59 protein-coding genes (2 of these 59 only partly in view) are annotated in these 54,472 nt (G+C 62.9%); 22 read left to right on the top strand and 37 right to left on the bottom strand.

The genetic code is table 11. From position 1 onward, the window contains the following. Both ngg and ABUH87_RS09575 read left to right on the top strand, forming a co-directional pair. On the top strand, window positions 1–1,424 hold the 3' portion of the coding sequence (ngg, locus tag ABUH87_RS09580; protein WP_367772902.1) for an N-acetylglutaminylglutamine synthetase. The gene continues 304 nt to the left of window position 1, outside the view; 1,424 of the gene's 1,728 nt are visible here — the last part of the coding sequence; the start codon falls outside the window, past its left edge; the stop codon is at window positions 1,422–1,424. After that, a complete protein-coding gene (locus tag ABUH87_RS09575) occupies window positions 1,421–2,593 on the top strand; it encodes an osmoprotectant NAGGN system M42 family peptidase (protein ID WP_367772900.1) in 1,173 nt (390 codons plus the stop codon). Before ngg ends, ABUH87_RS09575 begins: the two co-directional genes overlap by 4 nt. Before the next feature lie 3 nt (window positions 2,594–2,596). Here the strand turns inward: ABUH87_RS09575 and ABUH87_RS09570 are convergent, their stop codons facing one another. Continuing rightward, complete coding sequence (locus ABUH87_RS09570; protein WP_367772898.1) at window positions 2,597–4,321, bottom strand: amidase; 1,725 nt, start codon at window positions 4,319–4,321, stop codon at window positions 2,597–2,599. A gap of 153 nt (window positions 4,322–4,474) precedes the next feature. Here ABUH87_RS09570 and ABUH87_RS09565 point away from each other — a divergent pair, with 153 nt between their 5' ends. Continuing rightward, entirely contained in the window at window positions 4,475–5,266 is a 792-nt protein-coding gene (locus ABUH87_RS09565; protein WP_367772896.1) for a hypothetical protein, read from the top strand. Window positions 5,267–5,277: 11 nt separating this feature from the next. Here ABUH87_RS09565 and ABUH87_RS09560 read toward each other — a convergent pair whose 3' ends face one another. Further along, window positions 5,278–6,129: a MipA/OmpV family protein gene (locus ABUH87_RS09560; RefSeq protein ID WP_367772894.1), complete on the bottom strand. Its 852-nt coding sequence runs from the start codon at window positions 6,127–6,129 to the stop codon at window positions 5,278–5,280. Window positions 6,130–6,337: 208 nt separating this feature from the next. Here ABUH87_RS09560 and ABUH87_RS09555 point away from each other — a divergent pair, with 208 nt between their 5' ends. Together ABUH87_RS09555 and ABUH87_RS09550 are read left to right on the top strand one after the other, a co-directional pair. Next, window positions 6,338–7,120, top strand: coding sequence for a helix-turn-helix transcriptional regulator (locus ABUH87_RS09555; protein ID WP_367772892.1), 783 nt, complete (start codon window positions 6,338–6,340; stop codon window positions 7,118–7,120). A gap of 386 nt (window positions 7,121–7,506) precedes the next feature. After that, a complete protein-coding gene (locus ABUH87_RS09550) occupies window positions 7,507–8,754 on the top strand; it encodes an MFS transporter (protein ID WP_367772890.1) in 1,248 nt (415 codons plus the stop codon). Here the strand turns inward: ABUH87_RS09550 and ABUH87_RS09545 are convergent. From ABUH87_RS09545 to ABUH87_RS09510, 8 genes are all read right to left on the bottom strand, one after another. Further along, entirely contained in the window at window positions 8,741–9,529 is a 789-nt protein-coding gene (locus tag ABUH87_RS09545) for an NUDIX hydrolase (protein WP_367772886.1), read from the bottom strand. The two genes, ABUH87_RS09550 and ABUH87_RS09545, sit on opposite strands and share 14 nt — an antisense overlap. A gap of 388 nt (window positions 9,530–9,917) precedes the next feature. Further along, entirely contained in the window at window positions 9,918–10,247 is a 330-nt protein-coding gene (gene grxD, locus ABUH87_RS09540) for a Grx4 family monothiol glutaredoxin (RefSeq protein WP_367772883.1), read from the bottom strand. A gap of 54 nt (window positions 10,248–10,301) precedes the next feature. Then, the gene (locus ABUH87_RS09535) at window positions 10,302–10,535 is read right to left on the bottom strand and encodes a BolA family protein (RefSeq protein WP_367772881.1); all 234 of its coding nucleotides are present in this window, start codon (window positions 10,533–10,535) and stop codon (window positions 10,302–10,304) included. A gap of 26 nt (window positions 10,536–10,561) precedes the next feature. Beyond that, window positions 10,562–10,885: a DUF1476 domain-containing protein gene (locus ABUH87_RS09530; protein WP_367772879.1), complete on the bottom strand. Its 324-nt coding sequence runs from the start codon at window positions 10,883–10,885 to the stop codon at window positions 10,562–10,564. A gap of 77 nt (window positions 10,886–10,962) precedes the next feature. Continuing rightward, complete coding sequence (leuD, locus tag ABUH87_RS09525) at window positions 10,963–11,565, bottom strand: 3-isopropylmalate dehydratase small subunit (RefSeq protein ID WP_367772877.1); 603 nt, start codon at window positions 11,563–11,565, stop codon at window positions 10,963–10,965. After that, window positions 11,565–11,747, bottom strand: a complete 183-nt coding sequence (locus ABUH87_RS09520) for a hypothetical protein (RefSeq protein WP_367772875.1) — start codon at window positions 11,745–11,747, stop codon at window positions 11,565–11,567. Before ABUH87_RS09520 ends, leuD begins: the two co-directional genes overlap by 1 nt. A gap of 5 nt (window positions 11,748–11,752) precedes the next feature. Then, window positions 11,753–13,186, bottom strand: a complete 1,434-nt coding sequence (leuC, locus tag ABUH87_RS09515; RefSeq protein ID WP_367772873.1) for a 3-isopropylmalate dehydratase large subunit — start codon at window positions 13,184–13,186, stop codon at window positions 11,753–11,755. A 68-nt stretch (window positions 13,187–13,254) separates the two neighbouring features. Beyond that, window positions 13,255–13,662: a hypothetical protein gene (locus tag ABUH87_RS09510; RefSeq protein WP_367772871.1), complete on the bottom strand. Its 408-nt coding sequence runs from the start codon at window positions 13,660–13,662 to the stop codon at window positions 13,255–13,257. Between the two features lie 175 nt (window positions 13,663–13,837). Here ABUH87_RS09510 and ABUH87_RS09505 point away from each other — a divergent pair, with 175 nt between their 5' ends. Further along, window positions 13,838–14,356, top strand: coding sequence for a sterol desaturase family protein (locus ABUH87_RS09505; protein WP_367772869.1), 519 nt, complete (start codon window positions 13,838–13,840; stop codon window positions 14,354–14,356). Window positions 14,357–14,551: 195 nt separating this feature from the next. Then, the gene (gene katG, locus ABUH87_RS09500; protein ID WP_367772867.1) at window positions 14,552–16,762 is read left to right on the top strand and encodes a catalase/peroxidase HPI; all 2,211 of its coding nucleotides are present in this window, start codon (window positions 14,552–14,554) and stop codon (window positions 16,760–16,762) included. Window positions 16,763–16,817: 55 nt separating this feature from the next. Here katG and ABUH87_RS09495 read toward each other — a convergent pair whose 3' ends face one another. Both ABUH87_RS09495 and ABUH87_RS09490 read right to left on the bottom strand, forming a co-directional pair. After that, window positions 16,818–17,129, bottom strand: a complete 312-nt coding sequence (locus ABUH87_RS09495) for a YbaN family protein (RefSeq protein WP_419956685.1) — start codon at window positions 17,127–17,129, stop codon at window positions 16,818–16,820. 64 nt (window positions 17,130–17,193) lie between these two features. Further along, window positions 17,194–17,601 (bottom strand): SufE family protein, encoded by a 408-nt coding sequence (locus tag ABUH87_RS09490; protein ID WP_367772861.1) that lies wholly within the window; start codon window positions 17,599–17,601, stop codon window positions 17,194–17,196. Window positions 17,602–17,753: 152 nt separating this feature from the next. On the opposite strand from ABUH87_RS09490, the gene ABUH87_RS09485 reads away from it, so the two are divergent. Then, window positions 17,754–19,802, top strand: coding sequence for an NAD(+) synthase (locus ABUH87_RS09485; RefSeq protein WP_367772859.1), 2,049 nt, complete (start codon window positions 17,754–17,756; stop codon window positions 19,800–19,802). Window positions 19,803–19,814: 12 nt separating this feature from the next. On the opposite strand, the gene ABUH87_RS09480 is transcribed toward ABUH87_RS09485, so the two are convergent. Genes ABUH87_RS09480 through ABUH87_RS09455 form a run of 6 tightly spaced genes read right to left on the bottom strand, consistent with a single transcriptional unit; the run spans window position 19,815 to window position 22,179 of the window. Beyond that, entirely contained in the window at window positions 19,815–20,036 is a 222-nt protein-coding gene (locus ABUH87_RS09480; protein WP_367772857.1) for a hypothetical protein, read from the bottom strand. Next, window positions 20,033–20,371 (bottom strand): hypothetical protein, encoded by a 339-nt coding sequence (locus ABUH87_RS09475; RefSeq protein ID WP_367772855.1) that lies wholly within the window; start codon window positions 20,369–20,371, stop codon window positions 20,033–20,035. Before ABUH87_RS09475 ends, ABUH87_RS09480 begins: the two co-directional genes overlap by 4 nt. An 11-nt stretch (window positions 20,372–20,382) precedes the next feature. Then, window positions 20,383–20,670 (bottom strand): hypothetical protein, encoded by a 288-nt coding sequence (locus ABUH87_RS09470; RefSeq protein WP_367772853.1) that lies wholly within the window; start codon window positions 20,668–20,670, stop codon window positions 20,383–20,385. A 24-nt stretch (window positions 20,671–20,694) separates the two neighbouring features. Further along, window positions 20,695–21,060 (bottom strand): PspC domain-containing protein, encoded by a 366-nt coding sequence (locus ABUH87_RS09465; protein ID WP_367772851.1) that lies wholly within the window; start codon window positions 21,058–21,060, stop codon window positions 20,695–20,697. Between the two features lie 55 nt (window positions 21,061–21,115). Further along, the gene (gene pspA / locus ABUH87_RS09460) at window positions 21,116–21,994 is read right to left on the bottom strand and encodes a phage shock protein PspA (RefSeq protein WP_419956684.1); all 879 of its coding nucleotides are present in this window, start codon (window positions 21,992–21,994) and stop codon (window positions 21,116–21,118) included. Continuing rightward, a complete protein-coding gene (locus tag ABUH87_RS09455) occupies window positions 21,991–22,179 on the bottom strand; it encodes a hypothetical protein (protein ID WP_367772849.1) in 189 nt (62 codons plus the stop codon). Before ABUH87_RS09455 ends, pspA begins: the two co-directional genes overlap by 4 nt. Window positions 22,180–22,341: 162 nt before the next feature. Between ABUH87_RS09455 and pspF the strand changes: the two genes are divergently transcribed. Continuing rightward, window positions 22,342–23,376: a phage shock protein operon transcriptional activator gene (pspF, locus tag ABUH87_RS09450; RefSeq protein ID WP_367772847.1), complete on the top strand. Its 1,035-nt coding sequence runs from the start codon at window positions 22,342–22,344 to the stop codon at window positions 23,374–23,376. 4 nt (window positions 23,377–23,380) lie between these two features. Here pspF and ABUH87_RS09445 read toward each other — a convergent pair whose 3' ends face one another. After that, window positions 23,381–24,832: a DUF4403 family protein gene (locus ABUH87_RS09445; RefSeq protein ID WP_367772970.1), complete on the bottom strand. Its 1,452-nt coding sequence runs from the start codon at window positions 24,830–24,832 to the stop codon at window positions 23,381–23,383. Window positions 24,833–24,987: 155 nt separating this feature from the next. Between ABUH87_RS09445 and ABUH87_RS09440 the strand changes: the two genes are divergently transcribed. The 3 genes from ABUH87_RS09440 to ABUH87_RS09430 are packed head-to-tail and all read left to right on the top strand — an operon-like array spanning window position 24,988 to window position 28,059. Further along, a complete protein-coding gene (locus ABUH87_RS09440; protein WP_367772845.1) occupies window positions 24,988–25,431 on the top strand; it encodes a GFA family protein in 444 nt (147 codons plus the stop codon). Beyond that, the gene (locus ABUH87_RS09435; RefSeq protein WP_367772843.1) at window positions 25,428–26,183 is read left to right on the top strand and encodes an alpha/beta fold hydrolase; all 756 of its coding nucleotides are present in this window, start codon (window positions 25,428–25,430) and stop codon (window positions 26,181–26,183) included. Before ABUH87_RS09440 ends, ABUH87_RS09435 begins: the two co-directional genes overlap by 4 nt. Before the next feature lie 58 nt (window positions 26,184–26,241). Beyond that, window positions 26,242–28,059: a M2 family metallopeptidase gene (locus ABUH87_RS09430; protein WP_367772841.1), complete on the top strand. Its 1,818-nt coding sequence runs from the start codon at window positions 26,242–26,244 to the stop codon at window positions 28,057–28,059. Between the two features lie 57 nt (window positions 28,060–28,116). Here the strand turns inward: ABUH87_RS09430 and ABUH87_RS09425 are convergent, their stop codons facing one another. From ABUH87_RS09425 to ABUH87_RS09395, 7 genes are all read right to left on the bottom strand, one after another. Beyond that, window positions 28,117–29,136, bottom strand: coding sequence for an inorganic phosphate transporter (locus tag ABUH87_RS09425; protein ID WP_367772839.1), 1,020 nt, complete (start codon window positions 29,134–29,136; stop codon window positions 28,117–28,119). Between the two features lie 8 nt (window positions 29,137–29,144). Next, window positions 29,145–30,266: a DUF47 family protein gene (locus tag ABUH87_RS09420; RefSeq protein ID WP_367772965.1), complete on the bottom strand. Its 1,122-nt coding sequence runs from the start codon at window positions 30,264–30,266 to the stop codon at window positions 29,145–29,147. 105 nt (window positions 30,267–30,371) lie between these two features. Next, window positions 30,372–30,998: an HdeD family acid-resistance protein gene (locus tag ABUH87_RS09415; protein WP_367772837.1), complete on the bottom strand. Its 627-nt coding sequence runs from the start codon at window positions 30,996–30,998 to the stop codon at window positions 30,372–30,374. A gap of 74 nt (window positions 30,999–31,072) precedes the next feature. After that, the gene (locus ABUH87_RS09410) at window positions 31,073–32,503 is read right to left on the bottom strand and encodes an AMP nucleosidase (protein WP_367772835.1); all 1,431 of its coding nucleotides are present in this window, start codon (window positions 32,501–32,503) and stop codon (window positions 31,073–31,075) included. Window positions 32,504–32,561: 58 nt separating this feature from the next. After that, window positions 32,562–34,022, bottom strand: a complete 1,461-nt coding sequence (gene fumC, locus ABUH87_RS09405; protein ID WP_367772833.1) for a class II fumarate hydratase — start codon at window positions 34,020–34,022, stop codon at window positions 32,562–32,564. Between the two features lie 73 nt (window positions 34,023–34,095). Then, window positions 34,096–34,929: an MBL fold metallo-hydrolase gene (locus tag ABUH87_RS09400; RefSeq protein ID WP_367772831.1), complete on the bottom strand. Its 834-nt coding sequence runs from the start codon at window positions 34,927–34,929 to the stop codon at window positions 34,096–34,098. A gap of 3 nt (window positions 34,930–34,932) precedes the next feature. Further along, window positions 34,933–35,133: a hypothetical protein gene (locus ABUH87_RS09395; protein WP_367772829.1), complete on the bottom strand. Its 201-nt coding sequence runs from the start codon at window positions 35,131–35,133 to the stop codon at window positions 34,933–34,935. Between the two features lie 219 nt (window positions 35,134–35,352). Here ABUH87_RS09395 and ABUH87_RS09390 point away from each other — a divergent pair, with 219 nt between their 5' ends. The 3 genes from ABUH87_RS09390 to ABUH87_RS09380 are packed head-to-tail and all read left to right on the top strand — an operon-like array spanning window position 35,353 to window position 38,162. Beyond that, window positions 35,353–35,634: a hypothetical protein gene (locus ABUH87_RS09390; RefSeq protein ID WP_367772827.1), complete on the top strand. Its 282-nt coding sequence runs from the start codon at window positions 35,353–35,355 to the stop codon at window positions 35,632–35,634. Between the two features lie 15 nt (window positions 35,635–35,649). Continuing rightward, window positions 35,650–36,762, top strand: coding sequence for a polysaccharide pyruvyl transferase family protein (locus ABUH87_RS09385; RefSeq protein WP_367772825.1), 1,113 nt, complete (start codon window positions 35,650–35,652; stop codon window positions 36,760–36,762). Next, window positions 36,759–38,162 (top strand): Coenzyme F420 hydrogenase/dehydrogenase, beta subunit C-terminal domain, encoded by a 1,404-nt coding sequence (locus ABUH87_RS09380; RefSeq protein WP_367772823.1) that lies wholly within the window; start codon window positions 36,759–36,761, stop codon window positions 38,160–38,162. Before ABUH87_RS09385 ends, ABUH87_RS09380 begins: the two co-directional genes overlap by 4 nt. Before the next feature lie 30 nt (window positions 38,163–38,192). Here ABUH87_RS09380 and ABUH87_RS09375 read toward each other — a convergent pair whose 3' ends face one another. The 6 genes from ABUH87_RS09375 to ABUH87_RS09350 all read right to left on the bottom strand — a co-directional run bounded on the left by ABUH87_RS09375 (window position 38,193) and on the right by ABUH87_RS09350 (window position 43,806). Next, window positions 38,193–39,185: a Gfo/Idh/MocA family protein gene (locus tag ABUH87_RS09375; RefSeq protein WP_367772821.1), complete on the bottom strand. Its 993-nt coding sequence runs from the start codon at window positions 39,183–39,185 to the stop codon at window positions 38,193–38,195. Further along, on the bottom strand, window positions 39,182–40,201 hold the full coding sequence (locus ABUH87_RS09370) for an MDR/zinc-dependent alcohol dehydrogenase-like family protein (protein ID WP_367772818.1): 1,020 nt from the start codon (window positions 40,199–40,201) through the stop codon (window positions 39,182–39,184). Before ABUH87_RS09370 ends, ABUH87_RS09375 begins: the two co-directional genes overlap by 4 nt. A gap of 110 nt (window positions 40,202–40,311) precedes the next feature. After that, window positions 40,312–41,415: an inositol-3-phosphate synthase gene (locus ABUH87_RS09365; protein ID WP_367772816.1), complete on the bottom strand. Its 1,104-nt coding sequence runs from the start codon at window positions 41,413–41,415 to the stop codon at window positions 40,312–40,314. Between the two features lie 12 nt (window positions 41,416–41,427). Then, complete coding sequence (locus ABUH87_RS09360) at window positions 41,428–42,372, bottom strand: glycosyl hydrolase (RefSeq protein WP_367772814.1); 945 nt, start codon at window positions 42,370–42,372, stop codon at window positions 41,428–41,430. Next, entirely contained in the window at window positions 42,369–43,211 is an 843-nt protein-coding gene (locus ABUH87_RS09355; protein WP_367772812.1) for a TIGR04290 family methyltransferase, read from the bottom strand. The genes ABUH87_RS09360 and ABUH87_RS09355 overlap by 4 nt, the downstream gene beginning before the upstream one ends. Then, window positions 43,201–43,806: a histidine phosphatase family protein gene (locus ABUH87_RS09350; RefSeq protein ID WP_367772810.1), complete on the bottom strand. Its 606-nt coding sequence runs from the start codon at window positions 43,804–43,806 to the stop codon at window positions 43,201–43,203. The genes ABUH87_RS09355 and ABUH87_RS09350 overlap by 11 nt, the downstream gene beginning before the upstream one ends. Window positions 43,807–44,035: 229 nt before the next feature. Here ABUH87_RS09350 and ABUH87_RS09345 point away from each other — a divergent pair, with 229 nt between their 5' ends. The 7 genes from ABUH87_RS09345 to ABUH87_RS09315 are packed head-to-tail and all read left to right on the top strand — an operon-like array spanning window position 44,036 to window position 51,678. After that, complete coding sequence (locus ABUH87_RS09345) at window positions 44,036–45,151, top strand: NAD-dependent epimerase/dehydratase family protein (RefSeq protein ID WP_367772808.1); 1,116 nt, start codon at window positions 44,036–44,038, stop codon at window positions 45,149–45,151. Continuing rightward, a complete protein-coding gene (locus ABUH87_RS09340) occupies window positions 45,148–46,218 on the top strand; it encodes an NAD-dependent epimerase/dehydratase family protein (RefSeq protein WP_367772806.1) in 1,071 nt (356 codons plus the stop codon). The genes ABUH87_RS09345 and ABUH87_RS09340 overlap by 4 nt, the downstream gene beginning before the upstream one ends. Then, window positions 46,218–47,318 carry a glycosyltransferase family 4 protein gene (locus ABUH87_RS09335; protein WP_367772804.1) on the top strand — a complete coding sequence of 367 codons (1,101 nt, stop codon included), beginning with the start codon at window positions 46,218–46,220 and terminating at the stop codon, window positions 47,316–47,318. The genes ABUH87_RS09340 and ABUH87_RS09335 overlap by 1 nt, the downstream gene beginning before the upstream one ends. Continuing rightward, a complete protein-coding gene (locus tag ABUH87_RS09330; protein ID WP_367772802.1) occupies window positions 47,315–48,442 on the top strand; it encodes a CgeB family protein in 1,128 nt (375 codons plus the stop codon). The genes ABUH87_RS09335 and ABUH87_RS09330 overlap by 4 nt, the downstream gene beginning before the upstream one ends. After that, window positions 48,439–49,527: a CgeB family protein gene (locus ABUH87_RS09325; protein WP_367772800.1), complete on the top strand. Its 1,089-nt coding sequence runs from the start codon at window positions 48,439–48,441 to the stop codon at window positions 49,525–49,527. The genes ABUH87_RS09330 and ABUH87_RS09325 overlap by 4 nt, the downstream gene beginning before the upstream one ends. Then, window positions 49,524–50,609 carry a CgeB family protein gene (locus ABUH87_RS09320; protein WP_367772798.1) on the top strand — a complete coding sequence of 362 codons (1,086 nt, stop codon included), beginning with the start codon at window positions 49,524–49,526 and terminating at the stop codon, window positions 50,607–50,609. Before ABUH87_RS09325 ends, ABUH87_RS09320 begins: the two co-directional genes overlap by 4 nt. Further along, the gene (locus tag ABUH87_RS09315) at window positions 50,596–51,678 is read left to right on the top strand and encodes a UDP-glucuronic acid decarboxylase family protein (protein ID WP_367772796.1); all 1,083 of its coding nucleotides are present in this window, start codon (window positions 50,596–50,598) and stop codon (window positions 51,676–51,678) included. Before ABUH87_RS09320 ends, ABUH87_RS09315 begins: the two co-directional genes overlap by 14 nt. 133 nt (window positions 51,679–51,811) lie before the next feature. On the opposite strand, the gene ABUH87_RS09310 is transcribed toward ABUH87_RS09315, so the two are convergent. The 5 genes from ABUH87_RS09310 to ABUH87_RS09290 all read right to left on the bottom strand — a co-directional run. Then, window positions 51,812–52,252: a DUF6165 family protein gene (locus ABUH87_RS09310; RefSeq protein WP_367772794.1), complete on the bottom strand. Its 441-nt coding sequence runs from the start codon at window positions 52,250–52,252 to the stop codon at window positions 51,812–51,814. Beyond that, the gene (locus ABUH87_RS09305; RefSeq protein ID WP_367772792.1) at window positions 52,170–53,204 is read right to left on the bottom strand and encodes a glycosyltransferase family 9 protein; all 1,035 of its coding nucleotides are present in this window, start codon (window positions 53,202–53,204) and stop codon (window positions 52,170–52,172) included. The genes ABUH87_RS09310 and ABUH87_RS09305 overlap by 83 nt, the downstream gene beginning before the upstream one ends. Further along, complete coding sequence (locus ABUH87_RS09300; protein WP_367772790.1) at window positions 53,204–53,392, bottom strand: DUF3008 family protein; 189 nt, start codon at window positions 53,390–53,392, stop codon at window positions 53,204–53,206. Before ABUH87_RS09300 ends, ABUH87_RS09305 begins: the two co-directional genes overlap by 1 nt. A 218-nt stretch (window positions 53,393–53,610) precedes the next feature. Continuing rightward, window positions 53,611–54,138 (bottom strand): DUF4142 domain-containing protein, encoded by a 528-nt coding sequence (locus tag ABUH87_RS09295; RefSeq protein ID WP_367772788.1) that lies wholly within the window; start codon window positions 54,136–54,138, stop codon window positions 53,611–53,613. Between the two features lies 1 nt (window position 54,139). Further along, on the bottom strand, window positions 54,140–54,472 hold the final stretch of the coding sequence (locus tag ABUH87_RS09290; RefSeq protein ID WP_367772786.1) for a ferritin family protein. 1,068 nt of this gene lie beyond the right edge of the window; only the last 333 of its 1,401 coding nucleotides appear in the window; its start codon lies off the right edge, out of view; the stop codon is at window positions 54,140–54,142.

Here is a 54,472-nt window from a genome sequence, read left to right as displayed (position 1 = left end):
GTCAGGACGTGGAAAGCGCGAATCGCATTTTTGCCGCGCGCAACATGGTGGTGATCCGCCCCGAGTTCTTCGAGAGCGACCTGGAAGCCGCAGGCCTGATTGTTCTGGTGGCGACCGACCCTCAGGACGGGGAAGTCGTAGGCGTGGTCATGGGCGTCGACCACGGTCACTACCTTGGGAGTGATGACAAGGGCTGCTCACTTTGGTGTCTCGCCGTTGATCCGCAGGCACGGCAATCGGGCATTGGAACGGCGTTGACGCGCGCCTTGGCGGAGCGGTTTTGGGAGCGCGGCGCCGAGTACCTCGACCTGACCGTGCTGCACGACAATACACAGGCGATCGGCCTTTATGAGAAGCTCGGCTTCAAGCAGATCCAGAGCTTCACGGTGAAGCGCAAGAACACGATCAATGAAAAGCTCTTTACGGGTCCCGAGGTGGGCGCGAACCTGAACGTCTACGCGCTCATCATCATCAACGAGGCGCGGCGACGCGGCATCCACGTCGAGATCATAGACGAGGAAAGCGGCATATTCCGGCTGTCTCTGGGCGGGCGAACGGTCGTGTGCCGCGAAAGCCTGTCGGAACTGACCAGTGCCGTCGCCATGTCCATCTGCGACAACAAGGAGATCTCGCGCCGCGTCGTCGCAGAAGCGGGCGTGCGGGTTCCCGATCAGGTGCAGTGGGATGGCTCGCGTGAGCAGATCGCACAGTTCCTGGCGCGCAATGAGGCGGCTGTGGTGAAGCCGGCCCACGGTGAGCAGGGGCGCGGTATCTCGGTGGATCTGCGGACGGTCGAGGACGTCGAAAATGCCATCGCCAGTGCTCAGCGCATGTCGAGCACGGTTCTTCTCGAGGAGTATTTCGAAGGCCAGGACCTGCGGCTGGTCGTCATCAACTTCAAGCTTGTCGCGGCGGCGGTCCGCAAGCCTGCGGCGGTCACGGGCGACGGCACCAGCAGCATTGCCCGGCTCATCGAGTCGCAGAGCCGGCGGCGTATGGCGGCCACGGGTGGAGAATCGCGCATCCCGATGGATGCAGAGACTGTGCGTATCGTCCGCCTGGCGGGCTTTTCGATGGATGACGTCCTGCCCGAAGGCCAGGAACTGCAGGTCCGCAAGACCGCGAACCTGCACACCGGAGGCACAATCCACGATGTGACGGATCGCGTGCATCCTGAACTTGTCGAGGCAGCCGTCGCATCCGCTCGATCGATCGACATCCCGGTCGTCGGCATAGACTTCATGGTCAAGAGCCCGTCCGCGCCCGACTATGTGTTCATCGAAGCGAACGAACGTCCCGGGCTCGCCAACCACGAACCGCAGCCAACGGCGCAGCGCTTCGTGGATCTGCTCTTTCCGTTGTCGATGCCAACAGAGGTGCGCAACATGCGCAGTGGCCTCAAGCCGCTTGAGAAGAAGCCGTGAGTAGACTGACGATCGACACCGACTATCTAGTTCATATTCTCGGCAAGCTGCTGCGAACCCCGAGTCCGACCGGCTTTACGGACAACGTCGTGCGCCTCGTCACCTCCGAGTTGGCAAGCATGGGCCTCGACGCAGAGCTCACTCGCCGCGGAGCGATCCGAGCCATCCGCAGGGGCAAGGATCCTCGCGGTGCGCGCGCCATCGTCAGCCATGTCGACACACTGGGCGCCCAGGTGAAGGCGCTAAAGGAGAACGGGCGTCTGGCCATCGTGCCGATCGGGCACTGGTCTTCGCGTTTTGCAGAGGGCGCGCGCTGCACGATCTTCTCGGAGAAGGGCACATATCGTGGTTCGATCCTGCCGCTGAAGGCATCGGGACACACCTTCAACGAGGAAATCGACACTCAGCCGGTCGCCTGGGACAATGTTGAGGTGCGTGTCGACGCCTATGCACGTGGTCTGCCCGAACTGCGCAAGCTAGGCATCGAGATCGGCGACATCATCTCCATAGACCCGGAGACGGAGTTCCTGGAGAACGGGTACATCGTCTCGCGACATCTGGACGACAAGGCTGGGGTGGCCATCATGCTGGCGGCTATCCAGGCACTGCAGAAGCAGGGGCATGAAACGCTGGTCGACGTCCACTTTCTCTTCACTATTGCCGAGGAGGTGGGGGTCGGTGCGTCTTCCATCCTCTTGCCGGAAGTGGCGTCTCTGGTGGCAATCGACAACGGCACCACGGCGCCCGGTCAGAACAGCGACGAATTCGGCGTGACACTGGCGATGGCTGACCAGACCGGCCCGTTCGACTATCATCTGTGCAAGAAGCTGGCACACCTCTGCGAAGAGAACGACATCCGCTACCAGAAGGACGTGTTCCGCTATTACCGCTCCGATTCAGCCAGCGCGCTGGAGTCCGGTGCCGATGTCCGCACTGGGCTGATCACCTTCGGCATCGATGCCAGCCACGGTTATGAACGGATCCATGTACACGCGCTGCGCTCCGTAGCCGAACTGGTGACGGCTTACGTTGCCAGTCCCGTGCAGATTGAGCGGGACTTCGATCCGATGAGCGATGTCAGCGGGTTCACCCGTCTTCCGAGCCGCAAGGCCAAGCAGGAATTGAGCGCGGATGCCTCCGTGGCGGATGACGACCACGGCGCGCACTAGCGACTACAGGAGCGGGCGAAGGCTGGGCAACCCTATGGCCTCTGCCAAACGGCGCCCCGCAGCAATAAGGCGCGGCTCGTCAAAGAGTCTGCCCGTAAGTGTGATGCTGAACGGTACCGGCTTCAGGACCGCACCCCTTGGCAAATCGGCGGGCGGCACATAGCTCGTGAAGCCCTGGCGGGTCGGCTGTTCCAGCATTCCTACGGGCATGCACAAGGCGGGATAGCCGCAGTGATTGCCGATAGCGAGAAGTCCGCCAGCGTCGTTGGGGTGCAGGATCATGTCCACTCCGGCCATGGTCTGCGCAAACTCGATCATAAGCCGGCGCCGGAGCCGTTGAGCCTGGATGTAGTTCACTGCCGTCTCAAACTGCGCTGAACGCCAGCTGTTCGGCCAGGCGATGTCGTCCTGCCACGTCAGGAGGTCATCGCGGCCGCTTGCGGTGAGTTCCTGGAATGCGGCGGCTGCCTCAAGCACGACGATACCGCCCAAGCCGGCGAGGTCTACATCGGGCATCTCGATCTCACGCAAGTCGAAGCCCGCCTCCCGGGCAGCCGAAAGCGCCGCGCGGTCTGCCTCAGTGCCTGCTGTGAACCATTCGGGCCGATAGCCGATCCTTATGTCCTGCGGAGAGATACGGGGAACAAGCCCAAGCGGTTCTGCGATCGCGCAAGGGTCCGCGCCATCGGGTCCGTGCAGCACCGCAAGGCTCATCGCGGCGTCGAGCGGATCGCGGGCCAGCACGCCGACCTTGTCGAGCGACCAGCACAGCGCCATGGCGCCGGTGCGTGGCACGCGGCCGAAAGTTGGGCGCAACCCAACAGCGCCGCATCGCGCCGCTGGCGACACGATTGAGCCCATCGTCTCGGTGCCGATCGCAAACGCGCATAGCCCGGCTGCAACTGCTGCTGCGCTCCCGGCTGAAGATCCCGATGATCCTTCCGCCACGTTCCAGGGATTGCGCGTGCGCCCGCCGTACCAGATGTCGCCATAAGCAATGGCCCCAAGGCTCGTCTTGGCGAGCAGGATGGCGCCTTCTTCGCGCAAACGCCTTACGATGGTCGCATCTGCCGCCGGAACGCGCCCGCGGTAAGGCTCCGCGCCCCAGGCAGTCTCCACGCCGGCCGTATCGATGAGGTCTTTGAGGCCATAGGGCAATCCGTGCAGCGAGCCACGAAGGCGCCCACGCGCCAGGTCACGGTCGCAAGCGTCTGCCTCTCGACGAGCAGCATCGGGCAGGAGCGTGGCGATGCACTGGAGCCGGTCCGCATGAGCCGCTATTCGGTCCAGGTAAATGTCAGTGAGCGTCCGCGACTTGAGCTTGCCCGTTCGGAGCCATGCGGCAAGCTGCCATGCAGGCGAGAAAGCGATCTCGTCTGCTGTCGAAGGCAAGGAAGACAAGGAAGGCAAGGGCGGAGCAGGCTCTGCCAAAGCGCCGTCCGGCTCGCGCTGCCAGCCAGGTAGGCGCGGGTCGAACAACTCTGCAGGCGGCAGCTCATTGGCGAAGCGCATCCGCGCCAAAGCGCGTGCGCGATCCACGATCTCATCCACGACACCCAGCATCTGCTGCTGCTCGGGAGCGGTGAAAGTCAGGCCTGTCAGCGGAGCGCAGGTCTCCGGAATCGCCGGGAGAACAGCGGGTTGGGTCGCGCGCAGGGGGGCAGCCGCGGCCCCGGTGGCGAGCCCAAGTCCCATGACAAATCGACGTCTTGGCAGAGTAGTGGTCATGGTCTGCGCCATACACCAAAATCCTGGCTGCTGCAGGGCAGAGCCGATCCGGTGCGGCGTCTTGCATCCTGCGTGCACGATGTGAACCTCTCAGCATGGGAAGGCCTCGGGCTTGGGAAGGCAACCGATCAAGGTTCCGAGGGTTTGGAGCATATGACGACCTACTCGACCAGGGATCAGAGCGGCGGAGCGCTTGCCCGCATTGCCGTCATAGTTTTTGCGGTGCTGCAGATCCTGACTCCGATGCTGCCGGAGCTGGGCCTCGGACGCTCGATTGGGGAACGGTCCGATAGCGTGCGGACTTTGATCACGCCTGCGGGCTGGGCCTTCTCGATCTGGGGCGCACTCTATACCGGTTCCATCGTGTTCGCTGTATATCAGGCGCTGCCCGCACAACGGGCAAACCCGCTGCTCGCAAGGTTGCGCTGGCCCGCAGCCGGCGCCTTCGCGGGAAATGCGGTATGGGCGGCTTACACGCAGGTCTTTGGCCTGAGCGTCATCTCCAGCGCGATCATCTTGTTTACGCTCGCCTGCCTGCTGACGATCTATCGTCGTCTGGCGGCGTGGAACGCGCCGTTCAGTGCTGGTGAACGCTGGTGCGCGATCCTGCCGCTTGCCGCGCTGGCGAGTTGGCTCACTGCCGCTTCGATCGTCAACATCGCGGCGTCGCTGCGCTTCCATGGCGTCGAGGCCGGCGAGGCCGCCCCCCTGATTGCGGCGGCGGTTGTTGTCGTCGGAGGAGTAATCGCTTCGCTGGCACTCATACGGGGCCGGGGTAATCCGCCCTATGCGCTCGTGTTCCTGTGGGCCTTATCCGCCATTTACGCCGTAGGAGGGCCACAAGCGGGAGCCGTGGCGGCTGCCGCTGGGATCGCCGCCTTGCTCGTGATCGTTGCTACCGTGCTGGGGCTGCGCCGCGGCGGCCTCTCACATTGGTTTGGCTAAACGCCCCGGCCCTAGAGGCTGAAGCGGAAACCATATCCCAGGCCGATGGTGAACTGTGTGCGCCGTCCCCGCTCTTCCACAAGCGGTGAGTCCGCGGCCTGTTCGCCAAGGCGCTCAAGACTGGTGAAGAGGGTCAGGGCACTTCGCCGATTGAGGGGGTGTATCGCGCTCCCGCCCACGCCATACGAAAGCAGGCCGCCTTTCGCATCATACCTGGCAAGCCCGGTTCGCGCCGCCTGGCCGTCATCGATCCCGAAAAAGGTCTGCATGAAGTCGGAACTCGCAACGGTCGCGCGGGGTCCGAAGCTGGCTATGGTGCGCCCGAAGCGTGTCTGATAGCTCAGTGATCCATCGCCGACGACACCCTCGTGTCCGCCAAAGCCGCGCCGTACTTCCACACGTGCACGCCATTGCTGGCGGTCTCCGAACCTCTTTTCAATAAAACCGCCGACCTCTGCTGTGGCGTCGACGTCCCCCATGCCGATCAGGGCATCGCTGCTGCCTGCAATAAGGAAGGGGGAGCCCCCCTCTTCTTCGTCGCGTCCGAAGCGTATCTTGGCCAACGGTCCAGCGCGCCAACCGTCCGTGTTGACCGCGTTCCAGCCCAGACCCTCTGGCACCGAGGCGAACAGGACATCGCCGTAGTTCAGCCGAAGGTCGGGATAGATTGAAAGCGCCATGTCCCGCGATCCCATCCACACGGGGCTGAGAACCGGCGCGACACCGATTGTGACTGTGAGTTCGTCGGCTGGTGGGCCCGAGCGGCCGCCCGGCGGCCCGTCCAACTGGCGTGGAGGTGCCGACTGGGCCTGGCAGGGGAGCGCAGTCGCAAGCGCGATCAGAGTTACCAAGATCCGCATCATCTTACCTCTTCTGCAGTTGTCATCCTTGCTGGGCCGCCGTGCAGCCAATAGCAAGGGTCATTCCCCGAAGGACCGGGGGCGAGCGGCTGTAGTGCGGGCTTGTCCTTGTCTTCGATTCAAGTCCCGGAGTCAGGCTGCAAGTTTGCCTGCACCCACCGAAGCTCGTATGCTTCGGCCGGCAGCGCGCTAAGCGTTGCAGGAGTCGCAAATGCATGTTCGCACGGGCCTCGCGGAAATCCGCGCGGCACAATCGGTTGTTGCTCTGCGGGGAGTGACGATGACCGCTTTCGCCGGTTGCGGGTACCCGTCGGCTTATTTTGTTACTCCGATAACGTCTGACCGACGTTTCGGGCGGGTCCACTCTGCGAACAACATGCCTGCGCAGTGGTCTCAGGCCTACCCTGAACGCCTGCGATTCGAGGATCCTCTGCCGGACGTAGCGTTGCGGATCGGGCGACCTTTGCGGTGGAGCGAGGCACGGCAGGTCGAACCATCAGGGCGGCAGCAGGCGGCGTTCTACAGCTTCGCGGCTGAGCTCGGCTTTGAGGAAGGCCTGGCTCTTCCGACTTATGGTCCGGGCGCGAGGACGGGGTTCGTCGGGCTTCCGGCGCCAGATGGTCTACGCGCTACGGATGAGACGGTCGCAAATGCCCACGCTGTCGCGCAAATGTCGTTCTTGCGGTACTGTGAACTGATCGACAGCATGAAGTCGTCCGACGTACACCTTTCGGAGCGGGAGCTGGACGTCGTTTACTGGATCGCGATGGGTAAGAGCAACTCGGTCATCGCGGAGATTCTGGGTATTTCGGCGGAGACGGTAGACAGCTACGTGCGACGTGCATTCCGCAAGCTGGGGGTTTCGGATCGCACGTCGGCGGTGCTGCACTCCGTGCTTGCCGGTCATCTGTACACGGGGTTTTTCCGTCCGGCACCAGAGCCGGACCCGGAGTGGTCTGGGGATAAGGCGCTGGCCGGCTCCGCTGAGGTTTAGCGCCGCGCATGGCGGCTTGTCCCCCAAGACCGGGACTGCACGAACAGCGCAATATCGGGCACCCATTGCAGGTTCTCCGATCCCGCGGCGAGAATCCCCCCTCCCTTCCTCTCGTCGTGTGAGCCGCCGCGAAAGCTGAGCGGCAGCGCGCGGCATCCTCCAAGCTGCCGAGCCCGCTGGTCAGGAGCATAGGGCGTAGCGAGCGGCGCCTGCCCTCATGGGCGCCTGCTGCTTGGCTCTCGGGTCTGGTCCGAGAGCGTGGCGGGGCCGAGTGACGCGCTCGGCCCCGCCATCTTGGCGCAAGAAGTCGCTGGCTTTCGTCGGTGGGCACCCTCACACTTGTGCAAACAGAGAGCGGTCACGAACCGCGCCAAAAGGAGAGGGCCTTGACCTTGCAAGAGGCAGGCGGCGGTCAGCCGTCAAATCATCCCCAAGCCGTACGGATGGGAATTATCGCGTTTGTTGCGCATAACGTGGTCGTGGGAGCTATTTTCGGCACGACAGGCGTCTTGCTGAGGCCGATGGCGGAGAGGCTCGGCGTGACGCTAGAACTCGCCTCCGCCGGGGCGCCGATGGTGATTGTCGGCTCCGCGCTTCTGTCTTCCATCGCGGGAGTGCTCGCCGCGCGATTTTCGTTGCGAGCGTTGCTGGCGGCCTCGGCAGTGGCGATGGCGGTTGGCTGGTTCCTTCTGGGCGCGACGCAGTCCTTCGTAGTCTATCTGATTGCTTACGGTGCCTGCCTCGGACCCGCCATGGCGATCGGTGGCGCGGTGCTGCCTCCGACTTTGGTGACGCGATGGTTCACCCGCCACCGAGGGCTTGCGATCGGCCTGACCCACATGTCGGTGGTCGTGGCCATCATGCCGGTAGCCAGCAACTGGCTGATAGAAACGTACGGGCTGAACGTGACCTTCTACGCGCTTGCCGCGTTCGCACTGCTTACGCTGCTTCCTGCGGCGCTGCTGCTGCAGGATTATCCGCCCGATCATCATCGCGTCGAGGCGGGACGGGCAGCGAAGCCCTCGGCCGCTGGCGGGGCAAGTCTGGGCACCATCGTAGGCGCAGCGGTGTTCTGGATGCTCGCGATTGCCATTGCAGCGCCGAACACCAGTTCCATCCTGCTGGGTGTGCATCTCGTAACCATGGCAGAGACGTGGGGCTTCACGCGCGGCCAAGGCGCAGCGCTAGCCTCTGTGATGGCACTCGCGGGGATCGGCGGCTTCGTGCTCTTTGGCTGGATCTCGGACAAGCTGGGCGGCGCCCGGACGATTGCGCTTCTGGCCTTCGACAGTGCCGCGTTGTGGGCGCTGCTCCTGCTCGATCTCCCCTTTGCTGGCCTGGCGGTGGTGATTGGCCTGATCGGATTGCATGGGGCAGGATCGGTTCCCGCTCTCAGCAAGGCCATCGGCGAGGTCTTCGGGCAGGAGAGCTTCAGCCGCGCCTACGGAATGTCGGCTACGGTTACACTGCCGATCATGGTCCTTGCCGTGATCGGCACGGGTGTGGCTGCCAGGATGACCGGCGGCTATGCCGTCGTCGTTATATCCGTCATCTGCTTCTACATCGCGGCCTTTGCCATGGCTATGCTGGCTGCGGGGAGGGGGCAGCGGGCGGTCGCTCTCAGCCCCGCTTAGCCGATGCGAGCGGCTGCCCAAGAACTGGGTAGCCGTGCCCTTCTGCTATCTCCAGCCAAACCTCGCCTTCGCGTTCTACACGCGTCGGGCATATCCGGCGTACCGGATGCCGGGCGATGTCCTGCAGGGCTGCCTCAAAGGTTTGAAATTGCGCCAGCCGCTCCAGATTGCGCAGTGTCGGGAAGATCACACTGATCTGCCCTTCCTCCGCCATCTGCAGCGCTGCCGATGCGCTGGCCCAGAACAGGTGCGTGTTTTCGGTTTCATCGACGGTGATCTCTACGTCGCCTGTCCCGAGATCAGTGACGAAGAAGCGGGTGTCGAATGCGCGCGCGAAGGGCGGGCACCAGTGGGCATAGAGCGTGAGTTTCTCGGGCTCGATTGTCCAGCCGAAAGCCTCAAGCACTGGCGCCAGTTGGCCTTGCTCAAGAAGGACCCCGCGAGCTTCCCGGGCTTGTGCGGCGGAAACTCGCTCCCGCACGCCGATGGCAAGGCCTGTCTCTTCCAACGTCTCTCGGATCGCGGCAACGCGGGCTGCGGTGATCTCCGCATCGGCTTCGGGGAAAAGCCTGGCGGCCAACTGCCGGTCTTCAGGGTCGACTTTGCCGCCCGGAAAGACGGCAGCGCCTCCCGCAAACCGCATCTCGCGCGAACGCTGGACCATCAGCAACTGTGGCGGCCCGCTTTCGCTCCGGCGGAAGATCACGACAGTCGCGGCGGGAATGACTTCGGGGCCGTCCGGCGGCATTGGCCCATCGGCAGGGTAACTGGACATTTTTGTACTCTTGCCGCTCGGCTGCGTTCAGGCAAGCAGCAAGGTGCGTGGGGCCGTCTCGGCTGTGTCGGCGCACTTTACACTTGTGAGCTGCCGATCATAAGCGGCCTTTGGTAAAGTCGCAGAAAAGTAGGCGTTTCAAGAAGTTGGCACGACACGTGCAATGTACTTTGCGTACCATGGGTACGTCTCAATAGAGGCGGAGCCGGCTAGTCTCCCGGTTCCGCCTCCCCGGACTCTGGTTCGCTGACAAGCCAAAAGGCGCGTGGCGAAGAGTGGGCCCGCGATCTCTAACCAAGCGCGGTCGCGCGCGCGGCTCCCAGGAAGTCAGCCCATCACAGGAGGCAAGCAGCCGCCTCCGATGGCGAAAATCACGCGATGGCGAAAATCAGGCTGCACTGGCGACGCCCGACTGCGTCATCAGCTGCTTAAGTTCACCGGCCTCGTACATCTCCATCATGATGTCGCTGCCGCCGACAAATTCACCCTTCACGTAAAGCTGCGGGATTGTCGGCCAATCGGAGTAGGTCTTGATGCTCTGCCGGATTTCCATGTCCTGCAGCACGTCGACACTCTCATACGCCACCCCGAGATGATCGAGGATCGCAACGGCACGGCTGGAGAAGCCGCACTGGGGGAAGAGCGGCGTGCCCTTCATGAACAGGACGACGTCATTGGAGTTGACGATGTCGCCGATGCGGGTGTTGACGTCTGACATTACGAAAACCTTTGTGCGCCCGGCGGACGAGCCGGGAGGAATGGATATGCGTCTTCAGTTGGGAACAGCGGTGGTGAGTTGCAAGGCATGGAGCTCACCCCCCATGCGGCCGCCCAAGGCTTCGTAGACCATCTTGTGCTGAGCCACGCGGGTCTTTCCCGTGAACGCGGACGAGACGACATGTGCGGCATAGTGGTCCCCGTCGCCCGCAAGGTCGGTGATCGTCACCTGAGCATCGGGCAAAGCGGTGCGGATCAGCTGCTCGATCTCCTGGGCTGGCATGGCCATATCGGTGTCCTTGCTTTCGCGGGTGGTCAGGCTTCGCCGATGAGCGCGCGCCGGGCCTCGACCTGCTTGTTTTCCAGAGCTGCGCGCACCTCCGCCTCGTCGATGTCGACGCCCGCGCTGGTCAGATCGCCTAGCAATTTGCGCACGACGTCCTCGTCTCCGGCTTCTTCAAAGTCGGCCTGCACAACCGCCTTGGCATAAGCCTCACGCTCCGCGGTAGACAGGTTCATGCGCTCTGCGGCCCATTCGCCCAGAAGGCGGTTGCGCCGCGCCTGGATGCGGAACTGCATATCGGCATCATGGGCGAACTTGGCCTCTTCGGCGCGCTCGCGGTCGTCGAAAGTCGTCATGAAGCTACCTCTGCGAGGAAATTGGCAAGCATCGCGATAGGGCGAGGGCTTGCTGCGTTCAACTAAGGAATTGGTGCTTAGAGGCTGCTTTGTGCAGTTCTGGCCAAAAATGGCAGTTCTGCACGCGCTCTGGTCTCGTACGCGTGGATAGTACTGGCCTGCGCCATGGTCAGGCCGACCTCGTCCAGCCCCTCCAGCAGGCAGTGCTTTCGGAAAGCGTCGATTTCGAAAACGAAGCGGTCCTGAAAGGGCGTGGTGACGCTCTGCGTTTCGAGGTCCACATCTATGGGATCGGTCTTTGCGACTTCGAGCAGGCGGTCCACCGCCTCCTGAGGCAGGACGACAGTGAGGATGCCGTTCTTGAAGGCGTTTCCGGAAAAGATGTCCGAGAAACTCGGCGCAATCACGCATGTTACGCCCATGTCCAGCAGGGCCCAGGCGGCATGCTCCCGGCTTGAGCCGCAGCCGAAGTTGTCGCCAGCGATCAGGATCGGCGCAGACGCATACTCGGGGTTATCGAAGACGTTGTCCGGCTCTTTACGCACGGCTTCGAAGGCACCGCGGCCAAGGCCCTCGCGCGTGATGGTCTTGAGCCAGTGTGCGGGGATGATGACGTCCGTGTCGACGTTCTTCCGTCCGAACGGGATCGCTCGTCCCGCGACGTGGGAAATCGGCTCCATCAGTCGGTCTCAGCCGGAAAGTGGGCGGCAGTGCTGGTGGGCGGGGGCAGAGCGGAGGCTGCCTTCTTCTCCTTGCGCCGCTTCGCGTAGAGCAGCGCCGCGGCGATGGCGGCCGAACCGATCGCGGCCCCGGCTGCGATCGCGGCCCGCGAGGCAATGGAGGTGTCGTTCTCGTCTTGCATGTCGATTATCCTACCAGTTCGCGCACGTCCGTGAGCCGGCCGGTAACCGCGGCGGCAGCGGCCATGGCCGGGCTCATCAGATGGGTACGGCTGCCAGGCCCCTGGCGGCCCGTGAAGTTGCGGTTGCTGGTGGATGCGCAGCGTTCACCGGCGGGCACTTTGTCGGGGTTCATGGCGAGGCATGCCGAGCAGCCGGGTTCGCGCCATTCCAGGCCGGCATCGATGATGATCTTGTCGAGGCCCTCTGCCTCGGCCTGCGCCTTCACCAGTCCGGAGCCAGGCACGACGATGGCCCATTTCACGTGATCGGCCTTCTTGCGGCCTTTCAGCACCGCGGCGGCAGCGCGAATGTCTTCGATGCGGCTGTTGGTGCAAGAGCCGATGAATACGTTCTGCACTTCGACTTCGGTGAGCCTCGTGCCAGGCGTGAGGCCCATATAGTCCAGGCTTACCCGCACGGCGTCCCGCTTGGAGGCATCGGCAAAGTCCTCAGGCGCAGGAACCACACCGCCGATGGCCGAGACGTCCTCGGGGCTGGTGCCCCACGTCACGGTCGGCTGAATGTCCTCAGCCCGGATCGAGACAGACTTGTCGAACTTGGCGCCAGGGTCTGTCGCCAGGCTCTTCCACCAGGCTACGGCCTTGTCCCAGTCCTCCCCGGTCGGCGCGTAGGGGCGCCCCTTCAGATAGGCGTAGGTCTTCTCATCGGGTGCGATCAGCCCCGAACGGGCTCCGCCTTCGATGGCCATGTTGCAGACGGTCAGCCGACCTTCGATCGACATCTCCTCGAACACGTTGCCGCGATACTCGATCACGTAGCCCGTGCCGCCGCCCATGCCGGTAACGCCAATGACGTGCAGGATCACGTCTTTCGGAGTGACTCCCGCTCCCAGCGTGCCCTCGACCCGCACTTCCATGGACTTGCTCTGCTTCAGCAGCAGCGTCTGGGTTGCCAGCACGTGCTCTACTTCGGTGGTGCCGATGCCGAAGGCCAGCGCGCCGATGCCGCCGTGCGACGCGGTATGGCTGTCGCCGCAGACGATTGTTGCTCCGGGCAGCGAAAAGCCCTGCTCTGGCCCCACGACGTGAACGATGCCCTGTTCGGCGTCGGTCGCGTCGATGTAACGGACACCGAACTCGGGTGCATTACGGCGCAGCGCGGCAAGCTGGTTGGCGCTTTCCGGATCGGTGATCGGAAGCGGATTGCCCGCTGCATCCTTGCGCGCTGTCGTCGGAAGATTGTGGTCCGGCACGGCGAGAGTGAGATCGGGACGGCGCACCGGCCGACCGGCAACCCGCAGGCCTTCGAAAGCCTGCGGACTTGTCACCTCGTGGACGAGATGGCGGTCGATATAGATAAGGCTCGTGCCATCGTCACGCGTGTCGACGACGTGGGCGTCCCAGATCTTCTGGTATAAAGTGCGCGGCTTGTCTGTCATGGTCCGCTGCGATTAGGCGCGCCTGTTGCGCAATTCAAGCGCAACAGGCGCGCTCCGTACGATGCGGATCAGCCCCGCCGATTGTTCCAGTCCCTCTTGTCTGTACGCAGGGCGAGGCGAATGCGGTCTACCCGGTTCTGCAGGGTTCGCAGCTCCGTTCTGCTCAGGCCGTTGCGGGCGTAGCTGGCGTAAAGGCGCTGCACCTGTGCGGATTCGCGCCGGAGGCTGGCGGCCTCGCGGTTCGATACGGTCCGGCGTGCGGCAGCGCGGTCGATCGCGCGATCGAGTGACCGGATATCCGCGCGGATCTGCGCATCGCGAGCGGGCGTATACCGTCCATCATCATTATGCCGTCCGTCATAGCGGCTCTCTTGACGCGCATCCTGATGCCAGTCGCGTGGCGCAGCCTGCGCTGGAAGCGCCGTAAGGCCAAGAGCCGCGATCAGGGCCGGAGCGATGAGACTGAACTTGCGCATGGTGGGATCCTCTTTCCTGAATGGCGGAGTAGCGTCCGTCATGTTCATAAATGCGGCCCTCAACATGAACGTCAGCCCAATCAGGCGTCGCAGCTCTGTGTGGCTTTGCACCAAAGTGTCGCAACCGGGCGCGAGGCGCGGCTGACAAGCGCAGGCACCGGGTGTAGGATGAGTTATGACTGCGCTGGCGCCCATTTTGATCGTCCTGCTTACCGTTGCCGGGATGGAGTTCATCGCCTGGGCGAGCCACAAGTACGTGATGCACGGCTTCGGCTGGGGCTGGCATCGGGATCATCACGAGCCGCACGACCGCCTTCTCGAGCGCAATGACCTTTATGCCCTGGTCGGCGCGGGGATGAGCATTTCGGCTTTTGCGATCGGCTCTCCCATGATCATGGGAGAACGGGCCTGGTGGCCGGCAACCTGGATCGGGCTTGGCATCCTGATCTACGGGGTGATCTATACCCTGATCCATGACGGACTGGTGCATCAGCGATACTTCCGCTGGGTGCCCAAGCGAGGCTACGCAAAGCGGCTGGTCCAGGCGCATAAGCTGCATCACGCAACAGTCGGCAAGGAAGGTGGGGTCAGCTTCGGGTTCGTGGTGGCCCGCGATCCAGCGGCTCTCAAGCGTGAACTGCGCGCACAGCGCAAGGCCGGTGTCGCAGTGCTGCGCGACGCGGTGGAAGACTGATCGCGGCTGAAGATCCCCGCAGGGCCATACTTGAAGGTCCTGCGGAGCACCCAGCTACCGTGGCGACAGGGCGCGCGAGGGAGCGTGCTCCCGTTCGGAGCAATCTATCGCAGTAATCTGTCGAACTCGTTTTTGCTTCGCACGTTAACGGGCGTACTATGCCCCCGCCTAAAGAACGCAGAAGGAGAGTGACCGATGGACGCTAAGACAAGCGGCGATCCCCTGAAAGGTTGTCCCATGAAGGAGGCTTCGGCGCTACGCTCGCTGCTGGGCCGGACGAACCGTGACTGGTGGCCGAACCAACTCTCCCTCGACATCCTTCCCCAAAAGGGCGCCACAGGCAGCCCCTACGGTGACGACTTCGAATACAGAGAGGCTTTCAAGACGCTCGACCTCGCTGCGGTGAAGAAGGATCTTCACGCACTGATGACGGACAGCCAACCCTGGTGGCCAGCGGATTACGGCCACTACGGTCCGTTCTTCATCCGCATGGCGTGGCACAGCGCAGGAACCTACCGCACCGGCGACGGGCGTGGTGGCGCGTCTTCGGGCTCGCAGCGGTTTGCTCCGCTGAACTCGTGGCCTGACAACGCCAATCTCGACAAGGCACGCCGCCTGCTCTGGCCGATCAAGCAGAAGTACGGCGCCAAGCTCTCCTGGGCGGACCTGATGATCCTCACCGGAAACGTCGCTATCGAGTCGATGGGCGGTCCGGTGTTCGGCTTTGGCGGCGGCCGTGCCGACGTGTTCGAGCCGGAGAAGGACATCTACTGGGGCACCGAGGAAGATTGGCTGGGCACCACGCGTATCGACGAGGAGTCCGGCCGCGCGCTCGAGAACCCGCTCGCAGCGATCCAGATGGGCTTGATCTACGTCAACCCCGAAGGACCGGGCGGCAAGCCCGATCCCGTTGGCTCCGCACGCGATATCCGCGAGACATTCGCGCGCATGGGGATGAATGACGAGGAGGTCGTCGCCCTGACTGCCGGCGGCCATACGTTTGGCAAGTGTCACGGTGCGGGAGACGCCGCGCTGGTCGGTTCCGAGCCGGAAGGGTCGGATATCGCGCAACAGGGCCTCGGCTGGCAGTCGGGCCATGAGAGCGGCATGGGCGATCACACGATCACCAGCGGCATCGAAGGTGCGTGGACCGCCAATCCGATCAAGTGGGACATGGGCTACTTCGACAACCTGCTCAACCACGAATACGAGCTGGAGAAGAGCCCCGCAGGCGCCTGGCAGTGGCACCCCGTCGGAAACCCTGATGAGACCAAGGCCCCCAAGGCGCACACGCCCGCCGTCAAGGTCCCCACGATCATGACCACCGCCGACATGGCGATGAAGGTCGATCCGGAATATCGCAAGATTTCCGAGCGCTTCCATGCCAATCCGGACCAGTTCGCCGACGCCTTCGCCCGCGCCTGGTTCAAGCTGTGCCACCGCGACATGGGTCCGAAGGCGCGCTACCTTGGACCCGAGGTGCCCTCTGAAGACCTGATCTGGCAGGACCCGATACCGAAGGCCGATTACAAGACGATCGACGCGGGCGACGTGCAGAAGCTCGAAGCGCGCATCCTCGCTTCCGGCCTGACGGTGTCGGAAATGGTCTCTGTCGCCTGGGCCTCGGCCTCCACCTACCGTTGCTCGGATCATCGCGGCGGAGCCAACGGCGCGCGGATCCGCCTGGAGCCGCAGAAGAACTGGCACGTGAACGAGCCGGAAAAGCTCGCGAAGGTGCTGGCGGTCTACGAAGACATCAAGTCGCAGTTTGATGTGCCAGGCAAGAAGGTCTCGATCGCGGACCTGATCGTGCTGGGCGGTGCTGTCGGCGTGGAAAAGGCGCTGAAAGATGCAGGGTACAAGGTGCCCGTACCGTTCACGCCTGGGCGCACCGACGCCACTCAGGAGTGGACAGACCCAACCAACTTCGAGCCGCTCGAGCCGCAGGCGGATGGGTTCCGCAACTATCTGCCGACGCCGATGAGCGTGCCGACAGAGGAACTGCTGATCGATCGCGCAGCCTTGCTTGGCCTCAGCGCTCCCGAGATGACGGTCCTGTTAGGCGGTCTGCGCGTGCTTGGCGCGAATCACGGCGACATCAAGGAAGGCGTGCTTACCGACCGTCCGGGGCAGCTGACGAACGACTTCTTCGTCAACTTGCTGGACATGGGTACTGCGTGGAAAGTGGTCGACGAAAGCAGTGATCAGGTGTTCGCGGGCACTTGCCGCAAGACCGATGAGCAGAAGTGGACCGCCACGCGAACCGATCTCGCATTCGGTTCGAACTCTCAGTTGCGGGCAATCTCGGAAGTCTATGCCGCTGCCGATGTGGACGAGAAGTTCGTTCGCGACTTCGTGGCTGCATGGACAAAGGTGATGAACGCCGATCGCTTCGATCTCGCCTGATATTCAGCAGAGCCCAAACAAACGCCCTCTCTCCAGCGTGGAGGGAGGGCTTTTGTTATTCGGGGCGCAACCAGATCCATGGACCGGCCACAACCAGCACGACCACCGGGATGATGACTGCCGGGTAGCCGACGACCAGGTAGGTGAACGGCACGCTGCCGCTCATGCCTAGGAGCGCGGAAACCTTACCCTTGCGGCTGATGGCGCGCCGATCCCGCCACGCGACCAGATGCGGGCCATAGTGCTTGTGCGTGTATAGCTTGTCGGCAAGGTGCGGGTGGCTTTTCGAAAAGCACCACGCGGCCAGCAGGTAGAAGACGACGGTGGGCAGCAGCGGCAGGATAATGCCGAGAGTTCCCAGTGCCACGAAGAAGGAGCCTCCCGCGGCCCAGAGCGGCCGGGTTGCGGGGGGAGCCTTCTTCGGGAACTCGTCATCCGGCATAGCGGGCTGCGGTCTCCCGGATCAGGGCGATCATGTTCGGCACGCCTTGCGTGCGATTGGATGAAAGCTGGTTGCGCAAGTCAAACGGCTCGAGCCTGGCTGCGATGTCCGTCTTCGCCACCTCGTCCGCGGGCTGATCCTGCACCGCCGCCAGGACAAGGGCAACGATACCCTTGGTGATCGCAGCGTTGCTATCAGCTAGGAAGTGCAGGTGCCCGCCCTCCGCCTTGGTAGGGTAGACCCAGACACTGGCCGAGCAGCCGCGCACTTTCGTGGCGTCGGTTTTCAGTGCATCGGGCATCGGATCGAGTTCTCGCCCCAATTCGATCAGCAGACGATAACGCTCGTCGCCCTCAAGGAACTCATACTCTTCGCGGATATCATCCAGACTGCGCATGTGGACTGCATGTAAGGCCGCAGCCCGACGGAACAAGTCAAATCCCCTCCCGTTCGTCTCGCAAGGTCTCGATGGCTCGGCAGGAATGGAACGGAGTGGATCATGACAGGTGAATATTGCTTGAGGTGGCTGGGGATGTCAGGACCGGAAGTATGAGCGAGAGCCACCCATTCTACGACATGCACCGCCACGGTCTCGTGCGCGTTGCCACCTCGACACCCAAGGTCCGCACCGCTGACGTCCCGTGCAACCGGGACGCCATCATTACGGAAGCGCGCCGGGCGCACGAAGCGGGCGTGGACCTGCTGGTCTATCCCGAGCTGTGCCTGTCATCCTACGCCATTGACGACCTGCACCTGCAGCAGGCCATGATCGAAGCGGTGGAAGATGCCATCGGGTCCATTGTCGAAGCGAGCAAGGGCCTCTCGCCGGTGTTGTTGATCGGAGCAGCGCTCGCCGATCGCGGACGCCTCTACAACTGTGCGTTGGCTATTGCGGACGGTCGCCTGCTGGGCGCTGTTCCCAAGTCATACCTGCCGAACTATCGCGAGTTCTACGAGAAGCGCTGGTTCGCCAGCGGGATCGGTGTGGTCGGGCAGACCATCAAGGTGGCGGGTTGCGAAATCCCCTTCGGGACGGACCTTGTGTTCGCATCCAATGTCCTGCGGGATTTCCGCTTCTTTATCGAGATTTGCGAGGATTTCTGGGCGCCAACTCCACCCTCGACGCTGGGTGCGCTGGCCGGCGCGACGATCCTTTGTAATCTTTCGGCTTCCAACATCGTCATTGGCAAGTCGGATGACCGCCACGTGCTGTGCAGCGCTCAATCCGCGCGAACCGCGTCGGCCTATGTCTATTCCGCAGGCGGCCACGGCGAAAGCACGACCGATCTCGCCTGGGATGGGCAGGGTGTGATCTACGAACTCAGCGAGATGCTGGCCCAGTCTGAACGTTTCTCACTCGACGCGGAGCTGTGCATCGCAGATGTCGATTGCGCCCGTATCGTGGGTGAGCGCCTGCGGCTGCCCACTTACAACGATTCTGCCCGCGCCTCGGGACGGCCGGAGTACAGCTTCCGTACGATCCCCTTCGATCATGTTCCCGCCAAGGGAGACATCGGTCTGAAGCGCGCAATCCGGCGCTTCCCTTTCGTTCCCGACCGGCCCGAAAAGCTCGATGCGGATTGCTACGAGGCGTTCAACATCCAGGTGGATGGCCTGATGCGCAGGGTCGAGGCGACCAAGGCCAAGAGCCTGGTCATCGGCGTGTCTGGCGGGCTGGACTCTACGCATGCTCTCATCGTGGCAGCGAAGACCTGCGACCGGCTGGGTTTGCCGCGCAGCACCATCCGGGGGTTCACCATGCCAGGGTTCGGCACGAGCCAAGGCACCAAGGGTAATGCCTGGAAGCTGATGGATGCTCTCGGCATCACCTCTGCCGAGATCGACATACGTCCAGCCGCGACGACAATGCTCAAGGACATCGGCCATCCCTTTGGCAATGGTGAGCCGGTCTACGACGTGACATTCGAGAACGTGCAGGCCGGGCTGCGGACCGATTACCTGTTCCGTCTTGCCAGCCAGCATTCCGGGTTCGTGGTCGGCACCGGCGACCTTTCCGAACTGGCGCTGGGCTGGTGCACCTATGGCGTGGGCGACCAGATGAGCCACTACGCCGTGAATGCCGGCGTGCCCAAAACCCTGATCCAGTATCTCATCCGCTGGACCGCCAACACCCAGGTCGACGAAGCCACGGCGGCCGTCCTGCTGTCGATCCTCGATACCGAGATTTCCCCTGAACTCGTCCCAGCGGGCGAGGATGGCGAGATACAGAGCACAGAGGGCAAGATCGGGCCTTACGAGCTCAACGACTTCTTCCTGCACCACATCGTACGCTTCGGTCAGAAGCCTTCGAAAGTCGCGTTTCTTGCCTGGCATGCCTGGCGCGAGGCCTCTCAGGGAAGCTGGCCGGCTGGCTTCCCGAAAGAGGGCAGGAGCGCGTATGACCTTGTGACGATCACCAAGTGGCTGGAGGAGTTTCTCTGGCGTTTCTTCGCCTTCAGCCAGTTCAAGCGTTCCGCCATCCCGAACGGCCCCAAGGTGTCGGGAGGCGGTGCGCTCAGCCCGCGGGGTGACTGGCGGGCGCCTTCGGATGCGAGTGCAACCGTGTGGATCGAGGAACTCAAGCGCGCCTTGCCCTAGGCGCGCTTGAAGTTAGTCTCTGAGCGCTTCGATCTCTCGCGCAAGGCTGTCCCCGCCTCGCTCATCGAGAGCGATGCGCTCAAGCACCGCGATTCGCTGCCGAAGCTGCTCCACCTCGCGCTCAAGCTCCGCTTCGCGAGGGCCGGTGCCCAAGCCGCCCCTTTGCTTCTGCGCGCGCAGCCAGGTGATCGCCGCAATGGCGAAGATGACGACGACGGCGGTGCCGAAACTCATTGCTTGGTTACCTCCTGACGAGCGAGCCGCAGGCCTTCGATCTGCTGCGCGACATCGTAGCCTTGGTCGGTAACGATCCGCTCTACGCTTGCAAGCCGGTCCTTGATGGAGCCGATCTCGGCGCGAAGCTGTGCGTTCTCCTGCGTCAGCAGCTGGACACGCGCTTGCGCTTCGGTGTCACCCTTGGGGTAGACAGCCTTGCCCCACGAGTTCTCCAACGGATATCCGTGCCGCATCCGAAGCCAGTTGTTGAACACCCATCCACCAGTGGCGACTGCGGTGACAACGACAATCAGCGGTGCAAGTGCTTCTATGGCGATGAAATCCAGAGCCATGCCGGCCTCCCTCAGTTGATGCTGCCGTCCCGCTCGATGCTGCGCTGCTGCTCGACATCGCGGGCATCGCGCAAAGCTTCGATTTGCAGCGCGGTGTCATAGCCGCCGTCGGTGACAATCCGCTCCAGGACGCGGATGCGCTCTTCCAATTCGCGTGAGTGCGAGGCGTACTGGGCCGCCTTCTCGGCAGTCGCCTGCAGCTGCAACTCGGCCATCTTGCGCTGGTGCTTGGTCCACACGATGAAGCAGACCATTATGAACGGAGCCAGCGGGATGAGCAGGGCAAGGATGCCTTCCATGGCGCAATATCCTTTTTGTCGCGCTTAGCGCAGGCTGTCGATTTCGGCCGCAAGACGTGCGTTGCTGCTCGAATAGTGGCGCTCGACCTCTGCCACGCGGCGGTCCAGATCGGATAGCTCGGAGCGGACCCGGTGCTTGTTCCTCCGGCGGCTCATGCGACGTAGCATCCTCTCTTCCTCAGCCTCGCTGTAGTGGGAGAAGGGCTTCTTATCGGCCACCAGCGCGGTCACGACATAAATCGGGATCGTGATGAACGAGACGAAGAGTGTGAGGAACACCGTGGCGATACGAACCCAGAGCGGGTCGACGCCGGTGTAGTCCGCCAGTCCGGAGCATACTCCGGCCAACTTGGCGTTCGACTTGTCGAGATAGAAATGTCCGCGTGCCATTGTCCTGTTTCCCCTTGCACGGATGCCTGCATGTTCCTGTCGGTAGTTTTGCCGCTCAGCCTTGCGGCGCATCCGTCGACTTATTCTCCGCCTTTTCGGTGCCCATGGCCCGCTTCATCTCGGCGAGCTCGGCTTCGATGCTGTCGCCATCGGCGAGCGCCGCGATCTCATCGGCCAGCGTCGGCTGCTGGCTATCGCCCATGCTCATCGACTCGGCGCGGCCCTCGGCGTAGTCTACGCGCCTTTCGAGCTGGTCGAAACGGACCATGGCCTCGTCCACGCGCTCGCTTGAAAGCAGACTGCGCAGCTTGACTCTGTTCTCCGCGCTCTGAAGCCGCGCGGCGATTGAAGTCTGCCGGGTCCGGGCTTCGCGCAGCCGGCTCTGCAGCTTTTCGATGTCCTGCTCATAGGCCCGCAGAGCGTCGTCGAGGACTTCGACCTCCGCCTGCAGTTGATCGGCCATGTCGCCCGCCTTCTTCTTTTCCAGCAAGGCGGCGCGGGCCAGATCCTCGCGGCCCTTGCTGAGCGCCAGCTGGGCCTTGTCCGCCCAATCCGCCTGAAGCTTGTCCAACTTCGCGACATGGCGCCGCATTTCCTTCTGGTCGGCAATCGTGCGCGCGCTGGACGTGCGAACCTCGACCAGGGTTTCCTCCATTTCCAGGATGATCAGGCGGATCATCTTGGCGGGGTCTTCCGCCTTTTCCAGCAGATCGTTGAAGTTCGCGGCAATGATGTCGCGCGTCCGGGAGAAAATGCCCATCGTGGGAGTGCCCTTTCTGATCTTGGGACGGTCGGCGTAAGTGAACGGATATTCGCGGTTGCTGCTGTGCGTCCAGCGGCCTTCGTGGTCCAGGCTCTCAAGCGTCAAGAGCCGCGGCGGGCGGACGCCCTGCGCGCCACGCAGCTCGGCTATCTCGGCGTCCAGGCGGGTCATGCCAACGCCACGCGCGAGATCACGCAATTGCATGGGCTGGCAGCATAGGCCTTCGCAGGGCTGATCTGGTCAACCAGCACGAGCAGGTTGAGCGCGCCCATCGCGAGAATGCTCGCCACGATCGCCGCGTCGAGCTTGGTGCGCTCGGTCTTGGTGCTTGCGGGAGTGTTGTTGCGAAAAAGCATCGTACCTGTCCTTGCCTAACCCTGATCCGTAGATGCCAAGAGGATAGCAAGCGCCGTGCCAAATTCCGCTTATCCCAGAATTCCGCGGTCCATCTAAACCACACCTGAAAGTCACTGGCGGATGAATTGCCAAACATTGGTGAATGATACTAAGATGTGGCAATGGATCGTAACGTTCAGTTCATCGGACAGTCCACTGCATTCCTGGACGCTGTCGAGCGAGCGTCCCGGGCCGCCTCGACCGGGCGGCCTGTACTCGTGATCGGCGAGCGTGGCACCGGCAAGGAGCTCATCGCGCAGCGCCTCCATCACCTGAGCGCACGCTGGGGCGAGCCCCTCGTCACCCTTAACTGCGCAGCACTGCCCGAGACGTTAATCGAGGCGGAGCTGTTCGGGCATGAGGCCGGGGCTTTTACAGGCGCCACGCGTGCTCGCGCCGGTCGCTTCGAGGAGGCTGACAAGGGCACGCTCTTTTTGGACGAGCTCGGCAATCTCTCGATGGCGGCGCAGGAGCGGCTGCTTCGGGCGGTGGAGTACGGCGAAGTGACGCGCATCGGGTCCTCGCGCCCGGTTCAGGTCGATGTGCGTATCGTCGGGGCCACCAATGCCGATCTTCCGCGTATGGCTGCCGAAGACAAGTTCCGCGCGGATCTGCTGGATCGTCTCAGCTTCGAGGTCATAACTCTTCCGCCGTTGAGGGCGCGGGAAGGGGATGTGCCCGAATTGGCCGAGTACTACGGCAGGCGGATGGCGACGGAGCTGGGCTGGGATCGCTGGCCCGGCTTTGCTTCGGCGGCCATGGACGCGCTGGAGCGGTATGCCTGGCCAGGCAACGTGCGCGAGCTTCGCAATGTCGTGGAGCGGGCCGTCTATCGCTGGGATGACGAGGGTCGGCCGATAGGCGAGATCGTGTTCGACCCGTTCGAGAGTGACTGGGCGCCCTGTTCCGAGAAGAGCGAGGCTACAGCTCCGGAACCGATGCCAGCCACTAGAACCCAGGACAACACAGGTCGTGAGCGTGAGGTGGTGACGGACTTGCGCGCAGCCGTGGAGGCGCACGAACGTCAGCTGATCGAGGAAGCCCTGGAGCAGAACCGCTGGAACCAGCGGCGGACGGCCAATGCTCTGGGGCTCACCTATGACCAGTTGCGCCATTGCCTGAAGAAGCATGGCCTATCCGGCTCTGGGCCCCGGTAGAGCGTTATTCCGGTGCAAGGGTGATGCTGGCCTCACCCGTTCCTCGAACAGGCAGATAAAGGCCCTGGCCCGCTGCCCGGAGGGAGCCGGTCTGAACTTTCTCCACTCTTGCGCGAATGATGAAATCACCTTCGCGACGTTGCTCTACGGCGCGGTCGATCTTGCCCATCAGCTCGTCGTAGTCTTTCTCGAAGTTCTGGATCAACGCGGCGGCAATGGTGCTGGATAAGCCTGGTGCGTTGGCGAGCTTGATCACGAGGTCGCCCCCGGTCCGGTCCGTGGTGCCGCTGACTGCAAATTCGGTGAAACCGACCTCCCGCGAATTGGCCCGGTTTACCGGACGTCCCGTCAACCAGACGGTCGCCCGAGCCTTCCCGATCGTGTCGGCTTCATCGGCGGCGGAGAAGTTCAAGCCGACTGCCACCCGCCCCCCGGTCGTGCCGTAGATCGTCGCCTTGTGGAAGCGTGCCCAGACGGGGCCCACGCCAGGCACTTCGAATGGGCGCCGCTGCCGTTTCAGGAGCGTCTCCATCAGAACCGGCTCCAACTCCCGATAGTCCGCGATCACGGGGATGAAGAAGCGGAGCTTGCCCATGTCACCTTTGAGCGGCTTCAGAGGAGGGAGCGGAGTCGGCGGAGGATCTGGCGGTCGTTCGCCGACGAATGTCTCGGTGATCGCACGCAGCCCCAGCCGCAGGGTAATGCTCCCATTCGCGATCCTGTATCCGCCATACTGCAGCTCGCGTGGAGAGATGCGCATCCACACAGGCGGATTTGACTGGTTGAGCTGTATCGAGGTGAATGCGGCGCGCCACGACTGCTCCACCTGCTCTCTTAGCTGCAACTTGCCCAGTTCGCCAGAGAGGCTGCGTTCCAGGTCCTGCAACACGCCTTTCAGACGCTTGTCCGCCTGACTGGTGAGATCGATGGTCTGGCCGAGAAATTTAATCGATGGCCGTTTTGTCCAGCGATACGCCAGGTCCACTCTGCCGCGCGGTGTCCAGTCGCGTGCCAGTGTGATCTGCACTTGCGCCTGCACGCGTGCATCGGCTGTGGCCGTCTCCTGCTTGAGGATGCCGCCGATGTCCCGTGCGCGCACGACTGCGTGAACCGGAAAGGCGACATGCAGCGTGCGTCCTGATCCAGAGAGCGAAAGCGCACCACGGCTAACTTTCCCGACGATGCGGCACTTGATCTTCGGTGTCTTGAGCTCGACGAACAGGACCTTCACCTGGTTGGAGGGAATGCAGGTCTGGTCAGGCTTGTCGATCGACCACAACTCGCGCGGGACCTCCTGCTCAAGCGCTGACGTAAGGCGCGAGAGGTCCGCCCGGATTGGTGCCGCGATGGTCGAGGGTCGAGGGTCGATGTGGATGGAGTCCTGAGCGCGCGGCGGCGCTTCTTCCGGCGTGCGGCTGCAACTGGATAGGAGGGGGAGGCTTGCGGCTGCCGCGATGGCCCAGATATAGCGTTCGGCCCCATGCCTCGTGCCGGAACGGACCTTGACTGGTTCACCAACAAGGAACCCGCAGCGTCCGCCGGGGTTCCGGGAGGAGCTCTGTTGCTCGGAAGAACGCCGCCGCGGCTTGGGAACTGTCAGGAGGATGCGGCATGCAGACTATGGATGGCGGGTGCCAATGCGGGCATGTGCGCTACACCGCGCAAGTCACCCCTGAGAAAGCCTATCTGTGTCACTGCAAGATGTGCAGGAAGGCGACCGGAGGTGTCTCCATCGCTTTCATCAATGCTCCGAAGGATCAGGTGATCTGGCACAGGGAGCCCGATTGGTATCAATCTTCGCCGATCGGACGCCGACCATTCTGTTCGCGTTGTGGAACGCCGCTCGGCTTTGACTTCGTCGAGGGTGGCGCCAACATTGATTTGACGGTGGGCAGCTTCGACGACCCTTCTCCTTTCAAGCCCGAGCTCAACTACGCCATAGAGAGCATGCTGGACGCATGGACCGATGTGCGCCATCTGCCAGGCCATACGAGTGCCGAAAACACGAAGGTGATCGAAATGTGGAAGGCCGCTGGCGTGGAGCCGCCTGAATGAGTGAGTTGCAGAGTGAGTTCTTCGCAGGTTGGGGCGGTACGCGCCTGGCGGTTCATCGCCTTGGGGAAGGCCGGCCCGTGCTGTTGCTCCACGGCCTCTTCTCAAGCGCGGAGGTCAACTGGATCAAGTTCGGCCACGCGCAAAAGCTCGCAGACGCTGGGTTCGAGGCGATCATGCCGGACCTGCGAGCGCATGGGCAAAGCGAAGCACCGCACGAGCCGGACGCCTATCCCGAAGACGTGCTTGTCCGCGATGCCCTGGCTCTGGTTCAGACACTGGGACTTGAGGACTTCGACCTGGGCGGGTTCTCTCTGGGGGCGCGCACGGCCGTTCGTGCAGTCATCGCAGGGTTGGCTCCAAGGCGCTTGATCCTGGCAGGGATGGGCCTGGAAGGACTGGCGGGATGGGCGCAGCGCAGCGCCTTTTTCATCGACGCGATTGATCGCTTTGATGAGATCAAGCGGGGCGACCGGGCGTACTTCGCACAAGCTTTCATGAAGACGCAAAAGGTGGACCGCGTGGCGGCACGGCTTTTGCTGCAATCGGTGGACGACACCTCTTCGGCCGCCCTTGCCGGCGTGACCATGCCCACGCTCGTGGTCTGCGGATCTGACGATCAGGACAACGGCTCCGCTCCTGCGCTGGCCGAGGCATTGCCGGAGGGCCGTTATGCCGAGATCCCCGGAACGCACATGTCATCTGTCACGCAACGGGAACTTGGAGAGGAGATGGTGGCCTTCTTGGCGGGTTGACCCGTGGCTGCGGTGCGGCCAGCATGGGGCATCCGCAATTCCCATGTACGGGGACACCATGAAAACGCACACAATTTCGCTTCTGGCACTGGCCGGGGCGATGGCCGCAGCCAATCCGGCACACGCCCAGCAGGCGCCTGCTCAACAGCCCACGGCTGCGCAGTTCGTCGAGCAGGCAGAGGCTGCCTATAACGGGAAGACCATTGAGGCGAGCCAGGCCGACTGGGTATATAACACTTACATCACGGTCGACAGTGAAGCCGTGACCTCACGCGCTGCGGCGGAGTTGAACAAGCTCAACGTCCAGAACGCCACAAAAGCGGCTACATACGCCGGGCAGCCTGGCTTGTCGTATGACGTCAACCGCAAGCTGAACCGGATGCGCACCCTCATCGTGCAGCCAGCCCCGACGCGCCCTGGCGCGGCTGAGGAACTGGCGTCTCTCGGCGCTCGGCTTCAGGGCATCTACGGTAGGGGTAAAGGCATGCTGAACGGGGAGCCGATCAACGGCTCCGACATCGAGGCGGCCATGGGCGAAAACCGCAACCCGGCCGAGTTGGCTGAGATGTGGACGAGCTGGCACGACAATGTCGGCAAGCCGATGAAGGCGGACTACGCCAAGATGGTGGAGCTGCAGAATGCCGGCGCAAAGGAACTCGGCTATGCCGATGCGGGCGCGTTGTGGCGCTCGAACTACGACATGAAGCCGGAAGAGTTCGCTGCTCTGACCGAAAGGCTGTGGCAGGAGGTGAAGCCTCTGTACGATCAGCTTCACTGCTACACCCGCACCAAGCTGAACGAGAAGTATGGCGATGCCGTGCAGAAGCCCACGGGGCCGATACGCGCCGATCTGCTGGGCAACATGTGGGCCCAGGAATGGGGCAACATCTACGATATCGTCGCGCCTCCAGGCACGGGTGACCTAGGGTACGACATCGGCGAACTGCTGGTGGCGAAGGACTACGACCCGGTTAAGATGGTCAAGGCAGGGGAGAACTTCTACTCGTCCCTGGGCTTCAAGCCGCTGCCGCAGACCTTCTGGGAGCGCTCCCAGATTACCAAACCGGCGGATCGGGAGGTGGTCTGTCACGCCTCTGCCTGGAACATCGACAACGTGGATGATCTGCGCATCAAGATGTGCACGAAGGTCAATTCGGACGACTTCGTGACCATTCATCACGAGCTGGGGCACAACTACTATCAGCGCGCCTACAACATCCAGCCGGCCTACTATCAGGACGGGGCCAACGATGGCTTCCATGAGGCGATCGGCGACACCATGGCGCTCTCGATCACGCCTCAGTACCTCGTCCAGATCGGCCTGCTGGACAAGTCGAAGGTGCCTGGTGCCGACAAGGACATGGGCCTCCTTCTGCGCCAGGCCATGGACAAGGTCGCGTTCCTGCCGTTCGGCCTGATGATCGACAGGTGGCGGTGGAACGTGTTCTCGGGTGAGGTGCAGCCAGCTGATTACCAGCGTGCGTGGGATGAGATGCGGTTGAAATACCAGGGCATCGTACCGCCCACCGAGCGGCCAGCGGATGCCTTCGATCCCGGTGCCAAGTACCACATCCCGGCAGTGACGCCTTACACGCGGTACTTCCTTGCGCGGCTGCTTCAGTTCCAGTTCTATGAGGCGGCGTGCAAGCAGGCGGGCTGGAAAGGTCCGCTACACCGCTGCAGCTTCTACGGCGACAAGAAGGTGGGCGAGAAGATGAACGCCATGCTGGAAATGGGCGCATCGAAGCCTTGGCCTGATGCCCTGCAGGCGTTCACGGGCAGCCGCGAAATGAGCGGCAAGCCGATGCTGCGCTACTTCGCGCCTTTGCAGACGTGGTTGGAGAAGCAGAACCAGGGCAAGACCTGCGGCTGGTGACCTCAATGGCGGCGCGGTCCTTCATGGTAACCGCGCCGCCCTATCTTCGCTGAAAGATCAGCTGCCGAACGGCACTGTGATGAGGTAGAACAAGGCACCGACTGCAGCAGACGCCGGTATGGTGATGACCCAGGCGGTCACCACGCTGCGCGCGACGCCCCAGCGTACCGCTGAAGCGCGCCGTGCAGTGCCTGCTCCGATAACGCAGCCCGTGATCGTGTGAGTGGTCGAAACCGGAATGCCGAACAGCGAGGCTGTGAAGACCACGATCGAACCCGAGGTGGAGGCGCAGAAACCCTGATGCTGGGATAGCTTGGTGATGCGCGACCCCATCGTCTCGATGATCTTCCATCCCCCTGTGAGCGTGCCCAGGGCAATCGCGATATAGCAGCTGATCGCGACCCAATGCGGCACTTCGAACTCGCCGCTCAGATACCCGGTCGAATAGAGCAGCACAGTGATGATCCCCATCGTCTTCTGCGCATCGTTAAGGCCGTGGCTGAGCGAATAGGTCGCCGAGGATAGGAGATGCAGGGCGCGGAAGCTGCTCTCCGCCGCGCGTGAGCTCGAGCGCGCAAACAGCCAGCTTGTCAGGAGCATCAGCAGCATGGCGATGGCCATGCCGATCAGCGGCGAAAGCACGATGGCGACGAGAGTCTTGTTGAGGCCCGTCCACTGAATGCCGGTTACGCCCGCATGCGCGACGCCGGCGCCGATCAAGCCCCCCACCAATGCGTGGCTGCTCGACGATGGGATGCCTTTCAGCCAAGTGACGACGTTCCAGAACATCGCCCCGATCAGGGCGCCGAAAATGACGGACGGAGTGACCAGTTCCTGGGCGATGATTCCGGACCCGATCGTCTCTGCCACTTTGTGCAGGCTGGGGAACAGAAGCGTCAGGAAGTAAGCGGCGAAGTTGAAGAATGCCGCGAACGCAACCGCCAGGCCGGGGCTTAGCAACCGGGTGGCGACCACTGTCGCGATTGAGTTTGCGGCGTCGTGAAGGCCGTTCAGGTAATCGAAGGCGAGTGCGACAAGCACCAGCCCGATCAGCAGCGGCAAAGCAAGTTCGTGCATGGGGCTGGTCAGGAGTGATCGATGACGATGCCGTCGATCTCATTGGCGACGTCTTCCAGGGCGTCGGTGATGCGCTCCAGGTGATTGAAGATCTCGCGCCGCACGATGAAGCCCATCGGATTGTCGGTTCCGAACGTGCGGAAGGCGTTTTTCAGGCCGGACGCGTGGATTGTATCGGCGTGTCCTTCCATGCGGACCAGACGTTCGGTCAGTTCGTGAAGGCGTTTGCCGTTGGCGCTGACGTCCCGCAGCAGGGGTACCGCTTCGCTCAGGACGCGCGTGCTGTCTACGATCAGCGCAACCATGTCGCGCATTTCCTGGTCGAACTCGGTGAATTCGTAAAGATCGATGGCCGATGCCGCAGCCTGCATGAGGTCGATGGCATCGTCGATAGAGCTGACCAGGCTGATGATGGCGCTGCGATCGAACGGAGTGAGGAACGTCCGGCGCACGAGGTGCAGGACCTCTCGGATCACGTTGTCGGCATCATGCTCGCGCTCGTTGATCTCACGAATGTGATCTTGCCGTCCGCGTGCCTCGGAGAAAAGCCGGGCGAGCGCGTCGGCACCGGCGACCACGGTCCCCACGTGCGCCTCGAACAAGTCGAAGAAGTCCGTCTTGCGCGGCAGGAGCATTTGAAACCAGCCAAACATCCAATTCATTCCTGTCTTCTGGGCCATGGTGCCCAAGATGGTCGTACGCGCCGCGGCAGCGCGGAACTCGGTCGCAGCGAATGACCGGATGAGATCGCGCAGATCCGGCTCGTTCACGTTGTTGGCCGCTTCGCTAAGGCTGAACCAGCGGCGCTCACGCTCAGCCGCTTCCTTCCAGTTCGGCAGCTCCTCGCGAACCGCGAGTGGAAAAACCTCGACGTCGATCATCAGCGAGGCGCCGTTCCTGCGCCGTTTGCGATAACGATAGGAGCCGAGCGGAGTGGGGCAGATCAAGCCGGTGACGCCGGCTTCTTCCTCAGCCTCGATGGCGGCTGCAGCGTGTGCGCTCAGCCCGCTCATCTTGTTACCCTTGGGGATGACCCAGCGGCCCGTGTCCCGCGAGGTGATCAGCAGAACGCGAATCGAGCCATCGGTGCCGTCTTCGATACGGTAGGGAAGGGCGGCAATCTGGCGAATTTTGGCTTACTCCGTGCGACGCGCGCGCTCATGTGACGGCTCTATGACACTCGTCAAGACGAAGCCGTGCGTTTGTCACCGGAAGCGAGGGACAAGTCCCCGCAGCTAGGCGGCATCCTCCGCCAGAGTTTCGTGTCCGTTGTCGCCCACTCCGTCGCACTGCTTGCGCAACCGGAGCGCCAGGAAAACCATCATGGCGCCAAAGACCAATGCGTAGGCCCCGATCCACAAGGTGAGAACCAGAGCGCCAGCAATCGGCGCCAGCAGCAGGAGTACGCCCCAGACCATCGAGACGACTCCGGCCACCGCCATCAGCAGCCTTCCGTGGCTCATGTGCAGGCGGAACGATGCAACCAGCAATGCGGCTCCCGTGATGATCGCCCAGGCTGCGATGAGGATGACAAAGGTCAGTACCGCGATGCCCGGTATCAGCAGTGCGAAAGCACCGGCGGCGAGGCCGAAAAGCCCCTCCAGGATCAGCCATCCCCAGCGCTCGTGAGCCTTGGCGGCACGAACGGCGGAGATGATGGCCAGGACGCCATCGACAAGCATGTAAATGGCGAACACGATCACTAGAGAGCCCAGAGCCACGCCCGGCATCAGCCAGGTCAGGATGCCGAACAGCACCGCGAGGACGCCACGCAGGAGCAGCCATCCCCAGTTTTGTGCCAGTCGTTCGCTCATTCCGAACCCAGCTGCGAATGACCTCGTGCCCACGGGTTGGCTCGCCATGTGTCGATCCTCCTTGCCCAACCCCTTCTAAGCGGTGCCAGCGGGAGTTCGTTCCCTGGTTTTGCGGCCCTGTCTCAGCGAAAAGGCGGTTCAATGAAAGCGCGCAGCTTGCGCGAATGCAGGCGGGCGCCTTGTTCACGCAAAAGCTCGCAGGTGCGAACACCGATAGCCATGTGGGCGCCGATGGCTTCCTCGTAGAAGCGGTTTGCCTGACCAGGCAGCTTCAGTTCGCCGTGAAGCGGCTTGTCGGAGACGCACAGCAGCGTTCCATACGGTACACGGAAGCGGAAGCCCTGGGCGCTGATCGTGGCGCTTTCCATGTCTATGCCGATCGCGCGGCTCTGGCTGAAGCGGCGAGCAGAGTGGCTGTAGCGCAGTTCCCAGTTCCGATCGTCCGTGGTCACGATGGTGCCGGTGCGCATGCGCTTCTTCAGGTCCATGCCGCCTGCTCCGCTCACGGTTTCCGCCGCTTGTGCGAGCGCTTGCTGTACCTCGGCGATGGCCGGCAACGGGATTTCGGGCGGCAGCACGGGATCGAGGACGTGATCGTCGCGCAAATAGGCATGAGCGAGCACATAGTCCCCGATGCGCTGCGACTCTCGCAGACCGCCGCAGTGACCGATCATCAGCCATGCCTCCGGGCGCAGGACGGCAAGGTGGTCGGTGATGGTCTTGGCATTGGATGGACCGACGCCGATGTTGACCAGTGTGATGCCCAGCCGATCCTCACGGATCAGGTGGTACGCGGGCATCTGGTGCCGCCGCCATGCGGTGTCGGAAAGCCGGGCACGCGCATTGTCGACCGGTGCATCAAGGTAGAGCCCGCCGGCGCCGGACAGGGCGACATAGCCGTCCCTGCCGATCTGGCGTCCCGCCCAGTCGACGAACTCGTCCACGTAACGGTGGTAGTTCGTGAAGAGGATGTACTGCTGGCAGTGTTCGACGCTGGTTCCGGTATAGTGCGCCAGTCGCGCGAGGCTGAAATCCGTGCGCAGACCATCGAACAGGGCGAGCGGCAGCGGAGCGCCCGGGGCGCCGCGGTCGATAGCGTCGGCGATTTCGTCCCCGATCATGGCCAGTTCCGTCGTCGGGAAGTGCGCCGCCAGTTCCTGAGGTGTCACGCTGCCTATGGCGACGCCGTCCAGCACGTAAGGGAAGGGGATGTGCTGCGAAGAGCGACCCACGGTGACCTTTATGGCGTATTCGCTTTCCAGGAGGGCAAGCTGCTCAGCAAGGTAGCTGGCGAAAAGGTGCGGGCGGGTCACGGTGGTGACGTAAGTGCCGGGCTCCGGCAGGCGGCCAAACGCACGTGAACTGGCGCTGCCGCGTTCGCGGCCTTCGTAGTCGATCCGGATCTCAGGGTAGGCCCAGAGTCCTTCGGCGCGGCGCCCGGGCGGAGGTAGTATGCCGTCGTTGATGAAGGCGGAAATATCACCCTTCAGGCAAGTGACGGCTTCTTCGTAGACGCGGACGAGTTCCGCAATGATTTCCGGTACGGTTTGCATCGCCGACTATTACGAAAATCGTATGGCAAAGCAAAGGCGTGGCGTTCGGACGGAACTCTCAGGCGCCGCCCAGGCCTTCGCCGACCATGTCGAGCGGGCGGACCGCGGCGTCGAACCCGGCCTCGTCGATGTGACCGGAGGCGAGCGCGGCTTCCTTGAGCGTCAGGCCTTTCTCTATCGCCTCATGCGCGATGTGGGCGGCGTTCTGATACCCGATCACAGGGGACAGCGCCGTGACGAGCATCACACTCCCGTGGACGTAGCGCTCTATCGTTTCGCGCACGATTTCCGTTCCTTCGACCGAAAACTCGCGGAAGCGGTCGCAACCGTCGGCAAGTATCCGAATGGAATGCAGCACGTTGCTGATGATGACAGGGCGCATGACGTTCAGTTCGAAGTTGCCTTGGCTGCCGGCGAAGGCAACCGCAGTGTCGTTGCCGATCACCTGGATCGCGATCATCATGATCGCCTCGCATTGGGTTGGGTTCACCTTGCCTGGCATGATCGAGGAGCCCGGCTCGTTGTCCGGCAGCTTCAGTTCACCCAGGCCACAGCGCGGGCCCGACCCTAGCCAGCGCATGTCGTTGGCGACTTTCATCAGCGCCACGGCCAATCCACGCAAGGCAGCGCTGGCGCGTACCATCGCATCGAGCGCGCCTTGCGCGGCGAACTTGTTCGGAGCGGTAACGAAAGGCTTGCCCGTAAGCTCCGCGATCTTGGCCGCTACGTCGCGGGAGAAGCCAGGAGGCGCGTTCAGCCCGGTGCCGACCGCGGTGCCACCGACCGCAAGTTCATAGAGCCCTTCCCGGCTCCGCTCGATCTCGGCGAGACAGGCACGCAGTTGGCCTGCCCAGCCGTGCCACTCCTGTCCGACCGTTAGCGGCACCGCGTCCTCCAGATGGGTGCGGCCAATCTTGACGACGTCCATCCAGCCATCTGCCTTGCGCTCGATCACCTCGACCAGTCGTGAGACCGCGGGGATCAGCTCCTCATCGGTGGCAAGAAGGGTGGCGATGTGCATGGCCGTGGGGAAGGTATCGTTCGAGGACTGGCCCATGTTGACGTCATCGTTCGGGGCCACCGGAACTTGCGAGCCGATGACACATCCCAGAAGCTGGATGGCCCGGTTCGACAGCACTTCGTTGACGTTCATGTTCGACTGGGTGCCCGATCCGGTCTGCCAGACGTAGAGCGGGTAGTGATCGTCGAGGGCGCCAGAGATCGTCTCGTCCGCAGCCCGCACGATGGCCTCGCACTTCCACTGCGGCAAGCGCCCGCCCGCTGCGTTGACCAGAGCACAAGCCTTCTTCACGAAGCCGTAGGCCCGGCAGACCGCGATCGGCATCCGGTCTTCACCGATGGCGAAGTGGTGCAGCGAGCGCTGCGTTTGCGCGCCCCAATAGCGATCCGCAGGAACTTCAACCTCGCCCATGGAATCGAACTCGCGACGCAGGCCAGTTGCGTCGATGCCCACGGGAATGTCTTGCAGCGCAGGCTGGCTTTCGTGCGGGTTGCTCATGAAGGCTCCTTGCGAGTGCGGCGGGCAAATGGCTCGCCTGTCTGATGCTGGCTATCCGGTGTGGAGCCCGCCCTCAGCAGCGGCTGAGGATCTCGAACTCCACCGGGTCGTGCGCGCAGAAGATGCGGACATGATCGCTGTTGGAGATGGATAGCTGGCGCAGCCGCGCCTGATTGGCGAACCGAGCGCGGCGGTCCACTTCCATCAGGCGCTGGTACCCTGCCATCCCAGGGGGGCAGATCCGATGCTCCGAACCGATCTCGCCGCGGAAGAAGTAAGCGTCGCCTGCATGCAGCAGCCACCCGCTCTCGGTCTGCACCGCCACGCCGCAGTGCCCCCAGGTGTGGCCAACCAGAGGCACCAGCAGGATTTCTGGTGGCAGCCCCTCAAGGTCGCGCACAGTATCAAAGCCCATCCAGCTTTCGCCGCCGCCCATGGGATAAAGCCGCCAGTCAATCACCTCGTCCCACTGCTGCGGCCGATAGCGACGTCGGCCCACGAAGGCCCCGCCCCGTCCATGCAGTGCCGCCTCGCGCTCACGCGAGGTGACATGGACAGTTGCATGGGGGAAATCCTCGATCCCGCCGGCATGATCGAAGTCGAGATGGGTGATGATGATGTGTCGCACGTCGGCTGGGTCGAAGCCGAGCGCTTTGACCTGAGCGATGGCGGTTTCGTGCGGTCGCAACTGCACGTTGCATAAGGCCAGGAAGAAGGGCGATATCCGCTCGCGCGGATTGGCGATGTCGCGCGTGCCAATGCCTGTATCGACAAGTACGAGCCCGGCGTCTGTCTCGATCAGGAGGCAGTGGCAGACGAGGTGCCCGAACGCCCCATCGCTCGTGCCGTCAAACAGCCTTCCTCCGACTGGGCAGCACGTTCCGCAGCTGAGGTGGTGGATGCGCATGCTTCACTCTGCCGCGGGGTCTCCGGCGGCAGGGGCGCTCGCCGGCAACAGTCGCGCCCATGTGCAGGCGTTCACCGCTCGCTCTTTGCGTTGGCTGGCGCGCCAGTACAAGGCACCGGCGCCGGTCATGAGAAGGAGCGAGAGGCTGATCGCTCCCTCGCCAAGATGATCGCCAGGAACGGCAATCCTGCGCATGGTCAGCACTGTTCTGTTCTCCACTCGGCGCAATATACGGGTCCTGTTACCCGAACGCATCCGGCGACGGGTAAGTTGCATTGCGGGCCTTTCGTCTGCGCTCCGGCGCGAGACAAGATGAGCGGCAGGGTCCTTGAGCCGAGCGACGGGAACGAGCCACGCCGCCGGCGGTTGAGCAGCCATCCTCAACCCGCGGTGCCACTCGCCGCAGAACAAGGGAGCCTTCGCATGAGCTCGGCTAAGAAGACGACCGACCACAAGGAAATCCGGAAATGGATCGAGGCTCGCAAGGGCCGCCCCAGCGTCGTTTCCTCCACCCACGATAATGGTCGTGAAGGCGGTCTGCTGCGTGTCGACTTCGCCGAGAAGGACGAAGCGCTGGAGGAGATCGAGTGGGAGGAGTTCTTCAAGATCTTCGATGAAAACAAGCTCGCCTTCCTGCACCAGGACAAGACGGAGGATGGCAAGGAAAGCCGCTTCAACAAGTTTGTCTCGGCCGAAGACGAGTAAGCGGCGCCCGCACGCATGTTTCGCGAAGTTCTAGAGGGCAATTCACCTGGAGGTTCCGGCAGACCGCTGAAGATCGGAGTGCTGACGTTCCACCGTTGCATCAATTACGGCTCATATTGGCAGGCCCGCAGCCTCGTCGAAGGGCTGAAGGCGCGCGGGCACGATGTCGCCCTGCTGAATTATGAGTGTCCGCGTACGGATCGGATCGAGTGGCGTTGTGCCATGCAGCCCCTCCTGCCGAGACGATCGTCACGCCGCGACATTCGCCTTTATGCGCGCAAGGCGCGGGCTTTTCAGGACGCGATTGCCTGTCTCCCACTCTCCGCTCCGTTCCCGTTGAGGGAGCCTTCCGCAATGGAGCCGTGCGACCTGGTCGTGATCGGCAGCGATGAGGTCTGGAACCTGTGTCACCCCTGGTACGGGGGCTACGACCTGTTCTGGGGCGGCGGCATACCGGCTCGGCGCGTTGTGTCCTATGCGGCCAGCTTCGGAAATTATGACGCCGTGGCGGGTATCGGCGGGCACTGGTCCGAACGGCTGCATCAGTTCGACGCGATTTCCGTTCGTGACGACAATTCCCGGCAACTCGTCTCGTCCGTGATCGAGAGGGAGCCCGAACTGGTGCTTGATCCGGTCCTGCAGTTTCCTGTGGCATTGGGTTCTCGTAGCGGCGAAGCCGGAGAGGAGCCGTATGCGGTCCTCTACGGCCACAGCTTCAGCGATGAATTTGCAAGGGCGGCGCGGCGCTGGGCGGACGACAGGAAACTTAAACTTGTCAGCGTTGGCTACCGGAATGATTGGGCGCATGAGCATCGCATGGACGCCGACCCGTTCGAATTCACAGAGTTGGTCGCGGGTTCGCGAGCCGTCTTGACCAACTTCTTTCATGGCTGCGTATTCTCGCTGCTTCACGAAAAGCCGTTTGCTTGCGCGGCATCGATCTACCGTATGAACAAGGTTCGGGATCTGACCCGCGCTCTGGGTGCCGAGGCGCATCTGCTGCCGGGAGATGCTGCGCCGGAGCGGTTTGCCGCCGCGCTTGATCGGCCTTTGTCGCCGCGGATCGGTGAGGCGATCGCCGGAATGCGGCGCCAGTCAGAAGCCTATTTGCAGGCTATCGGCGTATGACGAGCCTTTCCGCGCAGCCCCGTGTGCCGCAGAGTCCGGACGAGATCATCGGCTCGGGGCTCTGCATCGGTTGCGGAGGGTGTACGACCTTACAGCCGTCCGCCAGCATGGGTTGGGACAAGGACGGGCACCTCAAACCCTCCGCACCTGACGGGTGGCATGCCGCCGAGGCTTTCGCCCAACTATGCCCCTTCTCGCCTGCTGCTGCGAATGAGGATGAGATCGCCGCGCAGCTCTTCCCGAGCGCACCCGGGGGCGATGCCATGATCGGCCGCTACCAGGATGCGTACGTGGGCCATGTCGCCGAAGAAGGTTTTCGATTGGCGGGCAGTTCGGGTGGCATGGTCAGCTGGGTCGCAGCGGAACTGCTGCGCCGTGGCCTCGTGGACGGCGTCGCCCACGTGGTCCCTCGTTCACCGGAACAGGATCAGGGGCGCCTCTTCGAATACCGCATCTCGCGGACTGAGGATGAGCTTCGAGAGGGTGCGAAGTCGCGCTACTATCCGGTAGACCTTTCGCGGGTGCTGCGCGAGATCCGGGACGTGCCCGGGCGGTACGCGATTGTCGGGATACCCTGCTTCATCAAGGCGGTGAACCTGCTCCGCCGCGAGGATCCGGTCGTTGCGGAGCGGGTGCCTTTCACCATTGGTCTGTTCTGCGGCCACATGAAAAGCGCCCGCATGGTGGACAGCTTCGCGCTCCAGTTGGGAGCGGCGCCCGAGGCAGTCAGAGCCATCGATTACCGGCTCAAGAATCCGGATCGTCCGGCAAACTGGTACACGGCGCTGCTCACCCTGGAGGACGGATCGACGCGGCAGCAGGACTGGTGGCATCTGGTTGACGGCGACTGGGGATCAGGCTTCTTCATGAACTCGGCTTGCAATTTCTGCGATGATGTCGTCGCAGAGACGGCCGATATCGCCATGGGCGATGCCTGGGTGGAGCCTTACTCCTCTGACGGGAAGGGTACGAACGTGGTCATCACGCGCTCGCCGCTGATGCAGGAGATCGTGCAGCAAGGCATGTCGGAAGGGCGCCTGCAGCTTCAGGGTGTGGACCACTCGTTCATTCAGCAGACGCAGGCGGCCGGGTTTCGCCAGCGGCGCGAAGGGCTGGGGTATCGCCTCGCCCGCGCGCGGCTTCCTGTACAGCCGCGCAAGCGCGTGCGACCTTCACGGCAGCTACCGGCCCGGCGCAAGCTGATCTATCGCATGCGTCAGGCGATCAGCCGGGGCAGCCATCGCGCGTTCCGATTGGCACGCGCAGTGCACTGGCCCGAACTGTACATCCGATGGGGCCGCGCTGCACTCAGTGCATACCATGGCCTCGCCTACTCACGCGGACGGATAGGCAAAATGGTCGACAAGCTGATCGATCCCCAGGGTAAGGGGACGGATTGACCCACACTGCCAAAGCAGTGCGGGCCGTAATCAGTTACCGTAGATCCGATCCAGCACCTTCGCGACGTCGACGAGCCGCTCGGCAGCAGGATCGAAGCTGCGGTCCTGCGCCAGACGTTCAGCCCAGTCTGCCGCCGCGCGTCCACCCCATGCATCCGGCGGGGAAACAAGTGTTTCACTGGACGTGCCTTTGAAGCGCCGCGCCTCGAAATCGTAGAAGCTTCCGCCCACATTGTGCAGCGATGCGCCGCCGTCCGTCCCGTAGAGGCTTGCTTCGATGACGGCCTCCTGACCGGCCTGCAGACGCCAGGAGCAGGCAAGTCGCGCGACAACTCCATTGGCGAGAGTAATTTGAGCGGTCGCGAAGTCTTCGACGGAGTCGGCCGAGGCAGGCGCTCCCCCCGCCAGGAGGGTAGACGAGACATCGGCCACATCGGGGAAATCCAAGAGCCACAAGAGCAGGTCCACCAAGTGAACGCCAAGGTCCATGACGCAGCCGCCGCCCGACTGGGCCTTATCGTAGAACCAAAGCTTGTCAGGACCGTAGGCATTGTGGAAGACGAGATCGGCTGCGAAGACCTGGCCCAGATCCCCGCCACGGACCAGCCTTGAGATGGCCTGCGCACCCTCTGTGAACCTGTATGAGAAGTCCACCGAGAGCAGGCGGTCCGCTGTCTGCGCTGCCCTCACGACGGCCTCCGCCTCTGCCGCGTCGCGTCCAAGCGGCTTCTGGCAGAAGACCGCAAATCCCCTCTTCAGAGCTGCGATGGACTGCTGTGCATGAAGCGCGCTCGGGGTTGCGATGACGATGCCGTCGAGGTCTTCGTCGAGCATGGCCTCGAAGGAGAGCAGCACTTTGGCATCTGGCGCGAGCTTCGATGCTTCGGCGGCGCATTCGGGGGAAGGATCGCACAAGGCTGTGGCCTCGATCATGCCGGTTGCAAGAGCCGCCTCCATGCGGTGGCGACCGATCCAGCCGGTACCGAGGAAGCCCACGCGCGGTTTGCGAATGATCTCGCTCATGGCAGTATCACCAGCGCCTTCACGAAGCCGTCCGGCTTGTCGCGCGTGGCATCCAGTGCCTCCCCCAGGCCCTCGAGTGGATAGCGGTGCGTGTACAGCGGCTTTGGATCAAGCCGGCCGCTTGCGACCGCTTCGACCGCCTCTTGCAGGCCCTGAAGTTGCACGGCGGGATCGCGCTCATGAGCGTTGATCACGTCGATGCCTTTCCAGTTCCACATTTGCATGTTGACCTGGCGCGGCCCGTCCTGATGATAACCGGCGACCACCAGCTTGCCGCCGAACCCGACCAGTTCGCCCGCAAGGTCCAGGGGCCACTGATAGCCGACGCACTCGATCACACGCTCGCACAGCGGCTCGCCGGTGATGGCTTTCACGTCTTCGATGATCCGCCAGTGATCATCCATGACGATGGTCTTCGCAGCGCCGTATTCGCGTGCAAGGTCAAGCGAGGAGGAGCGGCGCGAGATGGCGATCACGCGCGCACCCGCATCGCTGGCGAGCTTCGTGAGCACGGCGCCCAGAAAGCCGATACCCACGATTGCCACCGTCTGGCCCGGCTTCACGTCCGCCCGGCGAAAGATGTTGAAGGCGCAGGCAAGCGGCTCACCGGGAAAGGGTTGGCCATCCAGTTCCGGCGGAAGCTTCACGACGGCGCCCGCTTGCGCGAGGTCGTACTCGGCATAGCTTTGTCCCGATAGAGCGGCCACCCGGTCGCCCACCGCCAGGCCTTGCACACCCTCCCCGATCTCGTCGATCGTACCCCAGCTTTCGTGCCCCATCCCTCCCGGATCTATCGGGTAGTTGATCCATTCGCTGCCCTTCCACGGCAGGAGGTTGGATGCGCATACGCCGCAGCCTTCGATGGCAATACGCACCTCGCCGGGGCCGGGCTGAGGCCGCGCCACGGTGTCTACCGCCACCGTTCCCGGAGCGGCCACGACGGCGGCGCGCATCATCGTGTCGGAACGGGAACCATCATCAGCATTCATGTACTTGCCCCTCCCGAAATCGAGCATTTGTTCTTTCCCGCGAAAAGCTTACGGCCCGAGGTGACGGACTCTTGCCGTACCGAGCATGAGCAGTGCGCTGCGGGAGAATATGAAGATTGAGCGCCCGCGAACGGGCCTCAGCCGGCTATGAACGCCTCCAGCGCATCGAACGCATCGTCATCGCTCATCTGCTCCGGCGGGTGCTTGCAGAAGTAAGCGGCAGCAGGGTTGATGGGGCCGGAGATCCCGCGTTCCTTGGCGATCTTTGCGCATCGGATCATGTCGATGGCGACGCCTGCCGAATTGGGGCTGTCTTCGACGGAAAGCCGCAGCTCCAGGTTCATAGGGACGCCGCCGAACATCCGCCCCTCCATGCGCAGGAAGCAGACCTTGTTGTCGTTCTGCCATGCGACATAGTCGGAGGGACCGACGTGGATGTTCTCATCCTCCACGCGCTCGGCAGCGACCGATTGCACAGCCTCGGTCTTCGATTCCTTCTTGGACGCGAGGCGCTTGCGCTCCAGCATGTTGAGGAAGTCGGTATTGCCACCGGTGTTGAGCTGATAGGTCCGATCGAGCTTCACGCCACGCTTCTTGAACAGGTCGGTGAGAACGCGGTGCGTAATGGTGGCGCCGAGTTGCGCCTTGATGTCGTCTCCGATGATGGGAACGCCGGCCTCCATGAACCGGCGAGCCCAGGTGGGGTCGCTGGCGATGAACACAGGAATGTTGTTCACGAAGGCGACACCGGCCTTCAATGCGCATTCGGCATAGAACTCCGTCGCCTTTTGCGATCCCACCGGCAGATAGTTCATCAGCACGTCGGCCTTGGTTTCACGCAAGGTGGCGATGACTTCTTCTTCGGTGGCCTCAGCCTCGTCAGCGAGAACGAAAGTGCGGTCGTCCGGGTACTCCGCCATGTGCTCGGCAACGCCGTCGAGCAGCCGCCCCATCTTTACCTTGGCTCCCGTGGGGGTGATCGTCTCGCAGAAAACGGTCGTGCAGTTCGGCTTGGCGAACACGGCATCAGCGATATCCTGGCCGACCTTGCGCCGGTCGATGTCCCAGCCGGCGACGAGCCTTATGTCGCTGGGCACATACCCCCCGAGTTCATAATGCATGAGGCCGATCGTTTCGTTCGCTCCGGCTCGATAGTGCTCGATGCCTTGCACCAGCGAACTGGCACAGTTGCCGATGCCGACAACGGCGACGTTGATCCCGTGCGGATGAGGCGAAAGCATCGGACGGTCTCCTTAGACGGTGGCGGGTTGGAGGGCCGGAGAAGATGTTGCCGCGGCCCCGCTGGCTTTTGGGGCGTAGCGCTCGATCATCTGCCCGCAGAAATCGGCAAATGCCTGGGTATCGTGCGGGGGGCTGGTATGATGCGCGCCCGGGCCAAGATGTTCGGGTGTGAAGCAGAAGGTGAGCGTCACGTCGAAGTCGGCAAGCGCCTCCATCTGGCGGTCAAACCAGTCCAGGGCATTGGGGCGGAAGCTGTCCGCCCAGGAAAGGCCGGTCCGCAGATGCTTGGTTCCCAAGCGCTTCATCCAGGACACGGCTTCGTCCAGACGAGGGTCCTCGAAGTGGAACCATTGCATCAGCCCCATGTCGCCAGCCACTTTTGCGTAGTGATCGAGGCTTGGCTTCGGCGTGCCGTCCGCCCGGATCAATCCCATATAGAAGTGCCGATAGTAGCTGGAGCCTTCAGCTTCCCGATGGCGCGTGGTGGCCCCCCACTCGTGCGGAAGGTCGAAAAGCGAATACCAGAAGATGCGTGGGGCACGCCCGATGAGGAGTTCGGCTGTGCGCTGCACCCCGAATTCCTGGACCTCTTCTGCACCAAAGGAGCCCACGCCCACTTCCGTCACCCAGATCGGCTTGTCAGGGCAGACCGCCTCAATTTCCTCGATCTTCTTGGGCCAATCGTGAATCGGCCAGAGATTCCAGTCGAGCGGAAAGCCGTGGACGGCCACCACGTCGACGGCATCAAGCGCGCCATGCGCACGCATGCGGTTCACCCAGTGCGGGTCGATGGGCGACATGCCGCCCAAGACTCTTGTCACATCCGGGTTGGCAGCGTGAATGGCGGCGCCTGCGCGCCTCACCAGATCGCCGTAGATCGCCCATTCGGGGTCGAAGTCCGGGTCCCAATGAGACTTGTTGTTCGGCTCATTCCAGATCATCGCAGCTTCGATCATTGGCTTTTCCCCCCTTCTGCTTTTGCTGGCCCTTGTGCTTTGGCTGGATAGACTGCGGCTGGCCCGAAGTTTTCGTAAGGAACCGGGGCGACCCGGCACATGTAGACTTCCGGTTCGGGCTGCGCTTCGATCGTGAACCCCGCGGCGCGCAGCATGGCCTGGCTGCAGGCCGCATTCGGCGCCCACCAGTTGGTCCAGTCGTGGGCGAATGACTTCTCGATGAAGTGCATCTTCGGATAAGCCGGGTTGTCGAAGTAAGTGGGCGGCGTGCTGGTCCCGGCCATGTGGAAGGGGTGGTCTTCGGGCACTTGGAGGACGTCCACCGATCCCTGCTGCATCGTCTGGAACAGCATCATGTCGCCAGCGACGTGCTCCCGGATGAGGTCGAGCGCGAGCAGCGGATGCCGCAAGTGATAAAGTACGCCCATGAAGATTACGAGATCGAACTTCTCGCCCAAGGCGCCCACGTCGTAGACGGAGTGATTGCGGTACTCAATGTCATCGAAACCCAGCTCGGCGGAGGCGAAGCGCGCTTGCGAGAGGTAGCGGTCGTCGCTGTCTATGCCCAGCACGCGACCTGCCCCACGCCGCTTCATCTCCATCGCATAGAAACCAGCGTTGCAGCCGATGTCGAGGACGCTCTTCCCGGTGAGATCCTCAGGTATGACTTGGGCGAAGCCCTTGAACTTGAAGGCTGGATAGTCGCCCAGGAAGTGGTCTGGCGCGGTCTGGATGCCGTGGCCAAGATCGATATTCTGGAACCAGGGCGCCAGCGCATCGACTTGGCGCTGCAACTCGTTCTGCGCCTCCCGGAGGTGAGGGAGGGGTCTACTGCTCATGACAAGTCTCGTTCAGGCTGAGCACCTTTGCCCCCCAGTCGCCCACCGCGAGCCGAGTGCAAGATGCAGGATCGACGTCGAAACGTCCGTAATAATCGAGCGAAAGGCCGAGTACGCCGGCAATTACGGCGCGGATAACGTCACAATGAGTGACCATCGCGATCGTGGCTCCCGGGTTTGCCCGCGCAGTGCGTTCTATGTGTGACCAAGCGCGCTCCTGCGCTTGCGCCATGCTTTCGCCGTTGGGCGCTGCGGTGGTGGAGCGAGACTGATTCCAGCTTTCCCAGCGCGGATCGCTCGCCAGTTCCACAAAGGCGCGCCCCGACCAGTCGCCGAAGTCCAGCTCGTCCAGTTCGTCCGCGATCAGAAAAGGTACGCCGGAGTGCTCTGATTGCAGCGCCTGCGCAGTCTCCTGCGCTCTTTGCACGGGGCTTGAATGAATCGCTGTCAGTGGCACCATTCGCAGCCGCGCAGCAAGGGCGCTCGCCTGCGAACGTCCCTCGGTACTCAGTGCAATATCGGGAGAGCGTCCTGAGAGGATGCGGCCGAGATGCGAGTGCGCTGCATGACGGATCAGCATGATCGTTGCAGTCACATCGCCTCCTTCTGCTCTGGTTGCCGCCCCGGTCGCGGTTGCAGGGTTGAACGAGGCATTCGAAGCTTTGTTCCTGCCAAGGGTCTCGCTGCGTTCAGTTGTGAGGCAGGGGCGATCGCCTGACTTGGCCGGAAGTATCAAATGTTAATCCTACAACTGTCTGATCTTCTTCGGGAACAAAGAGGACGAAGAAGCTTTGTCGCTGCCGAAGCTAGCAGCGAGGGGACATATGGCCGAAACAGTGCTTATAACGGGCGGGGCAGGCTTTATCGGTTGCCACGTAGGGCGCGAACTACTGCAGCGCGGCCACCGCGTTATTGCACTCGATAGCCTGATCGAGCAAGTCCACGGAACGGGAGGCCGTCCTCCGTTTCTCGAGCCTGACATTGAGCTGATCGAAGCTGACGTGCGGGACGGTGATGCCGTGGCTCGAGCGCTCAAGGGCGTCGACAGCGTCATCCATCTTGCCGCTGAAGTCGGCGTCGGACAGTCGATGTACGAGGTGGAGCGCTATACTTCCACGAACGACGTCGGCACGGCCGTACTTTTCGAGCGCCTGATCGACAACCCGGTGCGCCGGGTGGTCACTGCGTCGTCCATGAGCATTTATGGCGAAGGGCTCTATCGCGACGAGGATGGGAATCTCGTTCAGGACGCGCAGCGTCCGATGCTGCGAGATGGCCAGGCCAATTGGGAGCCTCTTGATCGCCAAGGGCGGCCGCTCACGCCGGTTGCAACCCCGGAGTGGAAGCAGCCGAATCTCTCCTCGATCTATGCCCTGAACAAGTACGTGCAGGAACGTACGACGCATATCATGGCGCCGCCGTACGGCATCGAAGGTGTCTGCCTGCGGCTATTCAACGTCTACGGGGCGGGTCAGGCCCTCTCGAACCCGTATACGGGCGTGCTGGCGATCTTCGCCTCGCGCTATCTGAACGGTCAGGCGCCGATGATCTTCGAGGATGGTGAGCAGCGGCGTGACTTTGTGCATGTCCGCGATGTGGCGCGCGCCTTTGCCGAAGCGCTGGAGCATCCGAAAGCGCCTGGTGGCACCTACAACGTTGGCTCCGGCCGCGACATCTCGGTCCGCCAAGTCGCTGAGGAACTCGCGCGTGCGATGGGCCGCAACGATCTGCAGGCCGAGATCGTGGGCAAGGCGCGGATCGGCGATATTCGTCATTGTTTCTGCGACACGACGAATGCGCGTGACGAGCTTGGGATCGAGGCCAGCGAGGACTTCACGCAAGGGCTTGTCGAGCTGGCGGAATGGGTTGGCAGCCAGACTGCCGAAGACCGCGTCGCGGAGGCGCGCCGGGAACTCGAAGCGCGTGGGCTCGTCGCATGACGACGACCGTCCTTGTAACAGGCGGCGCCGGCTTCATCGGCAGCAATCTCGCTGACCGGCTGGCCTCCGACGGTTATCGCGTCAGGGTGTTCGATGCGCTCGCCAGACCCGGAGTGGAGCGCAACCTGCAGTGGCTCAGCGCTCGTCACGGAGACCTCATCGAGCCCGTCGTCGCGGATGTTCGCGATGCCGACGCGCTCGTGGGCGCGGCACGGGGCGCTGACGTCGCCTTCCACTTCGCGGCGCAGGTGGCCGTCACCACCAGCATGGTCGATCCCGCTTCCGATCTGGCAATCAACATCAACGGGACGTTCAACGTGCTGGAGGCTGCCCGGCTTGCCTCTCGCCCCATGCCGGTGATCTTCGCATCGACCAACAAGGTCTACGGCGACCTTGTGCAGTTCGGTTCAAACCTGACGGCGGACGGGCACTGTCCGGCCGAAGCCCAACTCGCCCAGGCCGGTGTTCCCGAGACCCAGCCGCTCGATTTCCACACGCCTTATGGCTGCTCCAAAGGCGCGGCCGACCAGTACGTGCTCGATTACGCGCGCAGCTATGGCCTGCCTACGGCCGTGTTGCGCATGAGCTGTGTCTACGGCGAGCGGCAGATGGGCACCGAGGATCAAGGTTGGGTGGCGCACTTCCTGATCCGGGCCTTGGAAGGCAAGCCTGTCACCCTTTATGGTGACGGACACCAGGTGCGCGACATTCTTTATGTTGGCGATGCGGTAGCTGCATACCTGGGCGCTTGGCGCAAGATCGATCAAGTGCAGGGGCAGGTTTTCAACCTGGGCGGAGGCCCCGCGAATGCAGTGAGCCTGCGCAAGCTTCTCGACCACATCGGCTTTACGCTCGGTTCTCGCGTGCAGATCGAGACAGCCGACTGGCGTCCGGGCGATCAGCGCTGGTTCGTTGCCGACACCAGAGCGATCGATGCTGCGCTGGACCTGCCAGCCAAGCTCGACTGGCATGATGGCGTGGCGCGGCTTGCGCGCTGGCTCGCTCAAGAGCGGGGATTGCCTCTACCTGGCGCAGCGATGCCGCTCGCCGCAGCGGGAGCACACTGATGGTCCAGCCTCCGGTTCGCTTGCTGATGACGGTCGATGCGGTGGGCGGCGTCTGGCAATACGCCACTGAACTCGCCTGTGCCTTGCGGCCGCACGGGTTCGAGACGGTGCTTGCCGTGATCGGGCCGCCTCCGAGCTCCGAGCAGCGTAGCGCCATCGAGCGTGCGAAGGGGATAAGGCTTCTTGAAACCGGATTGCCTCTCGATTGGCTAAGCGAAGCGGCGTCTACGCGCCACGCCGCTGCGGAAGTCGCGGCGATTGTGCGCCGGGAAGGCGCCGATCTGGTGCACCTCAATTCACCGGCGCTGGCTGCCGGGCAGTCCTATCCGGTGCCACTGATCGGTGTTGCGCACGGATGTCTCGCCACCTGGTGGGATGCAGCACGCCCCCGCGAACCACTTGACCCCGCGTTCCGCTGGCACCGTGACATGATGGCGCAGGGTCTGCGCACCTGCGATCGCGTGATCACCCCCTCGGCCAGCTTTGCGCGAACCCTGCAGCGCGTCTTCACGCTCCCGGTCTCGCCGCAGGTGGTGCATAACGGACGTGCCTTGCCCAAGCGAGTCCGGGCTGTCGCCGGTACGAATGCGGCGTTCACCGCAGGCCGGCTGTGGGACGAGGTGAAAAACCTTCGGACTCTCGACGCCGCAGCAGCGTTGCTGTCATTTCCTTTCCTCGCTGCCGGTGAAGCAACTGCACCGCATGGCGAGACTCGCACAGCAGAGCACCTGACCCTTCTGGGGCAGCTCGACGGTCAGGCGCTCTCTGCCAGGTTAGAGCAGCGCCCCGTCTTTGTATCTGCCGCAACGTTCGAGCCGTTTGGTCTTGCAGTTCTTGAAGCCGCCGGAGCGCGGTGTCCGCTGGTGCTTTCCGATATCCCGACCTTCCGTGAACTGTGGGACGGGGCAGCGGTATTCGTCGATCCGTTCGATGCCGCGGGTTTTGCGCGAACGACGGAGGACATCCTGCGCGATCAGGACAAGCGCGACGCCTTGGGCGAAGCTGCGTATGAGCGGGCATTGCGCTTTACGCCCGAGCGTCTGGCCTGCGCCATGGCCGAACACTATCGTGATGTACTGGCCGCGAGGCTGGCCGCATGAGGGTCGCCTATTTCACGCACTCTCTCGAGTCATGTTGGAACCACGGTAACGCGCATTTCCTGCGCGGCGTTCTCGATGAACTGATCGAGCGCGGCCATGACGTGCGCGTGTTCGAGCCGGAAGACGCATGGAGCCGCGCGAACCTTGTCGCCGATCACGGCGAGGCGGGACTGCGGGCGTATCGGGACGCCTACCCCCGACTCGATTCCTGCCGCTATGCTGCTGATGCGGATCCCGCCGAACTCGCCGACGGTGCGGATCTGGTCATCGTGCACGAATGGAATGCGCACGATCTCGTCGCCGCGCTGGGGAGAGCAAGGGCCGGGGGCGCCTCTTACCTGTTGCTCTTTCACGATACGCACCACCGCGCCGTTAGTGCGCCGGAGGAAATGGAGGCGTACGACCTCGACGCATACGACGGAGTGCTCGCGTTCGGAGAGACGCTAAGCGAAGTCTATCGCGCGCGGGGCTGGGGCAATCGCGTGTGGACCTGGCACGAAGCGGCCGACTTGCGTCGCTTCCACCCGCCCGAGAAGGAGGAGGCGCGAGAAGGTCTCGTCTGGATCGGCAATTGGGGTGATGGAGAGCGGACGCAGGAACTGCAGGACTTTCTGTTCGGTCCAGCCCGATCGGCCGGTCTGCCTCTCGACGTTTATGGCGTGCGCTATCCTGAAGAGGCGCGCGAGATCCTGAATACGTACGGTGTGCGCTATCACGGCTGGGCTGCCAATGCTGCGGCGCCGGACATCTTCGCGCGGCATCTTGCCACTGTTCACGTGCCGCGCCGCTACTATGCAACGATCTTGCCGGGCATCCCCACCATCCGCGTCTTCGAAGCGCTCGCCTGCGGTATTCCGCTCGTGAGTGCACCGTGGGAGGACTCGGAAAAGCTCTTCCGCCCCGGAGAGGACTACCTCGTTGCCAGAAGCGGCGAGGAGATGACCCGCCACCTGACACGGCTTCGTGAAGACCCGTCACTGCGCCAAGTCGTGGCTGCCAGTGGGTTAGAGACCATTCTGGCACGCCACACCTGCGCCCACAGAGTGGATGAGCTTCTGGAGATCGTCTCCAGCCTCTCATCCTGCATGGACCGAAACACGATCGTAGCAGGAGAACCCGCTTGAAAATCGCTTTCTACGGATCGAGCCTGCTCTCATCCTACTGGAATGGAGCCGCGACGTACTACCGTGGCATCCTCTCGGCGCTCGCGTCGCGAGGATATGACATCACGTTCTATGAGCCGGACGCCTTCGACCGGCAGAAACATCGCGACATCGAGCCGCCGTCTTGGGTTCGTTCGGTGGTCTACGATGCAGACGAAACCTCTCTGCGGCGGGTGCTGGCGGAGGCCGCCGACGCTGACATCGTCGTGAAAGCCAACGGCGTTGGTGTTTTCGACAAGGAGCTGCTCGAAGGTATCCTGACCCACGCGCGTGCAGACGCGATCAAGCTTTATTGGGACGTGGATGCTGCTGCGACGCTCGACGAGATGCGGCATGATGCCGACCATCCCGTCCGGCGTGCACTGCCGCACCTGGATATGGTGTTGACGTATGGGGGCGGCCCGCCGGTCATTGAGGATTACGAGGCATTCGGCGCTGCTAGATGCGTGCCGATCTACAATGCGTTGGACCCCGCCACCCATCATCCTGTTCCGCCTGAGCCTGCATTTGCCTGCGATCTGGCCTTCCTGGCGAACCGCCTGCCCGACAGGGAGGCGCGGGTGGAAGAGTTCTTCCTTGCCCCGGCAGCCGCGTTGCCGGACCGCCGTTTCCTGATTGGAGGGAACGGCTGGCACGACAAGGGCATGCCGGCCAACGTCCGTGACGTTGGCCATGTCGGCACTGGCCAGCATAACGCTTTCAATTGCACACCGCGTGCAGTTCTGAACGTCGCGCGCGATTCCATGGCACGCATCGGGTATTCGCCGGCCACCCGCGTGTTCGAGGCGGCCGGCGCCGCGGCCTGCCTCATCACCGATGCGTGGGAAGGCATCGAGCTGTTCCTGAAGCCCGATGAGGAAGTCCTTGTTGCGCGAGACGGAAAGGACGTGGCGGAGCACCTGGCCACTCTTACCGAGGAGCGTGCCCAAGCCATCGGTCAGGCGGCACTCGCCCGTGTGCTGAACGAACACACTTATGAACTGCGCGCGGTCGAGGTGGATCGCGTGCTTCGTGCAGCGCGTGCACGGGCTCAGGAGGTCGCATGAAGCTGGTTGTCCTGGGCCTGACGCTCTCCTCTTCTTGGGGGAACGGACACGCCACCACGTTCCGTGCGCTGCTTTCCGCCTTCGCGCGGCGCGGGCATGAGGTGCTTTTCCTTGAGCGGGACAAGCCATGGTATGCGGATCACAGGGACCTTCCCGATCCCGACTTCTGCCAGTTGCGCTACTATGACTCGCTCGCCGAACTGGCGGAATGGCGAGAGACCATCGCTGAAGCAGATGCCGTCATGGTGGGCTCCTACGTACCGGAGGGTGTCGCCGTAGGCGAGTTCGTTCAACGCCATGCTCAGGGTGTCGTGTCTTTCTATGACATCGACACACCAGTCACTTTGGCCAAGTTGGCGCGCGGCGACTTCGAGTATCTCACTCCCGAACTGATGCCGGGGTACGATATCTACTTCTCTTTCACGGGAGGACCGACGCTGGCGCGCCTGAAGGTCGACTACGGTTCGCCTTGCGCCAAGGCACTGTACTGTTCCGTGGACAGCACGCGCTACGAGCCGCTGTCGGTGCCTAAGAGGTGGGATCTCTCCTACTTGGGTACGTATAGCGATGACCGGCAGCCGACGCTTGATCGCCTGCTTCTGGAAACGGCGCGGCGGCGGCCGGATCTGCGCTTTGCAGTAGCAGGTCCACAGTACCCCGACAGCATAGTCTGGCCTGGCAACGTCGAGCGGATCGAACACCTCCCGCCGTCGGAGCACGCCGGCTTCTATTCCGCCTCGCACTTCACGCTCAACGTGACGCGTGCAGACATGATCGCGGCAGGCTGGTCGCCATCCGTTCGGCTGTTTGAAGCAGGCGCTTGCGGAACTCCGATCATTTCCGATCGTTGGGATGGGATCGAGGATGTTCTTCAACCCGGCTGCGCCATCATCCTGGCCGACCAGACTGAAGATGTTGTCGCGGCGCTTGAAGGGGACGCGAGTCGTCTTGGACAGGCCGCACGCGAAGCGGTCCTCGCAGGCCATACTGCCGACTGCCGGGCGGCTCAGCTCGAGCGTGATCTCGCAGGGGCCGACCTATCCCGCACACCGAGAGGAGACCTTTGCTGTGAGCAGATCTGACCGATTGATACTTGTAGCGGGTGGAGCGGGGTTCATTGGCTCGCATTTGTGCCGCATCCTGCTGGAGGCGGGGGACCAGGTCGTCTGCGTCGATAACCTTCAGACGTCCCGCTCCTCGAACCTCTCGATGCTGACGAAGTATGAGAACTTCGAGTTCGTTCAGGCCGACATCACCGCACCGCTGCCGAGCACCATTACCTCGCGAACCCGGCAGTTCGATCGCATCTACAACCTGGCATGCGCGGCTTCCCCCCCGCGTTACCAGGCCGATCCAGAGCATACGATGCTCACCAGCGTTGTGGGCACGGACCAGCTTCTTCGACTGGCGGAGGCATCGGGTGCCCGGTTCCTGCTGACTTCCACCAGCGAGGTCTATGGCGATCCGGAAGCTCACCCGCAGCGCGAGGACTATCGCGGTAACGTGAGCTGCACCGGCCCCCGGGCGTGCTACGACGAAGGAAAACGCGCCGCCGAGACGCTGGCCTTCGATTTCGCGCGCAGCGGCCGTGCCGAAGTACGGGTCGCGCGGATCTTCAATACCTACGGCCCCAACATGGACCCGGATGACGGCAGGGTGGTCTCCAACGTGATCTGCCAGGCGCTGTCAGGCAATCCGATCACGATCTACGGAGATGGCAGCCAGACGCGCAGCTTCTGCTATGTGACCGACACAGCCGAGGCGCTTCGCCGCTTGATGGAAGTTGAAGAAATCGGTCTGGAGCCAGTCAACATAGGCAACCCGCACGAGATGACCGTGCGTGAACTGGTCGACCTTGTTGTCGAGATGCTGGGGCGGCCCGCACAAGTGCGCAACTCGCCGCTTCCTGAGGATGACCCCCGCCGTCGGCGTCCGGACATCGCGCGGGCGAAGGCGCTGCTCGATTGGGAGCCCAGCACGCCCCTTGAGGACGGTATTCGCGCCACGATGAACTGGTTTGCACACGAGATCGGCGAGGATCCTCGCGTGACGGCAACAGTGGATGCGCTCGATCGCCACCGGCGCCAGCGCGGAAACGTGACGGCTCGGGTGCTGCGGGCGCCCGAGAAGACCCACGTAGCTATCGGCTGAGAGGAGGGGCAGGGCGGTGCCGCAGAGCACCACCCTGCCTTTTGTTACCGCGCTTAAGCGTTCTTACCGCGCGTAAGTGATCGCCGATGGGGGGGCTATCTCCGGCAGTTCCATCCGGTCGGAAAAACCGTCGCTACAGAGCAACCGTCTGAGTTGGCGGCGCGGCGGACCGAGGGCTTGCCCAGCCCGCATAGCTCTTTTCCTCTACGAGTTCTGATCCAAGCACATCGTTGATCCGGCGCTTGATTGCCGCTCGCAGATCGTTCTTCATGTAAACGGAACGCGCGAGTTGAACAAAGCTCTGGCCGAATTCGCCTGCTGCTTCCTGTTCGCGTATCCGGTCTTCAATTTCCCAAAGTTCCTCGTTTACGGCGCGTAGCTCGCTCAGCAGAGTAGCCAGTGCCGGCTCGCGAATGGCCCGTCCCGCCGCCTGCCTGAGGGAGGTGAGTTCACGGCCGATGTTGGCTCGTGCGTTACGGCAGGAGATGCGTTCAGACTTGATCTGCAGGATGGTGATCTTGTCGACCAGTTCGCCCCATGAGACGGGCACGCGCGGACATTCGATCTGACTCATCGACGGGACTCCGATGGACGGGAAACAATTGATCCAGATCGCGCACGACCGCGTCGACGACTGCCAACCAGTCACCGGGGCGCGGCTGCGCATATAGCTGAGCGGATGGATACCATTCGCTCTGTTTGGTCTCTGGAGCCCACCGCCAGTCCGGCTCATGCTTCAGCAGAACCCAAACTGGCACGCCCAGCGCACCCGCAAGATGAGCGATCATGGTGTCGACGGTAACGACAAGGCTGCAACCCGCCACCAGCCGCGCGGTCTCGATCATGTCGAACGGGCAACCGAGCGGGTTCTGGACAGGAAGTGGGCTCCTGGACGAGTCCAGCGTAATGCAGGGGCGCCCGTCGCATAAGGGCGCAAGCAGTTGGGCCGGTATGCTTCTCTCGTTATCCCAGTCGCCGGAGGTCGCGCATAGCCCGATCGTGCCTGGCGGAAGTTTCGCGGGATCTACCTGCAGATAGGGTGGAGCGCAGGCTGAGGGGGGCACTCGCAAGGCAAACGAAAGCTCCATGATTTCGACGTTGCGCTCCGCCGCACCGAGCGGGCAGGCGGGATCAAACGGTATGATGCGGTCCGCAAGCTCGGGAGAGAGCAGAGGAATGAGCCGAGGCTGGATCTCCAGCGTTACTGTCGCCGCGATGCGCCGTAGCTCCGGAACGAAGCGGAGGAACTGGATCGTGTCGCCCAGGCCGTGATAGCAGCGGACCAGGACCTGACGTCCTTCCAGATCCGACAGATCCCACACCCAGCGCTGATGATACGGAAGGTTCGGATCATCACATTCTTTGGCACTGCGCCGGTAAGCTTGCTCCGTGCATAACCGCCATGCCTCCTCGTGATTGCCACGTCGTGTTGCTTCGACCCATTGCTTCTGAAGCAATGCGGAGTCTGAGGGACGAACCACGATGGGCTCGACGGCTTGCATGACGGGGCTTACCAGGCTTGGCATCAGCTCTTGCTGTTGTGCTCAGGCTTACCTTTGCGCTTTGTCGAAGCGAGCTCCTCGAGCTGTTTTTCGCTCATGGAATCTTCCATGGATTTCGATGCGCCCTTGAGCTTGCTCTTGGGCGTGTCACCTCGCTTGGCGGAGAGCGCCGCTCCTGCCGCCTTCTGCTGGGCAGCGGACTTTGCGGGCATGGTCCTTCTCCTCTCGCTTCGTCTTGCTCCTCAGCCTCTTTGCACGCGCTTGAGCCGGTGCGTTCTTGAGAGGCTGCCTTGTACCTGCTGAACGCGTACAAACGGGTACGGTTCGCAGTCGGCAGCGGAAAAAAGAGGCTGCGGCAATGGGTGGCGACGAAAAAAGAGCCGACGAACGCAACCGTTCGTCGGCTCTCAGGTCAGTGCGGTGATGCGGATCAGGCGGCGCGCTGCTCTTTCATCATTTTTGCGTCGCGAAGATGCCGCTGCACCACCGGAAGCGTGCCCAGCGCGACCGAACGCAGCTGGGAATTATCGCCGCTATGGGCATAGGTGCGCATCAGCGTTTCGGTCTCCTCATGCGCCAATACCTGCTGATCGAGATAGGCGGAGTCGAACGAGTCGTCCGGCGCTTCCGCCAGGTGCTTCAGCATCGACTCCCGCCGGCTGTCGAGGGACTGCGGCGGCATCGCGACACCCTTGGTTTCTCTCATCTCAAGAGCCGAGCTCATCTGGTGCTTCGCGGTCGTGTGGTCGAGCACCATCTTCTGCGCGAACAGCTTGATCGGCTCGGACCGGGAACGCTGCAATGCAATCCGCGCTGCCTCGATCTCGTATCGATTGCCGATCGCTGCATTCTCGACGAATGTATCGGATGAGGTCACCGACGATGCATTCATCTTGCCGGCCGTGCCGCCGACGGTGTCTGTGACCTTGTCCAGCGTGTGCTTGAGTGTGCCTGCCATCTTAGCGGACTCCTTCTAGTTCGCGGGCCATCTTCGTTTCCACCTGCCAGTACGAAAGCTGGTCGTGCGGGCCGTTCTCTCGCAGCGAGGCGACCGGGTGGTCACCTTCGGTTGCGAAACGGTACTCGCCACCGTGCTTCTCTCGATGCTGGCTGATGACCTGCTCGGTTGGAACACCGCCGGCGTTCACCTTCCGCTGATAGTCGAAGTAGCGGTGATCGGCCGGCAGGTCGGTGATGGGTACGAACTGCGAGTCCCAACTCGTCCATTCGATCGTGCGCTGCAGAACGTCGCGTACGTACTCCTTGTTCGGCTCGAAGGTCAGTGGCTCGGG

The sequence above is a fragment of the Novosphingobium rhizovicinum genome, assembly GCF_040813635.1.
In the GTDB taxonomy this organism is placed as follows: domain Bacteria; phylum Pseudomonadota; class Alphaproteobacteria; order Sphingomonadales; family Sphingomonadaceae; genus Novosphingobium; species Novosphingobium rhizovicinum.
Note: the sequence above shows the minus strand (reverse complement) of the source record. Positions and strands in the feature narration are given on the sequence as shown.

What these genes read in the sequence shown, in the direction of transcription:
- ABUH87_RS09570 (WP_367772898.1), bottom strand. Translation starts at nt 4,321, where the DNA reads ATGACCACTACTCTGCCAAGACGTCGATTTGTCATGGGACTTGGGCTC.
- ABUH87_RS09565 (WP_367772896.1), top strand. Translation starts at nt 4,475, where the DNA reads ATGACGACCTACTCGACCAGGGATCAGAGCGGCGGAGCGCTTGCCCGC.
- ABUH87_RS09560 (WP_367772894.1), bottom strand. Translation starts at nt 6,129, where the DNA reads ATGATGCGGATCTTGGTAACTCTGATCGCGCTTGCGACTGCGCTCCCC.
- ABUH87_RS09555 (WP_367772892.1), top strand. Translation starts at nt 6,338, where the DNA reads ATGCATGTTCGCACGGGCCTCGCGGAAATCCGCGCGGCACAATCGGTT.
- ABUH87_RS09545 (WP_367772886.1), bottom strand. Translation starts at nt 9,529, where the DNA reads ATGTCCAGTTACCCTGCCGATGGGCCAATGCCGCCGGACGGCCCCGAA.
- grxD (WP_367772883.1), bottom strand. Translation starts at nt 10,247, where the DNA reads ATGTCAGACGTCAACACCCGCATCGGCGACATCGTCAACTCCAATGAC.
- ABUH87_RS09535 (WP_367772881.1), bottom strand. Translation starts at nt 10,535, where the DNA reads ATGGCCATGCCAGCCCAGGAGATCGAGCAGCTGATCCGCACCGCTTTG.
- ABUH87_RS09530 (WP_367772879.1), bottom strand. Translation starts at nt 10,885, where the DNA reads ATGACGACTTTCGACGACCGCGAGCGCGCCGAAGAGGCCAAGTTCGCC.
- leuD (WP_367772877.1), bottom strand. Translation starts at nt 11,565, where the DNA reads ATGGAGCCGATTTCCCACGTCGCGGGACGAGCGATCCCGTTCGGACGG.
- ABUH87_RS09520 (WP_367772875.1), bottom strand. Translation starts at nt 11,747, where the DNA reads ATGCAAGACGAGAACGACACCTCCATTGCCTCGCGGGCCGCGATCGCA.
- leuC (WP_367772873.1), bottom strand. Translation starts at nt 13,186, where the DNA reads ATGACAGACAAGCCGCGCACTTTATACCAGAAGATCTGGGACGCCCAC.
- ABUH87_RS09510 (WP_367772871.1), bottom strand. Translation starts at nt 13,662, where the DNA reads ATGCGCAAGTTCAGTCTCATCGCTCCGGCCCTGATCGCGGCTCTTGGC.
- ABUH87_RS09505 (WP_367772869.1), top strand. Translation starts at nt 13,838, where the DNA reads ATGACTGCGCTGGCGCCCATTTTGATCGTCCTGCTTACCGTTGCCGGG.
- katG (WP_367772867.1), top strand. Translation starts at nt 14,552, where the DNA reads ATGGACGCTAAGACAAGCGGCGATCCCCTGAAAGGTTGTCCCATGAAG.
- ABUH87_RS09490 (WP_367772861.1), bottom strand. Translation starts at nt 17,601, where the DNA reads ATGCGCAGTCTGGATGATATCCGCGAAGAGTATGAGTTCCTTGAGGGC.
- ABUH87_RS09485 (WP_367772859.1), top strand. Translation starts at nt 17,754, where the DNA reads ATGAGCGAGAGCCACCCATTCTACGACATGCACCGCCACGGTCTCGTG.
- ABUH87_RS09480 (WP_367772857.1), bottom strand. Translation starts at nt 20,036, where the DNA reads ATGAGTTTCGGCACCGCCGTCGTCGTCATCTTCGCCATTGCGGCGATC.
- ABUH87_RS09475 (WP_367772855.1), bottom strand. Translation starts at nt 20,371, where the DNA reads ATGGCTCTGGATTTCATCGCCATAGAAGCACTTGCACCGCTGATTGTC.
- ABUH87_RS09470 (WP_367772853.1), bottom strand. Translation starts at nt 20,670, where the DNA reads ATGGAAGGCATCCTTGCCCTGCTCATCCCGCTGGCTCCGTTCATAATG.
- ABUH87_RS09465 (WP_367772851.1), bottom strand. Translation starts at nt 21,060, where the DNA reads ATGGCACGCGGACATTTCTATCTCGACAAGTCGAACGCCAAGTTGGCC.
- pspA (WP_419956684.1), bottom strand. Translation starts at nt 21,994, where the DNA reads ATGACCCGCCTGGACGCCGAGATAGCCGAGCTGCGTGGCGCGCAGGGC.
- ABUH87_RS09455 (WP_367772849.1), bottom strand. Translation starts at nt 22,179, where the DNA reads ATGCTTTTTCGCAACAACACTCCCGCAAGCACCAAGACCGAGCGCACC.
- pspF (WP_367772847.1), top strand. Translation starts at nt 22,342, where the DNA reads ATGGATCGTAACGTTCAGTTCATCGGACAGTCCACTGCATTCCTGGAC.
- ABUH87_RS09440 (WP_367772845.1), top strand. Translation starts at nt 24,988, where the DNA reads ATGCAGACTATGGATGGCGGGTGCCAATGCGGGCATGTGCGCTACACC.
- ABUH87_RS09435 (WP_367772843.1), top strand. Translation starts at nt 25,428, where the DNA reads ATGAGTGAGTTGCAGAGTGAGTTCTTCGCAGGTTGGGGCGGTACGCGC.
- ABUH87_RS09430 (WP_367772841.1), top strand. Translation starts at nt 26,242, where the DNA reads ATGAAAACGCACACAATTTCGCTTCTGGCACTGGCCGGGGCGATGGCC.
- ABUH87_RS09425 (WP_367772839.1), bottom strand. Translation starts at nt 29,136, where the DNA reads ATGCACGAACTTGCTTTGCCGCTGCTGATCGGGCTGGTGCTTGTCGCA.
- ABUH87_RS09415 (WP_367772837.1), bottom strand. Translation starts at nt 30,998, where the DNA reads ATGGCGAGCCAACCCGTGGGCACGAGGTCATTCGCAGCTGGGTTCGGA.
- ABUH87_RS09410 (WP_367772835.1), bottom strand. Translation starts at nt 32,503, where the DNA reads ATGCAAACCGTACCGGAAATCATTGCGGAACTCGTCCGCGTCTACGAA.
- fumC (WP_367772833.1), bottom strand. Translation starts at nt 34,022, where the DNA reads ATGAGCAACCCGCACGAAAGCCAGCCTGCGCTGCAAGACATTCCCGTG.
- ABUH87_RS09400 (WP_367772831.1), bottom strand. Translation starts at nt 34,929, where the DNA reads ATGCGCATCCACCACCTCAGCTGCGGAACGTGCTGCCCAGTCGGAGGA.
- ABUH87_RS09390 (WP_367772827.1), top strand. Translation starts at nt 35,353, where the DNA reads ATGAGCTCGGCTAAGAAGACGACCGACCACAAGGAAATCCGGAAATGG.
- ABUH87_RS09385 (WP_367772825.1), top strand. Translation starts at nt 35,650, where the DNA reads ATGTTTCGCGAAGTTCTAGAGGGCAATTCACCTGGAGGTTCCGGCAGA.
- ABUH87_RS09380 (WP_367772823.1), top strand. Translation starts at nt 36,759, where the DNA reads ATGACGAGCCTTTCCGCGCAGCCCCGTGTGCCGCAGAGTCCGGACGAG.
- ABUH87_RS09375 (WP_367772821.1), bottom strand. Translation starts at nt 39,185, where the DNA reads ATGAGCGAGATCATTCGCAAACCGCGCGTGGGCTTCCTCGGTACCGGC.
- ABUH87_RS09370 (WP_367772818.1), bottom strand. Translation starts at nt 40,201, where the DNA reads ATGCTCGATTTCGGGAGGGGCAAGTACATGAATGCTGATGATGGTTCC.
- ABUH87_RS09365 (WP_367772816.1), bottom strand. Translation starts at nt 41,415, where the DNA reads ATGCTTTCGCCTCATCCGCACGGGATCAACGTCGCCGTTGTCGGCATC.
- ABUH87_RS09360 (WP_367772814.1), bottom strand. Translation starts at nt 42,372, where the DNA reads ATGATCGAAGCTGCGATGATCTGGAATGAGCCGAACAACAAGTCTCAT.
- ABUH87_RS09355 (WP_367772812.1), bottom strand. Translation starts at nt 43,211, where the DNA reads ATGAGCAGTAGACCCCTCCCTCACCTCCGGGAGGCGCAGAACGAGTTG.
- ABUH87_RS09345 (WP_367772808.1), top strand. Translation starts at nt 44,036, where the DNA reads ATGGCCGAAACAGTGCTTATAACGGGCGGGGCAGGCTTTATCGGTTGC.
- ABUH87_RS09340 (WP_367772806.1), top strand. Translation starts at nt 45,148, where the DNA reads ATGACGACGACCGTCCTTGTAACAGGCGGCGCCGGCTTCATCGGCAGC.
- ABUH87_RS09335 (WP_367772804.1), top strand. Translation starts at nt 46,218, where the DNA reads ATGGTCCAGCCTCCGGTTCGCTTGCTGATGACGGTCGATGCGGTGGGC.
- ABUH87_RS09330 (WP_367772802.1), top strand. Translation starts at nt 47,315, where the DNA reads ATGAGGGTCGCCTATTTCACGCACTCTCTCGAGTCATGTTGGAACCAC.
- ABUH87_RS09320 (WP_367772798.1), top strand. Translation starts at nt 49,524, where the DNA reads ATGAAGCTGGTTGTCCTGGGCCTGACGCTCTCCTCTTCTTGGGGGAAC.
- ABUH87_RS09310 (WP_367772794.1), bottom strand. Translation starts at nt 52,252, where the DNA reads ATGAGTCAGATCGAATGTCCGCGCGTGCCCGTCTCATGGGGCGAACTG.
- ABUH87_RS09305 (WP_367772792.1), bottom strand. Translation starts at nt 53,204, where the DNA reads ATGCCAAGCCTGGTAAGCCCCGTCATGCAAGCCGTCGAGCCCATCGTG.
- ABUH87_RS09300 (WP_367772790.1), bottom strand. Translation starts at nt 53,392, where the DNA reads ATGCCCGCAAAGTCCGCTGCCCAGCAGAAGGCGGCAGGAGCGGCGCTC.
- ABUH87_RS09295 (WP_367772788.1), bottom strand. Translation starts at nt 54,138, where the DNA reads ATGGCAGGCACACTCAAGCACACGCTGGACAAGGTCACAGACACCGTC.